The organism is Roseospirillum parvum (genome assembly GCF_900100455.1).
Taxonomy (GTDB): Bacteria; Pseudomonadota; Alphaproteobacteria; order Rhodospirillales; family Rhodospirillaceae; genus Roseospirillum; species Roseospirillum parvum.
Genome location: NZ_FNCV01000001.1, coordinates 680083 through 737753, shown reverse-complemented (window position 1 = coordinate 737753; position 57671 = coordinate 680083). Strand labels below are relative to the sequence as shown.

Below are 57671 nucleotides of genomic sequence, written 5' to 3'. Positions count from 1 at the left end.
TCGGCATTCCCAAGGCCGGCTTCTGGGGCTTCGCCGCCCTGGGCAGCGGCCCCGACACCGAGCACGAGGGCAAGGAGCTCTCGCAGGACGCCGTCCTGTGGATCCGCGCCTACGACCTGTAATCACCACCGGCTGGAGGATACCCGATGCATATCGTGGATGGCGCCCTGGCGCCCGAGGTGGTGATCGGCGGCGCCGTGCTGGCCGTTGGCGGTCTGGCCATGGGCCTGAAATCCCTGCCGACCGAGAAGATCCCGGCGGCCGGAGTGCTCAGTGCCGCTTTCTTCGTCGCCTCGCTGATCCATGTGCCCATCGGGCCCTCCAGCGTCCATCTGATCCTGGGCGGTCTGGCCGGGCTGGTGCTCGGCTGGGCCGCCTTTCCCGCCCTGTTCGTCGGGCTGCTGCTGCAGGCCGTGTTCTTCGGCTTCGGCGGGCTGACCGTGCTGGGCGTCAACACCGTCAACATCGCCCTGCCGGCGGTCCTCGTCTGGTACCTGTGCCGGCACGGACTGCAAAGCCAGCGGCCCGGGGTGGCCGCCGCCTGGGGCGCCCTGGGGGGCGGCCTGGCGATCGCCCTGACCACCGCCTGCGTCGGCCTGGCGCTGGCCCTGTCGGGCGACCAGTTCCTGCCCGCCGCCAGGCTGGTCTTCCTGGCCCATATCCCGGTGATGATCATCGAGGCGCTGATCAGCGGCGCCGCCGTGCTGCTCGCCCACCGGGTCAAGCCCGAGCTGTTCGCCACCCTCGCCACGCGCCCCTGATCGCCGCCCGGAGGTTCCCACCCATGCGCCGTCTTCTGCCCGCCCTGCTCGCCGCCGCCGCGCTGGCCCTCGCCCCGCTGCCCGCCGCCGCCCACAAGGTGGTGGCCGCCATTTTCGCCACCAATCCCGCCATCGAGGGCGAGGTCGGCTTTTCCAACGGCGACATGGCGGCCGACATCCCGATCGAGGTGGTCGACCCCGACGGCAACCCGCTGGGCACCACCCGCACCGACGCCGACGGCGTCTTCCTGTTCACTCCGACCCAGCGGGTGACCCACGTTTTCCGGGCCGACCTGGGGGCCGGACACGTGGCCGAGATCACCGTCGCCGCCGACGACCTGCCGGCCGATCTGGGCCAGCAGGCCGCCGCCCCGGCCGAAGGCTCCCCGGCCGCCGCGACAGCCGCCGTGCCGGCCGACCTGGACCAACGCATCGCCCAGGCCGTGCGGGCCGAGGTGAAGCCCCTGCGCAAGGACCTGATGGCCTTCAAGGAACACAAGAACCTGGAGAGCATCCTGGGCGGAATCGGCTATATCATGGGGCTGTTCGGGCTGGGCTTCTATCTGGCCGCCCGGCGCCGCCTGAACACCCGCTAGAGTCCCCCGACGCATGAGTCACGCCCTCGGTGGTCACGCCCTTGGCCCGGAGCCCCGGCCCGAACCCTTCGCCCACCGGCGCCCGGCGCCGCTGGGCCGGCTCGACCCCCGGGCCCGCCTGCTCGCCGTGACCGCCTTCGCCGGGGTGGTGGTGTGCCTGAAGTCGCCGTGGGTGCTCGCCCTGGCCCTGCTGCTGGCCGGCCTCGCCGCCGCCCTGGCCCGGCTGCCGGTGGGGCCGACCCTGAAGCGCATGCTGGCCATGGACGGCTTCGTCGTCCTGATGCTCCTGATGCTGCCCTTCACCACCCCGGGCACCCCCATGTTCGAACTGTGGGGCCTGCCAGCCAGCCAGGAAGGCCTGCTCGCCGCCCTGCGCATCGGCCTGATCGCCAACGCCGTGGTGCTGGCCCTGCTCGCCCTGGCCGGCGCCATGGAGGCAACCACCCTGGGTCATGCCCTGGGCCGCCTGGGGGCGCCGAGCCGGCTGGTCCACCTGCTGCTGTTCACCATCCGCTACATCGACGTGCTGGGCCAGGAGAACCGCCGCCTGCGCACCGCCATGAAGGCCCGCGCCTTCCGCCCGCGCAACAGCCTGCACACCTGGCGCAGCTACGGCTATCTGGTCGGCATGATGCTGGTCCGCGCCCTGGAGCGGGCCGAACGCATCGTCGGGGCCATGAAGTGCCGCGGCTTCACCGGCCGCCTGTACTGCCTCGACCGCCTCTCCTGGCAGACCACGGACAGCGCCTTCCTGCTGCTCGCGCTGGCCCTGCTGGCGGCGCTGGTGGGATTGGACATGCCCGGCGGGCCGCTGTCAGACTGGGTCGGCCATGCCCACCCTGTTTGAGCTGTCCGACATCCACTTTGCCTACCCCGGGCGCCCCCCCGCCCTGGCCGGCGCCTCGCTGACCGTGACGGCGGGAGAGCGGCTCGCCCTGACCGGGGCCAACGGAGCCGGCAAATCCACCCTGCTCCAGATCATGGTCGGCCTGCTCACCCCCAGCGCCGGCCACGTCGTCGCCTTCGACCAGCCGCGCCGCCGCGAGGCCGACTTCCACGAGGTGCGCCGCCGCGCCGGCCTGGTCTTCCAGGACCCCGACGACCAACTGTTCTGCCCCACCGTCGCCGAAGACGTCGCCTTCGGCCCGCTGAACCTCGGCATGGACCGCGCGGCGGCCGAACACCGAGTGCGCGAAACCCTCGACCAACTGGGCCTCTCCACCTTCCGCGACCGCATCACACACCAACTCTCCGGGGGCGAAAAACGCCTGGTCAGCCTGGCCGCCGTGCTGGCCATGAAACCCGACGTGCTGCTCCTCGACGAACCCTCCAACGGCCTCGACGAACCAACCACCGAACACCTCGTCACCATCCTCGATAACCTGCCCCAAACCCTGATCCTGGTCTCCCACGACCCCCACTTCCGAACCCGACTGGCCACCCGAACCCTGACCCTCACCCACGGCCAACTGACCCCCACACCCAACCGTCCGAGACGTGGCAGCCATGAGCAAAGGGGCGCCGCCCCTTTGAACCCCGCTGGGGAGGCCGGGGGCCTCCCCAGACCCCACCATGAGTCAAAGCCGTGAAGAGGGGGGTATCCGAGCCCGCGGGCTCGGATACCCCCCTCTTCACGGCTTTAAGTCGCGGCGGGGGTCCGGGGGGACCCCTGGTCCCCCCGGCGGGGGTTCCAAGGGGGCGGCGCCCCCTTGGTCGTGGTCGCCACGCCTCGGATGGTTGGGGTGTGGGGGTCAGTAGAGGCCGAGGCTGTTGAGGGTTTGGGGGCCGGCGCGGCCGTCGGTATCGAGGCCGTTGTTGGTTTGGTAGGTGCGCACGGCGTTTTCGAGGTCGGGGGAGAAGACGCCGTCGGCGGGGCCGGTGTAGAGGCCGGCGGCGGAGAGGGCGTTTTGCAGGTCTTCCACCTGCGGGCCGCTGTCGCCGGGGCTCAGGACATAGCCGCCGCGTTCCCCTTGGTAGGCTTGGTAGAGGCGGTTTTTCGAGCGTTTCATGAACATCTTGCTGCTCGCCGAGGCGGGAGCGGCGGCGGCGGCGCCGACCTGTTGTTCCTCCACCTTGAGGGCTTCCATTTTGTCGGAGAGGCGGGCGTCGTCGAGGTCCTGGTTCACGTCTTCCAGTTCGCGGGCGGTGGCGGCCATGTCGGCCTGGGCCTCGTCCCAGCGGCCGGCCTGGGCTTTTTCCAGGGCCTGTTGGTGGCGGGATTCGACCTCGGCCAGGGTGGCTTCCACCTTGGCCTCGCGGTTGAGCGCGGTATCGAGGACGGCGCGCTCGGTGGTGGCGAGCACGCTCAGGGCCTGGCTGGTGTGGACGGGCTGTTCGGCCTTGACGTCGCGATAGGCGAGATCGAGCTGGCCCAGCGAGACGCTGCCCTGGCCCTGGCCGGCGACATCGAGGCGCAGGGTGATGGTGCGCTCCTGCCCGGCGTAGAGGTCGGGCAGCGGGATGACCGTGGTCGCCCCCTGGCGATGCGACGGGTAGCCGAACACGGTGACGTTGCTGACCGCGCCGCCGGGGCGGAATTCCAGCCGCATGTCGCCGGCCACGGTGTCCATCAGGGCGGACAGTTCGCGGGCGAAGACGTCGGCCATCTGGTGCGGGCTTTCGATGTAGTGGTAGGCCCCGCCGGTGTATTCGGCGACGTCCTGCATCAGGTCCTCGTTGTAGTCCAGGCCCAGGCCCAGGGTGGTCACCGGCAGGCGGCGGGTGGTGCCGCGCAGCAGGGCGTTGCGGATCTCGGGCGTCGTGGTCAGGCCGACGTTGGCCAGCCCATCGGAGAGCAGCAGCACGCGGTTGACCGCCTCGCTGTCGTAATGGGCGGCGACCGAGTGCAGGCCGGCCAGCAGGCCGCCGGCCAGGTTGGTCGAGCCGCGCGGTTCCAGGCCGTCGATGACCCGTTTCAGGGCCGCCCGATCGCGCACCGGGGCGGACGGCGCGGCCACCGTGATGCGGTCGTCGTACTCGACGATGGCGAGGCGGTCGCCGGGGGCCAGACGGTCGATCAGGTCGCGCGCGGCGGCCTTCAGGTAGTCCATCTTGCCCTTCGATTCCATGGAGCCCGAGCGGTCGAGCACCAGGGCCAGGTTGAGCGGCGGCCGGGGACGCTCACCATCGGCGACGTCCTGGGGGGCGCGCAGGCGCACGATAACGTAGAGCTGATCGGGCCGGCCGGCGGGAATGGCCGTGCGGTCCAACTCGATCAGGCTGTTCACCGCCCCTTCGGGGCCCTCGAACGACAGCGCGGCGGCGGCCGGGCGGGCGGCCAGCAGGGCGGCGAGCAGCGACAGGGCAAGCAGGGTCGGCAGCAACGGCAGGGGCAGGCGGGCGGGCGCCGCAAGGGATTTCTTGCGGGAACCCGGTGGGGAAAACTGGGCGGGGTCCTGGGTCATGGCGGTCACTCCCTCCGGACAGCTCTGGTACGGACCTCGCCATGGTGCCGACGAAGGGTGGCCGAACCAGGGCCGAAAGGGGGGCCAAAGCATGGCCGCAAGGCCCCGCCCCCGCCCCATTTCCGCCCCATTGCGCGAGCCCGCACAGACAGTTGCCGGAAACCGGCGCGGCGCCTATAGTCCGCCCCCATGACCACCCCATCGACCCATCGCCACCTGCTCGGAATCCAGGGGCTCACGCCGCCGGAGATCGTCGACCTGCTGGACTGCGCCAACACCTATGTGGAGCAGAGCCGGGGGCCGGCCAAGAAGGGCGACCTGATGGTCGGGCGCACCGTGGTCAACCTGTTCTTCGAGAACTCGACCCGCACCCGGACCAGCTTCGAGCTGGCCGCCAAGCGCCTGGGTGCCGACGTCATCAACATGGAGACGGCGACCAGTTCGCTGAACAAGGGCGAGACGCTGATCGACACGGCGGTCACCCTGAACGCCATGCACCTCGATGCCCTGGTGGTGCGCCACCCGGACTCCGGGGCGGTGCAGTTGCTGTCGGAAAAGGTCAACTGCTCGGTCATCAACGGCGGCGACGGCAGCCACGAGCACCCCACCCAGGCCCTGCTCGACGCCCTGACCATCCGCCGCCGCAAGGGCCATCTGGACGGTCTCACGGTGGCCATCTGTGGCGACGTGGCCCATTCGCGGGTGGCCCGCTCGAACATCCACCTGCTGACCACCATGGGGGCCGAGGTCCGGGTCATCGCGCCCAAGACCCTGCTGCCCTCGGGCATCGAGGCGATGGGGGTGAAGGCCTTCACCGACATGCGGGCCGGGCTGGCTGATGTGGACATCGTGATGATGCTGCGCCTGCAGACCGAGCGCATGGGCGGCAGCTACATCCCCTCGATCCGCGAGTTCTTCCGCTTCTTCGGCCTCGACCGCGAGAAGCTGGCGCTGGCCCGGCCGGACGCCCTGATCATGCACCCCGGGCCGATGAACCGGGGGGTGGAAATCGACAGCGTGGTGGCCGACGACGTGGAACGCTCGGTGATCCGCGAGCAGGTGGAAATGGGGGTGGCGGTGCGCATGGCGGTGCTCGACCGGCTGACCCGCGAGCGCGGCTCCCCGGACGCCCGGAATTAGGAAAGCAACGGCGCCATGGCTCATCAAAAGCCCGGCCGGGTGGCCTATGTGAACGCCCGCCTGCTCGACCCGGCGAGCGGGCTCGATGCCCACGGCGGCATCCTCACCGATGGCGAGATGATCGTCGACCTGGGGCCGCAACTGGCCGGCCCGGGGGTGCTGGGCGATGTCGGCGTGGAGGTCATCGACTGTGGCGGCAAGTGTCTGGCGCCGGGGCTGATCGACATTCGGGTGCAGCTGCGCGAGCCGGGCGAGGAGCACAAGGAAACCTTTGCCAGCGCCGCCCAGGCGGCGGTTGCCGGCGGGGTGACCGGCATGGTCTGCCTGCCCAACACCGACCCGGTGATCGACGACGAGGCGACCCTTGAGTTCGTCGCCCGCCGGGCCCGCCAGTTGGGGCTGACCAAGGTCTACCCCTACGCCGCCGCGACCAAGGGACTGGCCGGCCAGGAGGTGGCCGAGCTGGGCCTGCTGTCGGAGGCCGGGGCGGTGGCCTTCACCGATGGCGTCAGCGCCATCGCCAACGCCCAGGTGATGCGCCGGGTGTTGTCCTACGCCGCCACCTTCGACCTGCTGGTGGTCGAGCATCCGGAAGAGCCGGCCCTGGCCGCCGGCGGCCTGATGAACGCCGGCGAGTTGTCGACCCGGCTGGGGCTGGCCGGCATTCCGGCCGAGGCCGAGGTCATCCTGGTCGAGCGCGACCTGAGGCTGGCCGCCATGACCGGGGCCCGGCTGCACTTCGCCCACGTTTCCACCGAGGCGGCGCTCAAGGTCATCCGCCAGGCCAAGGCGGCCGGCCTGCCGGTCACCTGCGACACCGCCCCGCCCTACTTCGCCCTCAACGAGGGCGAGGTGAGCGACTACCGCACCTTCGCCAAGCTGTCGCCCCCCCTGCGCCGCGAAAGCGACCGTCAGGCGGTGATCGCGGCGCTGGCCGACGGGACCATTGACGTCATTGCCTCCGACCATGCGCCGCAGGACCAGGACGGCAAGCGCCGCCCCTTCCGCCACGCCGAGTTCGGCGGCATCGGCCTGGAAACCCTGCTGCCGGTGACCCTGCAACTGGTCCGCGACGGCCATTTGACCCTGCTCCAGGGGCTCGACCTGATGACCCGCCGACCGGCCGAGCTGCTCGGCCTGCCGGGCGGCCGGCTGGAACGAAAAGGGCCGGCCGATCTGGTGCTGTTCGACCCCGAGGCGCCCTGGAAGGTGACCCCGGAAAGCCTCAACTCCAAGTCCAAGAACTCGCCCTTCGACGGCCGGCTGGTCCAGGGGCGGGTTTTGATGACGGTGATCGACGGGCGCCGGGTCTACCAGTCGGCTGCCTGATCGCGCCCCCTCGCCCACCTCTCGCCCGCCCGCCTTTCACCCGCCCGCCCGTCAAGGACACTCCATGGACGCCCACGACAACCTTTTCGCCCTGGCCGCCCTGATGGCCCAGGGGGGCTACGTGCTGGGTGCCATTCCCTTCGGCCTGGTGCTCTGCTTCCTGGCCGGGGCGGGGGACATCCGCAAGATCGGCTCGGGCAACATCGGGGCGACCAACGTTCTGCGGACGGGGCGCAAGGGGCTGGCCCTGGCCACCCTGATCCTCGATTCGTCCAAGGGCGCCATCGCCGTCCTCGTCGCCCACATGACGGTCAATCATCTGGGCGCCGACAGTGCCGGCCCGGTGGCCACCGTCGGCCCGCTGATCGCCGGCGCGGCGGCGGTGATCGGCCACAACTACTCCTTCATCCTGGGCTTCAAGGGCGGCAAGGGGGTGGCGACCACGCTGGGCGTGCTGCTGGCCACCGCCTGGCCGGTCGGCGTGGCGGCCTGCCTGACCTGGCTGGTGGTGGCCGGGGTGTTCCGCATGTCCTCGCTGTCGGCCCTGACGGCGCTCGGGCTGGCCCCGGCCTTCGCCCTGCTGCTGGCCGACCCGCTGCACGCCGGGGTCTACCTCGCCTTGGCCTTGATGGCCTTCTACCGCCACCTGGACAACATCGGCCGGCTGGTGCGCGGCGAGGAGCCCAGGATGGGCGCGAAAAAGGCCGCCTGAGAACTGAAAGATTGATCTTTCGGCGCGTTTGATCCACACTTGTTCTCATGAAGACGTGCCACACCCTGTCGCGACAGGACCGACTCGACTGGCTGCGCCTGTGGCGCAGCGAGAACGTCGGGCCGGTCGCCTTCCGCCACCTGCTGGCCAGCCACGGCTCGGCGGCGGCGGCGCTGGAGGCCTTGCCCGAGCTGGCCGCCCGGGGCGGACGCAAGCGGCCCATCCGGGTGGCCTCGCAACGCCGGGCGGCGCAGGAGCTGGCCGCCATCGAGCAACTGGGCGGCCATCTGCTGGCCCAGGGCGAGGCCGGCTTTCCACCCCTGCTGGCCACCCTGCCCGACGCCCCGCCAATGCTCTGCGTGCTCGGCAACCCGCATATCCTGAAAACCCCCACCCTGGCCGTGGTCGGGGCGCGCAACGCCTCGATCAACGGCCGCAAGCTGGCCCACCGCATCGCCCACGATCTGGCCGAGGCGGGCTTTCTGGTCATCTCCGGCCTGGCCCGGGGGATCGACACCGCGGCCCACGCCGGGGCCCTGGCGGCCGGCCGCTCGCCGGGCACGGTGGCGGTCCTGGCCGGCGGGGCGGACGTCATCTACCCGCCCGAGAACGCCAGCCTTTACGACCACATCCTGGGGCTCGGCGCAGTGGTCTCGGAAATGCCGCCGGGCACCGAGCCGCAGGCCAAGTTGTTCCCGCGCCGCAACCGCATCATCTCCGGCGCCGCCCTGGGGGTGGTGGTGGTCGAGGCCTCGGCCCGCTCCGGCTCGCTGATCACCGCCCGGCTGGCCGGCGAGCAGGGGCGCGAGGTCATGGCCGTGCCCGGCTCGCCGCTCGACCCCCGGGCCGAGGGACCCAATCACCTGATCCGCCAGGGCGCCACCCTGGTCGGCTCGGCGGCCGAGGTGATCGAGGCCCTGGGGCCGCCGGAACGGCGGGCCCTGGCCGCCCCGGACGAACCCGCCTTCAGCCCGCCGCCGGTCGCCATTGCCCCCCAGGCCGAGCTCGACATGGCCCGCCACCGGCTGGGCCGCGAACTGGGACCGGGCGCGGTAACGGTTGACGAACTGATCCGGCGGTGCCAATTGTCTCCCTCCGCCGTCGCCGTCGCCCTGGTCGAGTTGGAACTGGCCGGCCGGCTGGAGCGCCAGCCCGGCAACCGGGTGGCCCTGGTCGCCGACCTCTGAGGACGGCGCCACGACGGGCCGCCCGCGCAAGCTTCCCGGGCCGGCCCTGCCCGCGCGACGTTGCCGAGCCGACCCCGCCCGCCGTTCCCGCCCCCTTCCCACCCCCCTTCGCCAACAGCAACAAGCCCGCCTTTATGGACGTTGTCATCGTCGAGTCCCCGGCCAAGGCCCGCACCATCAACAAGTACCTGGGGACCGACTTCTCGGTCCTCGCCTCGTTCGGCCATGTGCGCGACCTGCCGGCCCGCGACGGCTCGGTGCGCCCGGACGACGGCTTCGCCATGGACTGGGAAGTGGACCAGCGGGCCGAAAAGCAGCTCAAGGAGATCGGCCGGGCGCTGAAGGGGGCACGCCGCCTCTACCTCGCCACCGACCCGGATCGCGAGGGCGAGGCGATCAGTTGGCATGTGCGCGACGTGCTGGCCCAGCGCGGCCTGTTGAAAGACGTCGAGGTGCGCCGAGTCACCTTCAACGCCATCACCGAGCGGGCCGTCGGCGAGGCCATGGCCCAGCCGCGCGACCTCGACCAGCCGCTGATCGACGCCTATCTGGCCCGCCGGGCGCTGGACTATCTGGTCGGCTTCACCCTGTCGCCGGTGCTGTGGCGCAAGCTGCCCGGCTCGCGCTCGGCGGGCCGCGTGCAATCGGTGGCCCTGCGCCTGATCTGCGAGCGCGAGGCCGAGATCGAGCGCTTCAGAAGCCAGGAATACTGGACCGTCGATGTCGATCTGGCCAACCAGCAGGGCCAGCCCTTCACGGCCCGCCTGAGCCACCTTGAAGGCACCAAGCTCGACAAGCTCAGCCTCGGCTCGGCGGCCGATGCCGAGCGCGCCCGGGCGGCCATCGAGGCCGGCGACTTCACGGTCGCCAAGGTGGCCCGCAAGGAGGCCCGGCGCCATCCCTCGCCGCCCTTCACCACCTCGACCCTGCAACAGGAGGCGGCGCGCAAGCTGCACTTCTCGACCACCCGCACCATGCAGGTGGCGCAGCGGCTCTACGAGGGCATCGCGCTGGACGGCGAAACGGTCGGCCTGATCACCTACATGCGGACCGACGGCGTGCAGATCGCCCCGGAAGGGATCGCGCGGGTGCGCGAGTTGATCGGCCGCGACTTCGCCCCGCCCTTCCTGCCCGACCAGCCCCGGGCCTACAAGACCAAGGCCAAGAACGCCCAGGAGGCGCACGAGGCGATCCGCCCGACCGACGTCATGCGCCGCCCGGCCGACGTGGCCCGTTTCCTCGACCGCGACCAGTTGCGCCTCTACGAGTTGATCTGGAAGCGCACCGTGGCCAGCCAGATGGCCAGCGCGGTGCTCGATCAGGTGGGCGTCGATCTGGCCGACGCCAGTGGCGCCACGGTGCTGCGCGCCACCGGCAGCCAGGTGCGCTTCGAGGGCTTCCTGGCGGTCTATCGCGAGGACCGCGACGAGCCCACCGAAAGCGCCCCCGACGCCGAGGCGGAAGGGCGCATCCTGCCGCCGCTCGACGAAGGCCAGGGGGTGGCGACCACCGCCATCCGCCCGGAGCAGCACTTCACCCAGCCGCCGCCGCGCTATTCCGAGGCCGCGCTGGTGCGGCGCATGGAAGAGCTGGGCATCGGGCGGCCCTCCACCTATGCCTCGATCCTCCAGGTGCTGCAGGACCGCGACTACGTGCGCCTCGACCAGCGCCGCTTCATCCCGGAGGATCGCGGGCGGCTGGTCATCGCCTTCCTGGAAAGCTTCTTCAAGCGCTACGTGGAGTACAACTTCACCGCCGACCTGGAGAACCAGCTCGACGAGATCTCCGGCGGGCGGCTCGACTGGAAGACGGTCCTGGGCGCCTTCTGGCACGACTTCACCGAGGCGGTGGAAGGAACCCGCAACCTGCGCGTCTCCGAGGTGCTCGACGCGCTGGACGCCGACCTCGGCCCGCACCTGTTCCCGCCGCGCGCCGACGGCAGCGATCCGCGCGCCTGCCCGGCCTGCGGCGACGGTCGGCTGTCGCTGAAGCTGGGCCGCTACGGCGCCTTCATCGGCTGCTCCAACTACCCCGACTGCCGCTTCACCCAGGAGCTGGGGGCCAGCGCCAGCGGCGAGGCGGGCGGCCAGCCGGCCCCCGGCGAGGACGGCCCGCGCGAGCTGGGCAGCGATCCCGAAAACGGCGAGGCGGTGACCCTGCGCAAGGGGCCCTATGGCTTCTACGTCCAGCGCGGCGAGGGCATCGCCGCCGACAAGGCCAAGAAGCAGAAGGCGGTGAAGCCACCGCGCGCCTCGCTGCCCAAGGCCATGGACCCGGCCAGCGTCGATCTCGAAAAGGCGTTGGGCCTGCTTGCCCTGCCGCGCCGGGTCGGCCTCTACCCCGATAGTGGCGAGGACATCCTGGCCGGCATCGGGCGCTTCGGGCCCTACCTCAAGGTGGGCGACACCTACGTCTCGCTGAAGGGCGACGACGACGTGCTGACCATCGGCGAGAACCGGGCGGTGGAGCTGATCGCCGCCTCGGGCAAGCACGGCAAGCGGGCCCCGGCCCGCGAGCTGGGCGCCCACCCGGGCGACGGCAAGCCGGTGGTGGTCAAGGACGGCCGCTACGGCCCCTATGTGGAGCACGGCCGGATCAGGGCCACCCTGCGCAAGGACATGGAGCGCGACAGCGTCAGCCTGGAGGAGGCCCTGCCCCTGCTCGCCGCCAAGGCGGAAAAGGCGGGGGTGAAGGGAGCCGGCAAGACGGCGAGCAAAACCTCGGCGGCCAAGAAAACCACCACCAGCAAGACCACCGCCACCAAGACCACCACCAAGAAGCCGGCGGCGAAAACGGCCAGCGCCAAAAAGCCTGCCACCAAGAAGACCACCGCCAAAAAAGCCACCACCAGGAAAGCCCCGTCCAAGGCGGCGGGTGACGGCGCGGAAAGCTGACTCCTTTTTCCGCCCCGCTGTCGCCCCATTCAGGTGGCACAAGGAACGGGCCACCGTCCCGGTGGCCGCTGTCCCGACACCGCCTGTTCAGGTGACCCCTGTCCAGGCGGACAGCGCCAACCCCATTCCGATCCGCCCCCGCCGGCGGGACCGGCCGAGACCGGTCCGGCCGCGCCTTGATCGCCCTTTTGACCGCCCTTTTGACCCCGCCGGCGACGAAACGGGCGGCGGACCGGAGCCAACCGACGGAGGGCCCGATGATCGAAATCGACAACGTGGTCTTCGACTACCCCGGCCTGCGGGCGCTGGACGGGGTGTCCTGCACCCTGCCGGCCGGCCGGGTGACCGCCCTGGTCGGCCCCAACGGGGCCGGCAAGACCACCCTGATGCGCTGCATCGCCGGCCTTGAGCGGCCGCTCGCCGGACGCATCCGGGTCGACGGCATCGATGTCGCCCTGGCCCCCCGCAAGGTCCATGCCCGGCTGGGCTTCCTGTACGACTTCTATGGCCACTACGAGGACCTGACGGTGGCCCAGGCCCTGCGCTACCGGGTCGCCGCGCAAGGCGTGCCCAAGGCCGAGCGGGCCGACAAGGTGGCCCTGGCCATCCACCGCCTGGGCCTTGGGCAGCGGGCCGGCCAACCGGCCGCCACCCTGTCGCGCGGCTGGCGGCAGAAGGCGGCGATCGCCCTGGCCATCGTCCACGACCCCCAGGTGGTGATGCTGGACGAGCCGGCCTCGGGCCTCGATCCGGAAGCCCGGGGCGATCTGTCCGCCCTCATCCTCGATCTCAACCGGGCCGGCAAGACGCTGCTGGTGTCGTCGCACATCCTGGCCGAGCTGGCCGACTATTCGAGCCACGTCCTGGTTCTGCGCGACGGCCACGCGGCGCCCCTGCGCCCGGTGCTCGATGACGAGGCCGCCCCTGGCGGCGAAACCCTGGTCGAGGTGCGTCTGGCCAGCCCGCTGGCCGACTGGGCGGCGGTGCTCTCTGCCCTGCCGGCGCCGCCGCGGCTGATCGCCGCCGAGCCGACGCGGGCCACCCTGGCCGCCCCGCCCGATGCGGCCGGGCGCGCCGCCCTGCTTGCCGGGCTGATCGGCCAGGGGCTGGCGGTCAGCGCCTTCGCCCCGGCCCGGGCCGATCTGGCCGCCGCCTATCAGGCCGCCCTTCGCCCGACGCCCTCACCCGCCACCCCACCCGCCACCGACTCCGGGGAGGCCCGGCCATGAACCCCGAACTGATCCGCAACTGGCGCCTGGAACTCAGCCCAGCCCGCCTCGCCCTGATGCTGGTCGGGGTGGTTGCCATCGCCCTGCTGGTGGTCGCCGACGAGACCCCGCACGATGCCGCCGACGGTCTGCACGGCTGGTTCCGGGTGCTGTTCTACCTGACCGCCGGGGTGTGGGGGACCCGCCGCGCCGCCGCCGCCATCACCGAGGAAGTGGCCCAGGGCACCTGGGACGCCCAGCGCATGTCGGCCATGGGCCCGTGGACCCTGACCTGGGGCAAGCTGTTCGGCGCCACCGCCCAGGCCTGGGTGGTCGGGCTGGTCTGCCTGGGCCTGTCGCTGGCCGGGCCGGCGTTGTTCGACCCCTCCCTGCTGAGCCGGCACGAGCAGGTGCACACCGCCGCCTTCGACCTGTTGCTGGTGTTCGGTGGGCAGGCGGTGGCGCTGGCCTCGGCGCTGGCCCTGCTCGCCCTCGACCGGGCCCGCCACGCCCAGGGTGCCACCCTGGCCCAGACCATCGCCCTGGCGGTGGGGGCCAATGCCTTCACCGCCGCCATCGCCCTGGCCGAGCGCGACACGCCCCTGAACTGGTGGGGCCTGCCCCTGTCGGGAAGCCAGTTGGCGCTGCTCGGTCTGGCCCTGTTCGCGCTGTCCGGGGTGCTCGTCGCCTGGCGCCTGATGCGCCAGGAGCTGAGCCATTTCGACCTGCCGGGCAGCCTGCCCTGGGGCTGGCTGGGGATGAGCGGCCTGGGCATGGCCTATGCCGCCGGTCTGGCCGGGGGGATCGACGACCCCACCTTCCGCCACAGCGTCGGCCTCGCCGCCGCCTATGGGGTGGCGGCGGCGGCGACCTATGTCGCCATCCTGTTCGAGCCCAAGGACCCGCTGCGCCTGAAAGCCCTCAACCTGCGCTGGCGCGAGGGCAAGCGGGCCGAGACCCTGGCCCTGCTTCCCGGCTGGGCGGTGACCCTGCCCCTGGCCGCCCTGTGCGCCATCGCCCTGGCCTTGGTGGGCGAGGGTCTGGCGCACGAACTGGGGCGACAGATGTTCGACGATGACTCCCTGGAGCAGGTGCTGCGGGCGCTGATCCAGATGCCCCTGCTCGGCCTGCTGTTCATCCTCCGCGACCTGCTGGTGGCTCATCTGGTGTTCACCCGCTGGGCCGGTCGGCGACCGCGCCGAGCCCCGCTGATGACCCTGACCGTGCTGCTCATCGCCTATCTTCTGCTGCCCGCGATCCTGCTCGGCCTCGGCTGGCAGGCGCCGCGCCCCTTCCTGGTGCCCGCCCTCGACCTGGGGTGGGGCATCGCCGTCGGGGCGCCCTTGCTCGAGATCGCGTTGCTTGCCATCCTCGTCTGGCGCCCCTGGCGCCGCCCGCCGCCCCGGAAAGGACAGGCATGACCCCGCCCCGCAAACCACCGCTGCCCACCGCCGAGCAGGTCCTTCAGTTCATCCGGGAAAGCCCGGGCCGGGTCGGCAAGCGGGAGATCGCCCGCGCCTTCCACCTGAGCGGCGACGACCGCCGCCACCTCAAGGACATCCTCAAGGAGCTGGCCGAGGCCGGGCACATCGAGCGCGGCGCCAAGCGGCGCTTCGCCCGTCCCGGCAGCCTGCCCCCGGTGATGGTGCTGGAGGCCCACGCCCAGGACAGCGACGGCAGCCTGCTGGCCCGCCCGCTGGCCTGGGAGGGCGACACCCCGCCGCCGCGCATCGTGGTCCTGCCCGACCGCCGCCTGAAGCCCGAGGCCGGAGTCGGCGACCGCCTGCTGGCCCGCCTCGAATGGGCCGGCGGCGAGGAGGACGATGACGACGACAGCCCGCCCACCTACAACGCCCGGCCCATCCGGCGGCTGGCCAGCGGCCCGCGCGAGGTGCTGGGCATCTACGAAATGGGCAGCGAGGGCGGCCGTCTGCGCCCCACCGACCGACGCGAGAAAAGCGACTACATCGTCACCCCCGGCAACGCCGGCGGGGCCAGCCCCGGGGCCCTGGTGCTGGCCGAGGCGCTGCCCCGCCGGGGCCGCGCCCTGGGCCTGCCCGTGGCCCGCATCACCGAGGTACTGGGCGACATCGACCACCCCGGGGCGGTCAGCCTGATCGCCATCCACACCCATGGCATTCCGCACCAGTTCCCGGCCGCCGTGCTGGCCGAGGCCGAGGCCGCCCAGGCGCCGACGCCGGAGGGACGGAGCGACCTCACCGACCTGCCCCTGGTCACCATCGACGGGGCCGACGCGCGGGACTTCGACGACGCCGTGTTCGCCGCCCCCGACGACGATCCGGCCAACCCCGGCGGCTGGCGGGTGGTGGTCGCCATCGCCGACGTGGCGGCCTACGTGCGCCCGGGCTCGGAGCTCGACCTCTCGGCCCGCGAGCGGGGCAACAGCGTCTACTTCCCGGACCGCGTCGTGCCGATGCTGCCGGAGGCCCTGTCCAACGGCTGGTGCAGCCTGAAACCGCACGAGCCGCGCGGTTGTCTGGCCGTCACCATGACCTTCGACGCGACCGGGGAGAAGCGCGCCCACCGCTTCGCCCGGGGCCTGATGCGCTCGGCCGCCCGACTGACCTACGAGCAGGTCCAGGCGGCCGTGGATGGCGCCCCCGACGAGACCACCGGCCCGCTGGTCGAACCGGTCCTGAAGCCCCTCTACGGGGCCTGGAAGGCGCTGGCCGAGGCGCGCCAACGGCGCGGCGCCCTGGAACTCGACCTGCCGGAGCGCCGGGTGGTGGTCGACGACGCCGGCCACGTGGTCGACATCGTGCCGCGCGCCCGCCTCGACAGCCACCGGCTGATCGAGGACTTCATGATCGCCGCCAACGTCGCCGCCGCCGAGCAACTGGAGGCGGTGGAACAGCCGTGCATGTACCGGGTGCACGACCGCCCGGCCGATGATCGGCTGGAGAACCTGCGCACCTTCCTGGCCAGCCTGAACCTGACATTGGCCCACGGGCAAGATCTCAAGCCGCAGAAGTTCAACCAGATTCTGAGCAAGGTGAAGGGCGCCCCGCACGAGGCCCTGGTCAACACGGTGGTCCTGAGGGCCCAGTCCCAGGCCGTCTACAGCCCGGAAAACCTGGGCCATTTCGGCCTCGGGCTGGCCCGCTACGCCCACTTCACCTCGCCCATCCGGCGCTATGCCGACCTTCTGGTGCACCGCGCCCTGGTCTCGGGCCTGGGCCTTCAGATCGACCGTGACGGCCTGCCGCCCGACGCCCCGGAGGCGTTCGAGGAGGTGGCGGCCCACATCTCGATGACCGAGCGCCGCGCCGCCAACGCCGAACGCTCGGCGGTTGACCGCTTCACCACCCGCTTCCTGGCCGACCGGGTGGGCGCCGACTTCACCGCCAAGGTGAGCGGGGTCACCCGGGCCGGCCTGTTCGTCAGCCTGGCCGATACCGGGGCCGACGGGCTGATCCCCATCTCCACCCTGACCCCGGCCGATTTCTACCGCCACGACGAGGACCACCACCGGCTGGTCGGCCAGCGCACCCGGCGCACCTTCTCCCTGGGCCAGACCCTGACCGTGCGCCTGATCGAGGCCGAGCCGCTGACCGGCAGCCTGATCTTCGCCCTGCGCCCCGACCCCAAACACCAACATCCGGAGAAGACGCCGGCCAAGGGCTCGCCCCGGCACGCCAAGGCGCTGGCGGCGGCGCGGCGGGCGCGCCGCTGAAACAGCCCGCATCGGCCCCTTGATGGCGCTTGAACAGAGGCTTGTGGCGTGTTGAAATAAGCCTACTTTTCAGGCACCGGCCGAGTCGGCCAGACTCCCCCGGCCGCCGCCACCCTCATGCTCCGGCAGGACACCAAGACCATGCACCGCCCCTGGCGGCCGGGGGTTCCGACGCCCCACTTCTTCTACTCGGTCCTGGGCGGCTTCCTGCTCGTCGCCCTGGCGGTTGGCTGCACCCCGGGCGGCCCCCCGGCGGACCATGCCGAGCTGCCGCGCGCCCTGGCGGAGGTCCAGGATCCGGCCTTCAAGGTCGGCCCGGCGCGCCATCTGGTCGACTACGGCTTCGAAGCCATCGAGGACCGCTACATCCACCCCGTCGCGGCCGACCGGCTGGCCCTGGCCGGCCTCGCCGGACTGGGCCGGCTCGATCCGGCGATCTCGGTCACCCCGGCCGAGGGGCGGGTGATCCTCAGCCGCGACGCCGAGCAGGTGGCCGACTTCGCCGCCCCCCGGGCCGACGACACCGAGGCCTGGGCCAATCTGGCGGTGGCCATCACCCGGGCCGGGCGGGCCGTCTCGCCGACCCTGATGGCGGCCAGCCAGGAGGACATCTACGAAGCCCTGTTCGACGCCGCGCTGGCCGACCTCGACGGCTACTCGCGCTACGCCAGCGCCGCCGAGGCGCGCGACCACCGGGCGTCGCGCAACGGCTTCGGCGGCATCGGCATCCACTTCGGGATCATCGAGGCAGGGGTCGACGTGCGCCAGGTGATCCCCGGCTCGCCGGCCGACCGGGCCGGGCTGGCGGTTGGCGACACCATCATCAGCATCGACGGCCGGCCGGCCAGCGGGCTGTCCATCGAGCAGGTCAAGGAAACCCTGCGCGGCCCCATCGACAGTTCCTGCCGGCTCGGCGTGCTGGGGCCCGAGGCCAGGACACCGCGCGACGTCACCTTGCGCCGCGCCCTGGTGGTGCCCAACACGGTCAGCGCCGAGCGGCGCGGCGAGGTTCTGGTCATCACCCTGAGCAGCTTCAACCAGCGCACCGCCCGGGCGGTCTCCGATGTGCTCGACGGCCTGCCCGGCGAGCCGCCGGTCCAGGGGCTGGTGCTCGACATGCGCGGCAATCCGGGCGGCCTGCTCGATCAGGCGGTGGCGGTCAGCGACCTGTTCCTGCGCCGGGGGCGCATCGTCTTCACCCGTGGCCGCCACCCGGAAAGCCGCCAGAGCTACGATGCCGGGGGCGGTGATCTGGCCCACGACCTGCCCATGGCGGTGGTCATCGACGGCCGCTCCGCCTCGGCCGCCGAGATCGTCGCCGCCGCCCTGCAGGATGCCGGGCGGGCGGTGGTCATCGGCACCACCTCCTACGGCAAGGGCACCGTGCAGACGGTCATCCGGCTGCCCAACGACGGCGAGATGACCCTCACCTGGTCGCGCTTCCACTCGCCCTCGGGCTACGCCCTGGAGGGGCTCGGCGTGCTGCCCACCCTGTGCACCAGCCGACCCGACGGGCGCGCCGTCTCCGAGGCGGAGAGCGCCGGCCTGCTCGCCCCGCTGCGTCAGGGTGATCCGGTGGTGGCGACCCGCCTCGCCCGCTGGCGGGCCACCCGACCGGGCGACGAGGCGGCCCGTCAGGCCCTGCGCGCCGCCTGCCCGGCCCGCGCCCACAGCACCAGCGACGACGACCTGGAACTGGCGGTGCGTCTGCTCGGCGACGGCGGCCTGTACGAAAACGCCGTGCAGGTGGCCAGCCACGCCCCGCCGGCCCGCGACTACTGAGCCCAGACGCCGCGATGCCCGGGGCGCCCGACCTCGAAGCCGCCCGTCAGGCGTTGCGCGACGGGCGGCCGGTCGAGGCCGAGGGGCTGTGCCGAACCCGCCTCGCCGATCGGCCGGACGCCCCTGAAGCCCATCACCTGCTGGGGCTGGCGCGCCACCATCAGGGCGACCCGCTGGGCGCCCTGGTCCATCTGGAAACGGCGGTTGCCCTTGATCCCGGGGCCGGCAAGCCACTGGGCAATCTGGCCCGGGTGGCCCTGGCCGCCGGCCGCCTCGATGTGGCCCGCGCCGCCGCCGAGCGCCTGTGCGCCCTGGACCCCGGCCCGGACAGCGCCCTGTTGTTGGGCACCGTGGCCGCCCTGGCCGGCGACCCGGCCACCGCCCGCGCCCACCTGGAAACGGTGTCCTGGGATCACCCCCCAGGCGGTCGAGGCACGGACCAACCTGGGCGCCGCTCTGGCCCGCGCCGGCGCCTTCACCGAGGCGGTGGCGGTGTTCGAGGAAACCCGGGCCCGTTGCCCGCCCAGCGCCGACCTTTTGAGCAATCTGGCCCACGCCCTGGATCAGGCGGGCCGCCCGGCCGACGGCCTGCCCCCTGCCCGGCAGGCGGTGGTGCTGGCCCCGCCCGGCACGCCGAGCCAATGGCGGGCCCGCTTCGTCGAGGCCCGCCTGCTCGCCACCCTGGGCCGGAACGAGGACGCCCTGGCCGCCTTCGAGGGGCTGGCCGACAGCCCCCTGCCGCCGGCCGAGCGGCGCGCCCTCAAGGCCGAGTTGGCGCGCCTGAACGACCGCCTGGACCGCCCCCAGGCCGCCTTCGCCGCCGCCATGGATATGAACCGGCTGGCCGCCGCCCAGGCGCCACGCCAGATCGACCCGCGCGCCTTCATCGAGCGGGTGGCGCGCATGGCCGCCTGGGCCACCCCGGCCCGGCTGGCCGAGCCCCCGCCGACCCCCAAGAACGACCCAACTGGGGACGACCTAACTGGGGACGACCTAACTGGGGACGACCTGCCCGATCCGATCCTGCTGGTCGGCTATCCGGGCGCCGGCACGACGCTTCTGGACACCCTGCTGGGGGCCCATCCCGGGGTGCGGACGGGCGGCGGGGTGTCGCCTTTGGGCGACCTGTGCCAGGTCGTCTGTCGCCTGATCGGCGGCGCCGAACTCTACCCGGCCGGGCTCGACAGCCTGCCCCCCACCGCCTGGGCCGGGTTGCGCCGCGCCCTGTGGGCCGACGCCGAACAGCGGCTGGGGCCACTCATCAGCCCCCAGACCGGCGCGCCCAGGCGCCTGCTCGACCGGCGGCCCTTCAACATCATCGACCTGCCCTTCGCCGCCCGCCTGTTCCCCGGCGCCCCGGTACTGGTCGCCCTGCGCGACCCGCGCGACCTTCTGCTGTGCAACCTGATGCGGGACGCTCCGCCCAGCGACGCCACGGCCACCGCCTGGCGCCTGGACACCTGCGCCGAAGCCTGCTGCAAGGTGATGCGCCCCTTCCTGGCCCAGCGCGACCACCTGAACCTCGACCTGCTGGTCTATCGCCACGAGGACCTGATCGCCCAACCGGCGACCACCCTGGGCCGGGTGCTGGCCCACCTCGGCCTGCCCGCAAGCCCAGGCATGGCGGACGCGCCGGCCCAGGCCCCGAGCGACCCCACCATTGGCCGCTGGCGGGCCTACCGGGCGGTGCTGGCCCCGGCCCTGCCCGAGCTGACCCGGCTGGCCGGGGAGTTGGGGTATCCGGCTGACTGAGACGAGGGCGGAGGCGCGAATATTGCACCGGCGCGGTCGGACACTGTATCATCGCAGGATAGGGCAGCCTGTCTGACCATTTCACCCCGCCCTTACCCCCCGACCGGACCCCGCCCATGGCCGCCGCCCCCGTGCTCCCCGACGTCTCCCTGGCCGACAAGTACACCCTGCCGGAAGGTCGGGTGTTCCTGAACGGCACCCAGGCCCTGGTCCGCCTTTTGCTCGACCAGCGGCGCGAGGATGCCGCCCGGGGACTGACCACCGGGGCCTACGTCAGCGGCTACCGGGGCTCGCCGCTGGGGGCGCTGGACCAGGAGCTGGCCCGCAACCGCCGCCTTCTCGACCCCCACCGGGTGCGCTTCCAGCCGGCGGTCAACGAGGATCTGGCCGCCACCGCCATCTGGGGCAGCCAGCAGACCGGCCTGTTTCCCGGGGCACGGGTCCAGGGCGTGGTCGGCCTGTGGTACGGCAAGGGGCCGGGGGTGGACCGTTCGGGCGACGCGCTGCGCCACGCCAACATGGCCGGCACGGCGCCGCTCGGCGGCGTGCTGCTGCTGGCCGGCGACGACCACGGGGCCAAGTCCTCGACCGTCGCCCACCACTCCGAGCCGGCCCTGATGGACGCCCGCATCCCGGTGCTGCATCCGGCCGATCTGTCCGAGATCCTCTCGCTGGGCCGCATCGGCTGGGAGATGAGCCGCTTTTCCGGCTGCTGGGTGGCCCTCAAGTGCGCCGGCGAGTTGCTGGACACCACCGCCTCCCTGCTGCTGCCCACGCCGCGCCCCCTGGTCCGCCCGGAGATCGCCCTGCCCCCCGGCGGCCTGCACATCCGCCTGAGCGACACCCCGCTGGCCCAGGAGGAACGGCTGATCGTCCACAAGGTGCCGGCCGCCCTGGCCTTTGCCCGGGCCAACCGGCTGGACCGGGTGATCCTGGGGCCCGACAGGGCGCGCCTGGGGCTGGTCACCAGCGGCAAGAGCACCGCCGACGTCCGTCAGGCCCTGGCCGATCTGGGCCTGGGCGACGACCTGCTCGGCACGCTGGGCCTCGCCGTCTATCAGGTGGCCCTGCCCTGGCCGCTGGAGCCCGACGGCCTGACCGCCTTCGCCGAAGGGCTGTCCAGCCTGCTGGTGGTCGAGGAAAAGCGCCCGGTGATGGAGCCCCAGATCAAGGAGCTGCTCTATCCCCGCCCCGACCGCCCGACCATCCACGGCAAGACCGACCCCGAGGGCCGCCCCCTGCTGGCCAGCCACGGGGTGCTCGGCCCGCTCGACGTGGCCCGCGCCGTGGTCGGCTGGCTGGAGGACGCGCTGGGGGCCGACTTCCCCGCCGCCGACCGGCTGCGCCAGCGTCTGGCCGAGCTCACCGCCCGCGCCACCCCGCCGGCGCCACCGGCCGAGCGCCAGCGCACCCCCTACTTCTGCGCCGGCTGCCCGCACAACACCTCGACCAAGGTGCCCGAGGGCAGCCGCGCCCTGGCCGGCATCGGCTGCCACTATCTGGTCCAGGGCATGGGGCGCAACACCGCCACCTTCACCCACATGGGGGCGGAAGGGGCCTCGTGGCTCGGTCAGGCGCCGTTCACCGACACCCCCCACGTGTTCTGCAACATGGGCGACGGCACCTACTTCCACTCCGGGCTGATGGCCATCCGGGCCGCCGTCGCCTCGGGCGTGAACATCACCTACAAGCTGCTGTTCAACGACGCCGTGGCGATGACCGGCGGTCAGCCCATGGACGGCCCGCTGACCCCGGTCTCGCTGGCCCGCCAGCTGGCCGCCGAGGGGGTGGCCAAGGTGGTGGTGGTCAGCGACGACCCGGGGCGCTATCCGGCCGGCCTGCCCTGGCCCAAGGGCACCACCATCCACCATCGCCGCGACCTGGACACGGTGCAGAAGACCCTGCGCCGGCACCCCGGCGTCAGCGCCCTGATCCACGACCAGACCTGCGCCGCCGAGAAACGCCGGCGCAGGAAGCGCGGCACGATGCCCGAGCCGGACGAGGCGGTGGTCATCAATCCCTGGGTCTGCGAGGGCTGCGGCGACTGCGGGGCGGTCTCCAACTGTGTCGCCATCCAGCCTTTGCCCACCCCCGAGGGCTTGAAGCGGCGGGTCGATCCCTCGGCCTGCAACAAGGACTTCCTGTGCCTGGACGGCTTCTGTCCGGCTTTCGTCACGGTCAAGGGGGCGCGGCCCAAACGCACCGCCCACCCGGCCCCGGAGGCCGCCGGCCTGCCCGCCCCGCCGCCGCCCCCGGCCGGGCTGGCCGAGCCCTACGGCATCATCGTCACCGGCATCGGCGGCACCGGGGTGGTCACCGTGGGTGCCCTGCTCGGCATGGCGGCCCACCTGGACGGGCGGGCGGTCTCCATCCTCGACCAGACCGGCCTGGCCCAGAAGAACGGCGCCGTGGTCTCGCACATCCGCCTGGCCGACACCCCAGAAGCCCTGGCCGCCGCCCGCCTCGGCCCCGGACAGGCCGATCTTGTCCTGGGCGCCGACCTGCTGACCGCCGGCGGCGCCGACACCCTGACCCGCATGGCCCCGGGGCGGACCCGGGCCATCCTCAACACCGACAGCCCGGTGACCGCCGACTTCACCCGCGACCCCGCCGCCACCCTGCCGGCCGAGCCGGTGATGGCCGGCATGACCGACGCCCTGGGCGCCCAGGCGGTGGTCCGACTGGCCGCCGGGCGGCTGGCCAGCGGGCTGATGGGCGACACCCTGGCGGTCAATCCCTTCCTGCTCGGCTTCGCCTGGCAGAAGGGCTGGATTCCGCTCTCCGAGGCCGCCCTGATGCGGGCCATCGAGTTGAACGGCGTCGCCGTCACCGCCAATCAGGCCGCCTTCCGCTGGGGCCGTCAGGGCGCGGTGGACGAGGCCGCCTTGTGGCATAACCTTGGCCTGTCGGAAACGCCGGCCCCCGAGCCCGACCTGGACGATGATCTGGCGCAGCGCCGGGAGTCGCTGCGCGACAGTCACGGCGCCGCCGCCGCGCAGCGTTTCGACGCCCTGATCGCGCGGGTGCGGGCCGCCGAATCCGCCGCCACCCCGGGCCGCGACGCCCTCACCCGGGCGGTTGCCAGAGGCTGGCACAAGCGTCTTGCCTTCAAGGACGAGTACGAGGTGGCCCGGCTGTTCTCCGACGGTCGTTTCGACGCCTGGCTGGCCGAGCGCTACCAGGGCATCACCCGCCGCCGCCATCACATGGCGCCGCCCCTGCTCGCCCGCACCGATCCGGCCACCGGGCGACCGGCCAAGCTGGCCTTCGGGCCGTGGATGAAGCCCACGCTTGGCCTGCTGGCCCGCCTGCGCAGCCTGCGCGACGGGCCGTTCGACCCGTTCCGCTTCTCAAGCGAGCGCAAGCTGCACCACCGCCTGATCGCCGACTACCAGCGGCAGATCGAAAGCCTGCTCCCCGGCCTGAGCGCCGAAACCCACGCCAGGGCCGTGGAAACCGCCCGCCGAACCCTGGACATCAAGGGCTTCGGGCCGGTGCTGAACGCCAACGCCGAGGCAAGCCAAGGGGGCGCTGCCCCCTTGGAACCCCCGCCGGGGGGACCAGGGGGCCCCCCCGGACCCCCGCCATGAGACAAAACCAGCCAGGGGGCTTGCCCCCCTGGCTGGTTTTGCGTCACGGAGGGGGTCTGGGGGACCCCCTGGGTCCCCAGCGGGGTTCCAAGGGGCAGCGCCCCTTGGGCCTGCCTCAGTCGATGGCGATCAGGGCATCGATCTCGACGCCCACCCCCAGCGGCAGCGAGGCGGCGCCGGTGGCGGCGCGGCTGTGGCGGCCGGCGTCGCCGAACACCTCGACCATCAGGTCGCTGGCCCCGTTGATGACCTTGGGATGGTCGGTGAAGTCCGCCGTGGCGGCGACGAAGCCGCCCAGGCGGACAATGCGGCGCACCCGGTCCAGGTTGCCGTCCAGCGCGGCGCGGGCCTGGGCGATGATGTTCAACCCGCACAGACGGGCCGCCGCCTGCCCCTCTTCCAGGCTCAGGGTGTCGCCCAGCCGGCCCAGGTAGCGCGGCCCCTCGGCGGTCAGCGGAATCTGCCCGGAGATGGCGAGCAGCCTGCCCTCGATGACAAAGGGCACGTAGTTGGCGACCGGCGCGGCGGCGAGCGGCAACTCAAGCCCCAACTCGGCGAGGCGGGCATCAATGGCGGACGGCATGGTGGACACTCCATTTCGGGCGCGGGGTGTGGTATGACCGGCGCCAGCCCGTGGCGCTGCGTCACCCGCCTTGTTGGAACATAGGAAGAAACCGTGAGCAAGCTGTCCCTGCCCAAGGAGAACATCCGCATCCTGCTGCTGGAGAGCATCCACCCCAAGGCGGTGGAGCATCTGACGGCCCAGGGCTACACCACCATCGAGCAGGTCTCCGGGGCGCTGGACGAGGCCGAGTTGATCGAGCGCATCAAGGATGTGCACATGGTCGGCATCCGCTCGCGCACCAAGCTGACCGAGAAGGTCTTCGCGGCTGCGGAAAAGCTGTTCGTGGTCGGCTGCTTCTGCATCGGCACCAATCAGGTGGACCTGAAGGCCGCCAAGGCGCGCGGCATTCCGGTGTTCAACGCCCCCTACTCCAACACCCGCTCGGTGGCCGAGATGGTCATCGGCCAGACGGTGATGCTGATGCGCGGCACCTTCGCCCGCGCCATGGCGGCGCACCAGGGGCGCTGGCTGAAAACCGCCGACGGCAGCCACGAGGTGCGCGGCAAGACCCTGGGCATCGTCGGCTACGGGCACATCGGCACCCAGGTCTCGGTGCTCGCCGAGGGCATGGGCATGCGGGTGCGCTATTACGACATCGAGAACAAGCTGCCGTTGGGCAACGCCACCCCCTGCGCCAGCCTGGACGAGCTGCTGGGCTGTGCCGACGTGGTTACCCTGCACGTCCCGGGGACCGAGCTGACCAGGGGCATGATCGGGGCCGAGCGGTTGGCCGCCATGAAGCCGGGCGGCATCCTGATCAACGCGGCACGCGGCGACGTGGTCGACATCGACGCCCTGGCCGCCGCCCTGGACAGCGGCCACCTGAAGGGCGCCGCGGTCGACGTCTTCCCCAAGGAACCGGGCAGCGCCGACGAGGAGTTCCAAAGCCCCCTGCGCGGCCGCGATCAGGTCATCCTGACCCCCCATGTGGGCGGCTCGACCATCGAGGCCCAGGCCAACATCGGCACCGAGGTGGCGGAAAAGCTGACCCAGTACTCCGACGTCGGCAGCACGGTCGGCGCCGTCAACATGGTCGAGGTCTCGCTGCCCCGCACCGAAGGCGCCCAGACCCGCTTCATGCACCTGCACCGCAACGTGCCCGGCGTGCTGTCGCAGATCAACGAGGTGTTCTCCTCGCGCGGCCTGAACATCGATGCCCAGTACCTGCGCACCGACTCCGACAGCGGCTATGTGGTGGTCGATGTCCATGCCGAGGTGGAGGCCGGCCAGGGCATCCGCCGCGCCCTGGCCGCCATCGACGGCACCATCCGGGTGCGCTTCCTGTACTGATTGGACATGGATATCCCGCTGCTCCACGCCGGACGGCTGACCGGGCATCTGTTCGCGCCTTCCGACAGCCCCGACCTCAGGGCCCTGTTCAACGACCCCCGGGTGATGAAGAGCATGGGCACCCACGGCACGCCCATGCCCCACTACCGCTTCGCCAGCGTCGAAGCCCGCTTCCTCGACATGACCGAGGACGGCCCCGGCTTCGGCCTGTGGGTGTTTCGCGGCCCCAAGGGCGGCTTCGTCGGCTACTGCGGGCTGCGCCGGGAAGAAGTGCGCGGACGCCTCGAAAACGAGCTGCTGTATACCGTGGGCGGCGACTACCACGGCCTTGGCCAGGCCACCCTGATGGCCCGCGTGGTGCTGGCCTGGGGCCGCGCCCATGGCATCACCGACGTGGTCGCCTACACCACCTGCGACAACATCGCCTCGCGCCGCGTGATGGAGAAAATGGGCCTGACCGAAGAAACCACCTTCCACCACGCCCGCCTCGACCACGTCCTCTACCGCCGCACCGACTGACGGCAAGCCCCGGCAGGCGGGCGGGAAATCGCCGCTGTCAAGGGGGCGCTGCCCCCTTGGACCCCCGCCGGGGGGACCTGGGGCCCCCCCGGACCCCCGCCGCGACTTAAAGCCGGAAAAGAGGGGGGTGGCTGAGCGCGTGCGCTCAGCCACCCCCCTCTTTTCCGGCTTTGACTCATGGTGGGGTCTGGGGAGGCCTCACGGCCTCCCCAGCGGGGTTCAAAGGGGCAGCGCCCCTTTGCAGTCGGCGATTGCCCGCCCCTCTGCCGGGTCCTGCCCTCAGCCGGTGCGGTGGGAGGCGAGGCCGATGCCTTCCAGGGCTTCGGTGATTTCGGGCAGGATGCCTGGATCATCGATGGTGGCCGGCATCTTGTAGTCCTGGTTGTCGGCGATCTTCTGCATGGTGCCGCGCAGGATCTTGCCGGAGCGTGTTTTCGGCAGGCGGTCGACGACGACGGCCTGTTTGAAGGCGGCGACCGGGCCGATTTCCTGGCGGATCAGGCCGACCAGTTCCTTGACGATCTCGCCCTGGTCGCGGCTGACGCCGCTTTTCAGGACCACGAAGCCCAGCGGCACCTGCCCTTTCATGTCGTCGTGCACGCCGATGACGGCGCACTCGGCGACGTTGGGGTGGCTGGCCAGCACCTCTTCCATGGCCCCGGTGGACAGCCGGTGGCCGGCCACGTTGATAACGTCGTCGGTGCGGGTCATCACGTAGACGTAGCCGTTTTCGTCGATGTAGCCGGCGTCGCCGGTCTTGTAATAGCCGGGATAGTCGACCAGGTAGGCATCCTTGAAGCGCTGGTCGGCGTTCCACAGGGTGGGCAGGGTGCCCGGCGGCAGCGGCAGCTTGCAGACCAGGGCGCCGATGTCACCGGCCTTCACCGGCTGCTGGTTCTCGTCCAGCACCTGGACGTTCCAACCCGGCATGGCAACGGTGGGCGAGCCGTGCTTGACCGGCATCGGCTCCAGGCCCATGGGGTTGGCGCAGATGGCCCAGCCGGTTTCGGTCTGCCACCAGTGGTCGATGACCGGCACCTTCAGCTTGTCCTCGGCCCACTTCAGGGTGTCCGGGTCGGAGCGTTCGCCGGCCAGGAACAGGGTCTTGAAGTGGCCGAGGTCGTACTTTTCGAGGAAGGTGCCGTCGGGGTCCTCGCGCTTGATGGCGCGGAAGGCGGTGGGGGCGGTGAACAGGGTGCTCACCTTGTGCTCGGCGATGACCCGCCAGAAGGTGCCGGCGTCGGGCGTGCCGACCGGCTTGCCCTCGAAGACGACGGTGGTATTGCCGTTCAGCAGCGGCGCATAGACGATGTAGCTGTGGCCGACCACCCAGCCGACGTCGGAAGCGGCCCAGTAGACCTCGCCCGGCTCGACGTTGTAGACCGCCTTCATGGTCCACTTCAGGGCCACGGCATGGCCGCCGTTGTCGCGCACCACCCCTTTGGGTTGGCCGGTGGTGCCGGAGGTGTAGAGGATATAGAGCGGATCGGTGGCCTTCACCGGCACGCAGTCGGCCGGCGTGGCGCTGGCCATTTCCTCGGCCCAGTCGTGATCGCGCCCGGGGGTCATCTCGCCGGTCTGCTCGGGGCGCTGGAAGACGACCACCTTTTCCGGCTTGTGGGTAGCCAGTTCGATGGCCTTGTCGGCCAGCGGCTTGTAGGCCACGACGCGGCCCGGCTCCAGCCCGCAGGAGGCCATCACCACCGCCTTGGGCTTGGCGTCATCGATGCGGGTGGCCAGCTCCTGGGCGGCGAAACCGCCGAACACCACCGAGTGCACGGCGCCGATGCGAGCGCAGGCCAGCATGGCGATGGGGGCCTCGGGGATCATCGGCATGTAGACGATGACACGGTCGCCCTTCTCCACCCCCAGGCCCTTCAGCACGCCGGCGAAGCGGCTCACCTGATCCTTGAGCTCGGCGTAGGTGATGGTGCGCTTGGCGCCGGTCATCGGGCTGTCGTAGATGATCGCCGGCTGCTCGGCGCGACCGTTCTGCACATGGCGGTCGACGGCGTTGTGGCAGGTGTTCAGTTCGCCGCCGACGAACCAGCGATAGAAGGGAGCGGCGCTGTCGTCGAGCACCTTGTCGGCCGGCTTGATCCAGTCGATCTCGCGGGCCGCCTCGGCCCAGAAGCCCTCGGGATCATCCACGGAGCGCTGATAGGCGGTTTGATAGGGGCTGGTCATGGCGGGCACTTCACCTCCCTGTGTGCCTTCGTGAGGGTCGGCCTTGCGCGGCCAACCCATTCGAGTAGGGTCGGCGGTTGGGCTCGGGGTCTCACCCGGCACCCCTTCCGCGACGGGGGGGAGTTTGTCCCACGGGGTTGCCGCCTGTAAAGCGTCGAACGGCAGTCCGGGCAAATGCAAGGAGTTGTGCATAACCGGGCCGCGCGGAACAGCCCCGAAAGGGTGGGAGCCCAGAATTGAAGGCCCAAATTTGAAGGCCCCAGGGACCAGGGTCCCCGGGGCCTTGAGATCGGCGAATCGATCTTGAGCTTAGCGATGTCCCAATTTGAACGGAGGCGCTGAAGATGCGCGTGTTCAGATGCTCTTTCGTGGAACCGGGTCCAGAGGTTCCGCACACGGTTGACTGACATGGAAGCCCGTTCCCGCGGGCTTCCGGCTTGGCGCTTGGCCGGGCTCAATCAGGCCGAAGACCGGTCCCTTGAGTACCAGGGGGGTTCCCGTCCCCCGGGCGGCTCGTACTGGGCGCGACATGTCCACCACAAAGCGGCAGCCACACCCTGGACCGTCATCCTTCACCGGTTTCCTGAACCGGTGCCTGGGCCTCGGCCGACCGTCGCCGCGATCCGCTGAGGGGCTCGTGGCGACGGGCGCAGGTTCACAATGCCCGGATCAGCCCCGGGAGTCCAGTCGGAACAGTTCGTCCTTCACCTTCAGTTTCTGTCGCTTGAGGGCGGTCAACATGGCCTCGTCGGGATGGGGACGGCCGACCTCTTGGGTCAGCGCGTTATCAAGCTCGGCGTGACGGGACTTCAGGGCCTCGACCCGGGCTTCTGCAACCATGTTTTGATACTCCCTGTCTGGCGGGCGCCCGCCCCTTGCCGGGGTCGGCCACCCAAGACCTACGACGTGTCGTCCAGGCCCTGGCGGGAGGGGATCGGCCGGAAACTCCGCGGGCGCGTGTTCGGGACTGCGCGGCCGCGCGGGGCCATCTGGCGCCTTTTCCCTGTGTGCCTCCGGTTCCACCCGGCAGGTCGTCGATCAACAGGGCTTGGGCCCCCGGCCGTCCGCCCGCCGATCCCCGATCAAGGCACCCGGTTTCCCGGCGGCACCCGTTTCGGGCGGGCGGGCTTGACGACAGTTTCAGGATATGACTATCTGTCCGGTCTTTCCAGAAAAAGTCACCGGCATGACCGTTTCCGGTGGCTTTTTTTACGCTCGCGGGGTGCCTTTCTTGCCGCCGCCTGACCACCGGATGAACTGTGGTTCATCCTTGCCCGGGAGCCCCTTCACGGTGTCCGACCAACCCAGACGCATGATTGTGGGGATCACCGGAGCCTCGGGAATCGTGTACGGGATTCGCTGCCTTGAGACACTGGGCGAGCTGGGCGTCGAGACCCACCTCGTGATGAGCCGCACCGCCGAGGTCACCCTGGCCCACGAGACCGACCTCAAGGTGGCCCAGGTGAAGGCCCTGGCCAGCGCCGTGCATCGCATCGACGATCTGGCGGCGGCGCCGTCCAGCGGCTCGTTTCCGGTGCTGGGGATGATCGTCGCCCCGTGCTCCATGCGCACCCTGGCCGAGATCGCCGCCGGGCTGGCCGGCAACCTGATCACCCGGGCCGCCGACGTCACCCTGAAGGAACGCCGCCGGCTGGTCCTGATGGCGCGCGAGACGCCGCTGCACCTGGGGCACATCCGGGCCATGGCCACGGTCACCGAGCTGGGCGCCATCGTCGCCCCGCCGGTGCCCGCCTTCTACAGCCGCCCGGCCAGTCTGGAGGAGATGGTCGACCACAGCGTCGGCCGGGTGCTCGACCTGTTCGGGCTGGACAGCGGCCGGGTCCGCCGCTGGGGCGACACCGACCGCTGAGCCCCCTGCCCCAAGGCCTCAGTCCAGGGCGTCGAGCATGGACTGGGTGATCAGGGTGATGCCGCCCTCGGTGCGGTGGAAGCGCCGGGCGTCGGCCTCGGCATCCTCGCCGACCACCAGCCCTGCCGGAATCTGACAGCCGGAGCCGAGCACCGCCCGGCTGATGCGGCTGCGCCGGCCGATGTTGCAGTCCGGCAGGACCACCGTGTCGCTGACCGTGCAGTAGGAGTTGACCCGCACGTTGTTGCTGAGCAGCGAGCGGCGCACGGTCGAGCCGGAAACCACGCAGCCGGCGCTGACCACCGAGTCGACCGCCATGCCGCGGCGGTCGTCGTTGTCGAACACGAACTTGGCGCTGGGCCGCTGCACCTGATAGGTCCAGATCGGCCAGCGGGAGTCATAAAGGTCGAGGTCCGGGGTCACCGAGGTCAGGTCGATGTTGGCCGCCCAGTAGGCGTCCAACGTGCCGACATCGCGCCAGTAGGGCTCGCTCTGCCCCGGCGAGGAGATCGAGCTGGCCGAGAAGCGGTGGGCCTGAAGGTGCGCCCCGGCGGTGACCAGATAGGGCAGGATGTTCTTGCCGAAATCGCGCGCCGAGGCGGCGTCGTCGGCATCGCGGGTCAACTCCTGGACCAGGAAATCGTAAGAGAACAGGTAGATGCCCATGCTGGCGAAGGCACGCTCCGGATCGTCCGGGATGCCCGGCGGGTCGGCCGGCTTTTCCAGGAAGCTGGTGATGCGATCGTGCCCATCGACGCCGACCACGCCGAACGCCGTGGCCTCGGCGCGCGGCACCTCGACGCAGCCCACCGTCACGTCAGCGCCGCTTTCGATGTGGTGCGCCAGCATGCGCGAGTAGTCCTGGCGGTAGACGTGGTCGCCGGCCAGGATCAGCACATACTTGGGTTGATGGCGGGCCATCATGGTCAGGTTCTGGTACACCGCGTCGGCGGTCCCCCTGTACCAGCTTTCGTCGCGGGTCTGCTGCTGGGCCGGCCACAGCTCGATGAACTCGTTGATCTCGGCGCGCAGGAAGCCCCAGCCGCGCTGCACGTGCTGGATCAGGTTGTGCGCCTTGTACTGGGTCAGCACGGCGACCCGGCGGATGCCCGAGTTGATGCAGTTGGACAGCGGGAAGTCGATGATGCGGAACTTGCCACCGAAAGGCACGGCCGGTTTGGCCTCCTCATCGGTCAGGTTCATCAGCCGCGAGCCGCGACCGCCGGCAAGCACCAGCGCCAGGGTACTGCGCAACTCCAGGTTAATATCGGCGGGGGGAACAACGTCCCGGTCGGCCATGGGGTCCTCGCTGCCTCGAAGGGTTGGAAAAGCCTGATTCGCTACGGAATGTGCCACCTGCCCCGGGCCCTTTCAATGACCCCGTCATGAAATTGTCGGTAACATCGGCGCCATGCCCGGCCGCATCCCGGCTGGCTGCCCATTGGCGCGGCAGTCGGACCGTAACCGATTAGCTGTTGCGCAGGGGGACAATTTCCCGGATTGTCGCGCCGTGCCGAGGTCCGTCGCGCGGTGCACCGATTTTTCGGCACCGATTTTCCGGCACCGATTTTCCGGCACCGATTTTCCGACGGCCTCCGGCATCCCTGTCCAAGCCGCCGACCCGGCCGATCCGAATTCCTTGGTAGTCCCGATGCGCGTCCTGTCCGTTACCTCCGAGCTGCACCCGCTGATCAAGACCGGCGGCCTGGCCGACGTGGCCGGCGCCCTGCCCCGGGCCCTGGTGCATCGGGGGGACGACGTGCGCTGTCTGCTGCCGGCCTATCCCGGCATCGCGGCGGCGCTCGAGCCAGCCGGCCCGCCGCGCCCCATCGCCCCGCCGCTGCCGGGGCTTGGCGACTGCCGGCTGATCGGCGGCTACCTGGGGCCGGTGCGGGTCGAACTGTTCGACTGCCCGGCCCTGTTCGACCGTCCCGGCGGCCCCTACGTCGACGCCCAGGGCAACGACCATCCGGACAACTTCCACCGCTTCGCCGCCCTCTCCCGGGTCGGCGCCGAGCTGGCCCTGGGACGGCTGGTTCCCGGCTGGCGGGCCGACGTGGTGCATACCCACGACTGGCCGACCGGGCTGGTCGGGGCCTATCTGCATTTCGCGGCCGGGCCGTCCGAACGGCCGGCCGTGGTCTTCACCATCCACAACATCGACTACCTCGGGCTGTGCGGGCCCGAGGTGCTGGGCATGATCGACCTGCCGGACAGCGCCTTCTCCATCAACGGCGTCGAGTTCAACGGCTATGTCTCCTATCTCAAGGCGGGCTGCTACCACGCCGACCACGTGACCACGGTCAGCCCCACCTACGCCCGCGAGATCCAGACCCCCGGCGGCGGCCGCGGCCTCGATGGCCTGCTCGCCGGGATGGCCGCCGAGGGACGGCTGTCGGGCATCCTCAACGGCATCGACGCCGAGGAATGGAACCCGGCCCAGGACGGCCATCTGATGGCCCGCTACGACCTCGACCACATGGCCGGCAAGGCCACCTGCAAGGCCGACCTGCAGGACGAATTGGGCCTGGAACCGGCCCCCAACGCCCCGCTGTTCGGGCTGGTTTCGCGCCTGATCCCCCAGAAGGGGGTCGATCTGGTGATCGGCGCCGCCTCGGAAATCATCGCCCGGGGCGGCCAGTTGGCCATTCTCGGCAGCGGCGATCCCGGTCTGGTCGAGGCCCTGCACCATCTGACCGCCGCCCACCCGGGCCGGGTCGGCACCTTCATCGGCTATGGCGAGGCGCTGGCCCACCGCATCCAGGCCGGGGCCGACCTGTTCCTGGCCCCGTCGCGCTTCGAGCCCTGCGGGTTGACCCAGCTCTACGCCCTGCGCTACGGCACCCTGCCGGTGGTGCGGCGCACCGGCGGGCTGGCCGACACGGTGGAGGACGCCACCCCGGATGGCAGCGACGGCACAGGATTTGTCTTTGACGAACCCAGCGTCTCTGGAATCATGTCAGCCATCGACCGGGCCCTGGCCCTGTACGGCCGGCCGCAGTCGTGGGCCCAGGTGCGCCGCCGGGCGATGACCCGCGACTTCGGCTGGGACCGGGCCGCCGAGGGCTATCAACGCCTGTTCACCCGGCTGTGCGAGCAGACGGCCCGCCATGGCGGCGGCGGGGGCGACTTCACCCCCCGCGCCGCCGCCGCCGAGGCGCCCTGACAGACCCGGACCGAGGTCGGGCGCGTCCCACCATCGCCATTCACCGCCACCCGTCATCCAGAGGGCACGAGCATGAGGGAACTTTCCGACCGGGTCTCCACCGACAGCGCCCTGATCGACGTGGGCAGCGTGGAAGCCATCAAGGAGCGTCTGGTCAGCTACCTGATCCACACCGTGGGCGTCGATCCCGAATTCGCCGTGGCGCGCGACTGGCTGTACGCCACCGCCTCGCTGGTCCGCGGCATCCTGTCCGAGCAGTACCTGAACACCGCCCGGGTCGAGTACGACCAGGATGTGCGCCGGGTCTACTACCTGTCGCTGGAGTTCCTGACCGGCCGCAGCCTGATGAAGAACCTGTGGTCGCTGGGTCTGGTCGAACGGGTGCGCGAGGCCCTGAAGTCGCTGGACCAGGAACTGGACGAGGTGGCCGAGGTCGAGTTCGACGCCGCCCTGGGCAACGGCGGCCTGGGGCGACTGGCCGCCTGCTTCCTGGATTCCCTGGCCACCCACGCCTACCCCGGCTTCGGCTACGGCATCCGCTACGAATTCGGCATGTTCAACCAGAAGATCGAGAACGGCCAACAGGTCGAGCACCCGGAAACCTGGCTGCGCTACGGCAACCCGTGGGAGTTCGAGCGCCCGGCCATCCTCTTCCCGGTGCGCTTCGGGGGCCACATCACCTGCTTCAAGGAAGAAAGCGGCAAGACGGTCTGCCACTGGGTGGACACCGAGGACGTCATGGCCATGGCCTACGACGTGCCGGTTTCGGGCTTCGGCTCCGGGGTGGTGACCAAGCTCAGGCTGTGGTCGGCCCGGGCCACCCGTGACTTCGACCTCGATGTGTTCAACGCCGGCAGCTACATCGACGCGGTCAAGGACAAGACCATCTCGGAAAACCTGTCCAAGGTGCTCTACCCGGCCGACACCACCCTGATGGGCCAGGAGCTGCGCCTCAAGCAGGAGTACTTCTTCGTCTCCGCCTCGCTGCAGGACATCCTGGCCCGGCACTTGCGGCGCCATCACGACAACCTGGACGACCTCCACGAGAAGGTCGCCATCCAGCTCAACGACACCCACCCGGCGCTGGCCGTGCCCGAGCTGATGCGCCTTCTGATCGACGTGCACGGCTACGAGTTCGATCAGGCCTGGGACATCACCCGCCAGACCTTCAGCTACACCAACCACACCCTGCTGCCGGAGGCCCTGGAAACCTGGTCGATCAGCATGCTGGAAAGCATCCTGCCGCGCCATCTGGACCTGATCTACCAGATCAACCACCGCTTCCTGACCGAGGTGAAGCGCCACTTCCCGGGCCGCCCGGACATCCTGGGCCGGCTGTCGCTGGTCGATGACAAGGCGCGCCAGATCCGCATGGCCCATCTGGCCGTGGTCGGCAGCCACAAGGTCAACGGGGTGGCCGAGTTGCACACCCATCTGATGCGCCAGCACGTCTTCGCCGACTTCGCCGGCATGATGGGCGAGAAGTTCGTCAACGTGACCAACGGCATCACCCAGCGGCGCTGGCTGTTGCAGTCGAACACCCAACTCGCCGGCCTGATCAGCGAGGCCATCGGCACCGACTGGGTGACCGACCTTTCGCAGCTCCACCGCCTGGAACCGCAGGCCACGGACAGCGCCTTTTGCGAGCGCATGCAGGCCATCAAGCGGGCCAACAAGGAACGTCTGGCCGCCCTGGTCGAGGCGCGCACCGGCGTGGTGCTCGACCCGGCGGCGATGTTCGACGCCCAGGTCAAGCGCATCCACGAATACAAGCGCCAGCTTCTGAACCTGTTGCACGTGATCGTGCTGTACAACCGGATCAAGGACGGCAACCCGCCGGCCCACCCGCGGGCCGTGCTGATCGCCGGCAAGTCGGCCCCCGGCTACTACATGGCCAAGCTGATCATCCGCCTGATTCACGACGTGGCCGACGTGGTCAACAACGACCCGGCCATCGAGGACCGGCTGAAGCTGGTCTTCATCCCCAACTACAACGTCTCCACGGCCGAGGTGGTGATCCCCGGCAGCGACCTCTCCGAGCAGATCTCCACCGCCGGCATGGAGGCCAGCGGCACCGGAAACATGAAGTTCGCGCTCAACGGCGCGCTGACCATCGGCACGCTGGACGGGGCCAACATCGAGATCAAGGACGCGGTGGGCGACGAGAACATCTTCATCTGCGGCCTGACCGCCGAGGAAGTGGCCGAGAAGCGCACCCTGGGCTACCACCCGTGGGACTTCTACAACGGCAACGCCGACCTCAAGCGGGCGGTCGACCAGATCGGCGGCGGCTTCTTCTGCCCGGACGATCCGGGGCGCTACCAGCCGGTGGTCGACAACCTTCTGCGCAACGGCGACCACTACTTCGTGATGGCCGATTTCGCCAGCTATGCCGAGACCCAGGCCCGGGTCGAGGCGGCCTATGGCGATCCCGAGGCGTGGACCCGCATGGCGGTGCTGAACGTGGCCAACATGGGCATGTTCAGTTCCGACCGCTCGATCCACACCTACGCCAAGGACATCTGGCGCATCAAGCCGCTGAAGCAGGCCTGATCCCCCTCCCGGCGGCCCTGGATCACCGGGGCCGCCGAGGGCTGTGCAGGTCAGCGCCGGGGCAGTCGGACCAGCGACGACCAGTAGGATTCGATGCCCTTGACCACCTCGATGAAGCGGTCGAAGTCGACCGGCTTCACGATGTAGCAGTTGGCGTGCAGGTCATAGCTGTGGCTGATGTCGGTCTCGGCCTGCGAGGTGGTCAGCACGATCACCGGAATACGCCGCAGGGCCGGATCGTTCTTGATCTCGGCCAGCACCTCGCGGCCATCCTTCCTGGGCAGGTTGAGGTCGAGCAGGATCAGGTCCGGGGCGCGCCGGTGGCTGCCACCGCCCGTGCCCTCGCCGCGCAGGAAGGCCAGGGCCTCGATGCCATCCTGGACGATGTGCAGGCGGGTGGCGATGTTGCCTTCCTTGAAGGCTTCCGAGGCCAGCCGGGCGTCGCCCGGGTTGTCCTCCACCAGCAGGATGTCCAGCCCGTCGGTCACGTCGTTGCTCTTTCCCGGTTCGGCGGGCCCCCAGGCGCCCTGCCCGCCCACTCTTTCCGGCCCACTATGCCCGGCGATGGCGGCGCCGTCCAGGCATCCGCGGCACGGCTCAGGCGGCGTCTCGGCCGGCGCTGGCGAAGGTGTTCTTGCCGGCCCGCTTGGCGCGGTACATGGCGTGGTCGGCGGCGCGCAGCAGGGCTTCGCCGTTGCTGCCGTGCTCCGGGGCCAGGGCAATGCCCACGCTGCCCGAGATGCTCACCTCATCCTCGCCGATGGTGAAGGCACGGGACAGGCTGCGCACCACCTTGCCGGCCACCGTTTCGGCGTCGGCCAGATCGGCGATGCGGGTGAGCAGGATGGTGAACTCATCGCCGCCCAGGCGGGCCACCGTGTCGGAGGTTCGCACGGCGCGGCGCAGACGGTCGGCGACCTGGCGCAGAAGCTCGTCGCCGGCGTCGTGGCCCAGGGTGTCGTTGACGTCCTTGAAGTGATCCAGATCGACGAACAACAGCCCGACCCGCCCCACGTCGCCGCGCCGCTCGCCGTGGGTCAGGGCTTCCAGGATCTCGGCCAGCAGGGCCTCGAAACGCGGCCGGTTGGGCAGTCCGGTCAAGGCATCGGTGGTCGCCCGGCGGACCAATTCGGCCTCGTGACGCTTGTGGTCGGTGATGTCGGTCAGCACCGCCACATAGCCGGCCACGGCGCCCATCGGGTCGCGCATGGGGTTGACCCGGACGAGGGCGGGAAAGGTGGCCTGATCCTTGCGCCGGGCCACCACCTCGCCATCCCAGCCGCCGCGCTCGGCGACCCAGCCCAGGATGCGGGTCAGACTGGGCCCCTCCACATGCCAGCCGTCCAGATCACCGGCCGACAGGCCGACCACCTCGTTGCCCTCGAAGCCGGTGAGGCGGGTGAAGGCCGGATTGACCCGGGCCACCTGGAAATCGTGATCGAACACCATCAGCCCGCTGTCGGTATAGCGGAAGGCGGCCTCGGCCTGCATCAGACGGCGGGCCAGGGTGTGGCGCTCGATGGCGTAGCGCAGGGCGCGGCGGATCAGATCGCCCTCGGCGCTGCCCTTGACCAGATAGTCCTGGGCGCCGCGCTTGACCGCTTCCAGGGCCAGATCGTCGTCGCCGGTGCCCGACAGCACGACAATGGGCAACTCCGGATGGGCCCGCCGCATGCGGTCGACGGTGTCCAGGCCCAACGAGTCCGGCAGCGACAGATCAAGCAGCACCACGTCCACCGGCGCGGCGTCAAGCCGGCCCAGCGCCTCGCCCAGGGTGGGGGCGTGGACGACCTCGAAAGGCTCGCCCCCGGAGGAGGCAAGCAGGATCTCGATCAGGCGGGCATCACCGGGATTGTCCTCGACCAGGAGGACGGACCGTCGACGGGAAGGATCACGCATCCGAGATAGCACGGCCCCTAAAGCGGGAGCTCCTTGGTGGGCATTTTAGGTTAATTTTATGAGACCCACTCTAGACGATCCAGGGTCGCCTGTCGCGGATAATTGATCCGGCCCGGGACCCCGAACAGACGACCCCCGCCCCGGTATTCCGGGGCGGGGGCCGCTGTGGCCGGTCCAGGGCGGGGCTGTCAGGGGGCCGCGAAAACCCCACCCGGACCGGTCACCTCTGGTTGTCGGGTGGATCAGCCGATGGGGTTGTCCACGTTCTGGTTGGCCTGGACCATGGCCGCGAAGTCGGCGTCGGTCATGCCCTCGACGGTGAACGATGCGTCCGCGCACCCCTTGTCCAGGGTGTCGATGGTCACGACGCCGGTCGCCTCGTTGAAACCGGCCGTGAACTGGACCCCGCCCTCGGGATCGAAGCCGGGATCGAGGGCCTCGAACAGGGCGTCGAGGTCGAGCCGGTCGCCCTCGGCGGCATTGAAATCGGCCACCGTGTCGCCGAAGCCGACGACGAAGGTGTCGGGACCGGCGCCGCCTTCCAGGGTATCGCGCGAGTAGAGGTCGCCCATGACCACGTCATAGCCCTCGGTGGTGCCGGACAGAACCACATCGTCCAGGCCGATCGGCGTGCTGCCATACTCTTCGAACAGCTCACCCCCGCCGATGCGCAGCGAGAAGTCGATGGCCAGGGTCTGGCCGCTGGCGTCGGTGGCCAGGATGGCGTCCTCGATGTCCAGGTCGACGAAGCTCGGCAGATACCCTTCGACCATTTGACCATAGCCCTCTTCGTCGGCGAAGAAGTCGGCCGGCAACACCGGAGCCTGGAGGGTGAAGGTGTAGGTGCCGTCGCCGTTCAGCTCGATGGTGAAGGCGTCGATCGACAGACTGGTCGGCGCGCCCTCGCCGTCCGGCGACAGGGTCAGGTCGACCACGCCCTTGAGGGTGGTGGCGTCGACCCAGCGCAGGATCACCGGCGCGCCCTCGGCGAACGGCACCAGCAGATTGGTGGGTTGGCCGTCGACCGCCCGCGCAAAGCTCAGGCCGTCGCCGACCGGGGCGTCGGTGCCATAGTCGACCTCGGGGATCAGCCCGACGATCTGCGTCCTGGGCACGCTCTCCTCGCACGTCTGCCGGAGCTGGCGGGCACCTTCTTCCTGCTGGCTGAAGGTCTGGGCAATCTGCTCGAGGAAGCTGTAGATGGTCTCCTCGCCCTGCTCGATCACCCGGCCCAGGGTCTCCGGGTCCCCGGCGTCGGTCCAGGTGATGGTCACCTGAACGTCGCTGAAGTCGCGGTCGCCGCCATCGGTCAGGTCTTCCCAGGTGCTGGGCGTGGCCATCGGCTGGCCGGTCCCGGCGAAATCCTCAAGGAGCAGATCGTTGATGAAGTCCTCGCGGGACTTGCCGCCGCCCACCTGGTCGTCATTGTTGTAGTCGGTGCCGCCGCCGACGCGGAACTCGTAGCCCTCGTTCAGCCCGGGGTTGTCGAACAGGACGAAGGGATAGGTCGTGCCCTCGCCCGCCATGTTGCGGCGATCGAAGCCGTCCAGCGGCTCGCCGTTCAGGGTGGCGACGAAGCGGCCGTCCATCTCCACGAACTCGATGCGGGCGCCATCGACCAGATCGTCGTTGCGGCTGTTCTTGCGCTCGCCGTCGGGGATGATGAAGAAGCCGATCTGATCCTGGCTGTAGCCGGCCAACTGGAAGACGGCGCCGAAATTGTCGTTGGAGGCGTCGGCCCAGATGATCTGACCGCTGGTCGGGTTGCCATCGGCGTCCTTGACGTAATAGCCGAAGGTGTTGTGGTAGCCGGCCTCGCCGTCGAAGTTGGTGACGGTCAAAAGCTGGGTGGTGGACTCCGGCGCGTCGGTCAGGTCCTCCACCTCGGCGTCGCCGGTCGGGGTCACTTCCTCGTCGACGTTCTGGGGCGGCGTGAAGGCCAGATCCAGGTTGTCCAAAAGGTCGAGCTGCTCCAGCCCGTCGCCCAGGGCGCCCGGGTCGAAGGCCGCGAAGGCGGCCCCGCCGCCGCCGCCGCCGGCACCGCCGCCGGCCGCCGTGGCGACCGCGTCGGCATCAAAGCCGGGAATGGCGGCGATGACGTCGTCGATGGTGATCACCGCCCCGTCGGCCAGGCTGAGCGCCGGCGGCAGGCCGGTGTCGGCAAGCACGAAGAAGTCCTGCAGGACCACCTCGCCCTGCTCGGTGGACACCACCAGGCTCGGCCCCTCCTGGGCGAAGGAGACCTGATCGGCGGCGATGGCGTAGGTGGTGCCGAAGGTGGCCGGGACCACGGCGCGCTGGCCGGCGCCCGGCAGGGCCACGGTTTCGGTCACCGTCAGACCGGCGCCGCCCTCCAGCACCGCGCCCAAATCCTCGGGCGTCGCCTGGGCAAGCTCAGGGGCGAGTTCGGGGGTCGCCTGGCTGTCGGTCGGCCCGGCGGGGGTCTGGGGAGCGCTGGAGGGGGTGTCGGTCATCGGTCGCGTCCTGGACGGGGGGCGGAGGACGGCCTCGTGCCGACCTCCGGGCGGGCCCGGCGGCCCGCTGTGTTCTCACTGTCTCAATAGTGACATCCAGCCCTCCGGAGCCTCATCGCCCGTTTGAGGGAACCCCACCGAAAAAAAGGATATAGCCGACCCATCCAAAGGTCATAGGCGGGTCATCAAGTTGCGGATTCATCCGCTGACCTGCCCGAAAGTCATGGGTTCCGGTGGTTCGGTAGCGAAACGGTCGTGGCGCGGAAAGTGTTTCACCCAGGAAGGGTGAGACCGAGCCCCTCCAGGTACCCGGCCAGACGCTGGCGCACCTTGGCAAGCCGCCCGGGGTCGGCCGCCTCGGCGCGCGCCACCAGCACCGCCTGGGTGTTGGAGGCACGCAGCAGCCACCAGCCGTCCAGATCGGCCTCGCGCACCCGGACGCCGTCGATCTCGACCATCTCCGCCCCGGCGGCGCGCAGCCGTTGGCGCACCGCCTCGACCACCTCGAACTTGGTCTCGTCGGGGCAGTCGATGCGCAACTCCGGGGTGTTGACCGGGCTGGGCAGGCGGGCGAAGCGCTCGGCCGGGGTTTCGTCCAGCCGGGCCAGCACGCCGAGCAGACGGATCGCCGCATAGAGGGCATCATCGATGCCCAGATAGCGGTCGGCGAAGAACAGGTGGCCGCTCATCTCGCCGGCCAGCGGGGCGTCGATCTCGGCCATCCGGGTCTTGATCAGCGAATGCCCGGTGGGGGCCATCACCGGCTGCCCGCCGAGGCGGGCGATCTCGTCGAACAGCACCTGACTGGCCTTGACGTCGGCGATGATCGGGGCGCCGGGGTGGACCTTCAGCACGTCCTCGGCCAGCACCTGCAAAAGCTGGTCGCCCCACAGGATGCGCCCCGTGCCGTCGACCACGCCCAGGCGGTCGCCGTCGCCGTCGAAGGCAATGCCGAGGCACGCCCCCTCGGCCTTCACGGCGGCGATCAACTGGGCCAGGGTCTCGGGGTCGGTGGGGTCCGGGTGGTGGGCCGGGAAGGTGCCGTCAATGGTTTCGTTGAGCAGCACATGGCGCCCCGGCAGGCGCTCGGCCAGCGCCGCCATGACGTCGCCGGCGGCCCCGTTGCCGGCGTCCCAGACCACCGTGAAGGCCTTGTCGCCGCCGTCCCAGTCGGCCAGCAGGCGTTCCACGTAGGGGCCGAAGACGGCCCGCTCCTCGACCTGGCCGCCGGGCCGGTCGGCCACCCCGGCGGCGGCCCGCCGGCCCAGTTCGACAATGTCCGGCCCGAACACCGGGCGGCTGGCCAGCAGCATCTTGAAGCCGTTGTGGTCGGGCGGGTTGTGGCTGCCGGTGACCTGGATGCCGGCCGCGCCCAGACCGCTCTTGACGGCGTAGTAGAGCATCGGCGTCGGCCCGCAGCCGATGCGCCGCACCTGGGCCCCGGCGGCACGCAGACCGTCGACCAGCGCCGCTTCCAGCTCCGGCGAGCTCAGGCGCCCGTCGCGGCCGACGCAGACGGTGGGCGTCGCGCCAAGCTGATCGGCGGTCCAGGCGGCGAAGGCGCGGCCCAGGGCCCGGGCATCGGCCGCCGACAGGGTGCGCCCGACCTCGCCGCGGATGTCGTAGGCGCGCAGGATGGTCGGTTCGAAATGGTGGGCACTCATGGGCAGCAGCCTTGTTTCAGCGGAACTCAGGCACGCCCGTAGGCGTCGTCGAAACGCACGATGTCATCCTCGCCCAGGTAGGGGCCGGACTGCACCTCGATCAGCTCCAGCGGCACCTTGCCCGGGTTCTCCAGGCGGTGATGGCAGCCCACGGGCAGGAACACGGACTCGTTCTCGCGGACCAGGAAGACCTCCTCGTCGCGGGTCACCTGGGCGGTGCCGTTGACCACCACCCAGTGCTCGGCGCGATGGTAGTGGGCCTGCAGGGACAGCCGCGCCCCCGGGTTGACGGTCAGTTGCTTGACCTGGAAGCGCTCGCCGGCGTGCAGCGACTGGTAGTGGCCCCACGGCCGATAGACCCGGCGCGCCTGCCGCACTTCCTGGCGCCCCTCGGCGCTCAGGCGCTCGACCACCCGGCGCACCGCCTGGGCGTCGCCGCGCGGGGCGACCAGCACGGCGTCGTCGGTGCTGACCACCACCAGGTCGCTGACCCCGACCACGGCGGTCAGCGGGCCGTCCGAGCGGACCAGACAATCCCGGCTGTCCAACGCCACCACGTCGCCGAGCAGGGCGTTGCCCTCGGGATCGCGCCCGGCCAGGGACCACAACTCGGAAAAGGCGCCGACATCCGACCAGCCCAGAGCGGCTGGCACGGTCAGGGCGCGGTCGGTGGGCTCCATCACCGCATAGTCGAGCGAGATGGACGGCGCGGCGGCGAAGGCCTGCGGGTCGAGGCGCAGGAAACGCCCATCCAGGGTCTGCCCGGCCACGGCGGCGCGGGCGGCGGCCAGCACCTGGGGGGCGTGGCGCGCCATCTCGGCCAGCAGGTCGGCGGCGCGAAACAGGAACATGCCGCTGTTCCAGGCGTGGTCGCCGGCGGCCAGGAAGCGTTCGGCCCTCGCCCGGTCGGGCTTTTCCACGAAGGCGGCCACCCGGCGCACCGCCGGATGCCCGGGCAGCTCCGGGCCCAGATGGATGTAGCCGTAGCCGGTTTCCGGACGGTCGGGCAGCATGGCGAAGGTGAGCAGGGCGTGCTCGGCGACGGCGGCGGCGCGGGCCGCCTCGACCGCCGCCAGGAAGGCCTTGGTGTCGCCCACCACATGGTCCGAGGGCAGGACCAGCAGCACCGCCTCCGGGTCGTCGGCCTCGGCGACCAGGGCCGCCGCCGCCACCGCCGGCGCGGTGTTGCGGGCCACCGGCTCGAGGATCACCCGGCCCGGCTCGCGTCCCTGGTCGAGCAGTTGGCCGACCACGGTGAAGCGATGATCCTCGCCGGTGACGATCAGCGGCGGCGCGAAGCGGGCCGCGTCACCGACCCGGCCCACGGTCTCCTGAAGCAGCGTGGTCTTGCCGGCCAGGGCCAGGAACTGCTTGGGGTGCTGGCGGCGCGACAGCGGCCACAGCCGGGTGCCGGCGCCGCCGCACAGGATCACCGGCACCACCGGGCGGGTGCTGTTGGTTGCCGTCATGTCCGCTCCCCCGTTGCCTGATCGCCCCTGAAACGCGCGTGGCCGCCCCCGCCCCGGTGGGGGCGGCGGCGGCCTGATGCGTCGGACCGGTTCCCTGTTTAGCCTGCCCGGCGGCGCCGGGAAAGGGGCGGACCCGATCGAAGGTCAGAGGCTCTTGGTGCAGAAGTACCAGTCGACGCACTCGCCCTCGCCGCCGGCCATGCGCGCCGCGGCGGCGTCCATGTCCTTGGGCGGCGGCACGATCACCGGCTCGCCGGGCCGCCAGTTCTCCGGGGTCGCCACGCCGTGGGCGTCGCTGGTCTGAAGGCCGTCGAGCAGGCGCAGGAACTCATCGACCGAGCGGCCGTTGCTCATCGGGTAGTAGACCATGGCCCGCAGCACGCCGTTGGGATCGATCAGGAAGGTGGCGCGCACCGCCGAGGTGTCCGAGGCGCCGGGCTGGATCATGCCGTAGGCCTTGGCCACCGCCATCGACAGGTCGGCGATGATGGGGAAGCCGATCTTGACCCCGAACTTCTCCTCGATGTTGCGGCTCCAGGCGATGTGCGAGAAGGTCGAATCGATGGACAGGCCGAGCAGCGCGCAGCCGCGCTTGGCGAACTCTTCCTCGCGCTTGGCAAAGGCCATGAACTCGGTGGTGCAGACCGGGGTGAAGTCGGCCGGGTGCGAGAACAGGACCAGCCACTGCCCCTTGTAGTCGGCCAGGCGCCTCGGGCCGTGGGTGGTTTCGGCGTTGAAGTCGGGGGCCGGCTCGTTGAGGCGGGGCAGGCCGGGGGTGGCGACGGCGTCGGTCATCGAAACTCTCTCCTTGGATGGGGCCCTTTGAGGGGGCGTGTCTTTTGGTTGTTGCTGTAGCCGGTGGAGCTCAACCGCTCGTCGGCTGACGGGGCTCACCCTACGACCCACCCGACGCCCGGTCCAACGAGTAAATTAGAATTTTTTCATCTAAAAACCCGATCCCTGGCGGGGCCTCCCCGGCGCCGCTCCCACCCCGACATCTTGTGGCTTGCCCCGCGCGCCGGCTGCGCCATACTGCGCCCCGCCAAGACGCCACCGGGACAAGGTGGCCCGCCCGGGGAAGAGGCCGTTCCACCATGCGCATCGCCCAGATCACCGATACCCACGTCACCACGCCGGGAACGCTGGCCTTTGGCTGCGTCGACACCCTGGCCCTGCTGGCGGCGACGGTGGACCACGCCAACCGGATCAGCCCGGGGCTCGACGCCGTGGTGCTGACCGGCGACCTGACCGACATGGGGCGCAGCGAGGAATACACCGCCCTGAAACCGCTGCTCGACCGCCTCGCCGCGCCCTACTTCCTGCTCCCGGGCAACCACGACGACCGCGACGCCCTGCGCCAGGCCTTCGACGGCCACCCCGGCCTGGCTCCCCCGGGACCGTTCATGAACCTGGTGGTGGACCACTTCCCGGTGCGCCTGATCGGCCTGGACACGCTGCTGCCCGGGCGCCACGAGGGTCACCTGTGCCCGGCCCGGCTGTCGTGGCTGGAGGCTCGGCTGTCCGAGGCCCCGCAGCGGCCGACCATGGTTTTCATGCACCATCCGCCATTCGCCACCGGCATCGCCCACATGGACGAGATGATGCTGCTGCGCCCGGGCGACCTTCTGGCGGTGCTGCGGCGCCACCCCCAGGTACGCCATGTGGCGGCCGGGCATGTCCACCGGGCGGTGAGCACCGCCGTCGATGGCCTGGCCATGTCCATCGCCCCGAGCAGCGCCCACGCGGTCAGCCTCGACCTGGACCCCGATGCCCCGGCCACCTTCACCCTGGAGCCGCCGGCCCTGCGGGTGTTCGACGTCTCGCCGGCGGGTCAGGTGGTGAGCCACCTCAGCCCGGTCGGCGTGTTCGACGGCCCCCACCTGTTCTGACGCTCCGCGCCACGCCCCTCCATGCAGTCTTTCTGATTTGCTTGCCCTGCCCTCGGCCCTGACAGTCCTATTGAGTTGTTCCAGGTAAGATCGTGCAAAATCTCGAACACTGAAAGGGGCCGATTTGCCCTGATCACCTCCAGACTTTTCAAATCCCGCTTTTCAAACCCTCGAAGTGGGCCCACGTCGGCAGAAAATGCTCTAGGCGCCGCCTGTTCGCTGTGCCACACTTGGACAACTTTTGAAAAAGTACATCTCCGACTGGCTTGGCAAAACGTCAAGGGGAGGTGGCTGTTGCTTCGGGAAGGAGACCACCACGATGGTCCCGATCCTTCGCGCTCCCGTCGGCGCCCTGCTTCGGTCGCTGGTTCCGGGCGCCGCCCTGGTTCTGGGCGCTGTCCTGGTCTGGGCCGGTCCGCTCGCCGCCGAGCCCCTGGAGGTGCTCTACCAGCCCCGGGCCCCGTACTACGTGGAAACGGTTGGCAGGGACGGTCGCCTTGATGTGGGTGGGCTGGTCGGTGGCCCGGCCGGCCGGGCCCTGGAAGCGGCCGGGATCGAGGTCGGGTGGCAGCAGGCCCCGTTCAACCGGCAGATCACCCTGATCCGCACCAGTGATCAGCCGCTGTGCGCCCTGGGCTGGTTCGAGACCCCGGAACGCCGCCGCTTCGCCCGCTTCTCGGCCCCCCTGTACCGCGACCTGTCGCAGATCGCCCTGGCCACCGAGCCACTGCCGTCCGACACCCTGCGCGGCCTGCTCGGCCGGCCTGGTCTGCGCCTGGGCATCAAGCTGGGCTACTCCTACGGCCCCTATGCCGATGGCCTGATCGCCGCCACCGCGCCCGCCGTGGTCAGCACCTCGCAGGATACCCTGGGCATGTTGCGCATGCTGGTCGGCGGCCGCTTCGACCTGATGCTGATCTCGGCCGAGGAGGCCTCCGAGGTGTTGCGCACCTTCGAGGAGCGCCACCGGGTGATCAGCCACACCCTGAAGGACCTGCCCCCCGGCCAGTCCCGCCACCTGATGTGCACCATGGCCGTCCCCGAAGCCACCCTGACGCGGATCAATCGCGCCCTGACCCGCCTTGCCAACCACGCCGACAAGCCCCCCGTCGGATCGCGCGAGGCCACCCACTGAGGTCCCCACGCCCCAGCCCCACGCCCTCCCACGCCCCAGCCTCACGCCCCCCCTCGCCCCCCGGGGCCGACCAACCGGGCCGCCGCCCGGTCGCCTTCCGGCCGCCCCCTTCCCGCACCGGACCATGCTGAAAAGTCTGACCGCCAAGCTGATGATCGGCTTCCTCGCCCTGGTGCTGAGCACCATGGCCCTGCTTTTCGGCTTCCTCGAATACCGCTTTTATGCCTCCCAGCAGGCCGCCCTGGCCCAGGACATGCGGGCCTTCATGACCATCCAGGGGGCCACCCTGTCCGAGCCGCTGTGGGAATTCGACACCCCGCAACTGGAGGCGATGCTGGCCATCATGGCCCGCAATTCCATCGTCCGGCGGCTGGAGGTGACCGACCTGGGCGGCCGCACCCTGGCCGCCGTGGGGTCGCCGCCGGCCGCGCCGCCGGCCGCCCACCTGCACCACGAGGTGGCGATCAGCCACCAGGTCACCCCGGTGCGCAGCGAGCCGGTGGGCCGCCTGATCGCCACCTTCTCGGACGCCCAGATCCAGTCGACGGTGCGCGCCCGGGTGATCAGCGACGTGGTGGCGCTGGGCCTTCTGACCCTGATGCTGGCCTTCGGCTCGGTGGTCTCGGCGCGGCGCCTGCTCGGCCGGCCGCTGGCCCGCCTCGGCGCCGCCATCGAGCAGACCCGGAGCGGACGCCGGGTCACCGTGGACTGGGGCAGCGACGACGAACTGGGCCGGGTGATCGCCGCCTTCAACCAGATGCAGACCGACCAGATCGCCGCCGAGGCGGAGATCGCCCGCTACCGCAACCACCTGGAAAGCCTGGTCCGCGAACGCACCGCCGAGTTGGAGGAGAAGCGGGCCATCCTGCAGACCGTGCTCGATGCCATGGAGCAGGGTCTGGTCGCCTTCGACAGCGACCTGAAGCTGGTCGCCTGCAACCAGAACTTCCTCGACATCCGCGACTATCCGGCCGAGCTGGCCGTCCCCGACACGCCCTTCGAGGCCTTCATGCGCCACGACCTGGAGCGCGGCGAGTTCATCGACGGCGATGACGACCCCGAGGCCATGCTCCAGGCGCTGATCGCCCAGGCCCGCCGCTTCCAGCCCCACAGCTTCGAACGCAAGCGCGGCAACGGCCGTTTCATCGAGGTCCGCGGCGGGCCCATCCCGGGCGGCGGTTTCGTCAGCACCTACACCGACATCACCGAGCGCAAGCGCACCGAACAGGCCCTGAAGATCGCCCTGGAGGACAACCGGCGGCAGACCGAACGCTTCCGCAACCTGACCGTCAACCTGCCGGCGATGGTTTTCCAGTTCGTGCCCCTGGCCAGCCTTGAGGCGCACCACCGAAGCCCTGGCGAGACGCTGATCCACATCTTCTACGCCAGCCCCTACATGCTGGACACCTTTGGCGTCGCCGAGGACGCCGGCCCGGAAACCCTGACCGAGGTGTTCCACGACCGGGTTCACCCGGAGGACCGCGAGGTGGTCGAACGGACCCTGACCGAGGTGCTGACGACGCGCGGCTTCTGGTACCAGACCTTCCGCATCCTGACCCCCGAGGGCGAGACGGTGTGGCTGGAGGTGGCGGCCCGGGCCTACGAACGTCCCGACGGCAGCGTGCAGTGGGACGGCCTGGGCCTGGACATCACCAAGCGCCGCCAAGCCGAGAACGATCTGGCCCGGGCCCGCGATGCCGCCGAACGGGCCCGCCAGCAGATCACCGACATCTCCAACACCGTGCCGGTGGCCCTGTTCCAGTTCCGCCGCACCTCGGACGGACGTACCTACTATTCCTTCGTCAGCCGCAAGGCGGCCGACCTGCTCGGCATGACCTCCGACCAGTTGATGGCCGACCCCGAAAGGCGCTGGCAGCAGGTGGCGCCGGAAGACCGCGCACCGATCAAGGAGATGGACCAACAGGCCATCCGGGACGGCAAATCAACCAGTTTCGAGTTCCGCCACCGGTCACGGGGAGAGGAGCGCTGGATCGCCGTGGAAACCTTCGCCCAGGCGATCAGGGACGGCTCGGTGGTGTGGAACGGCTACTGGCAGGACATCACCGACAAGAAGATGGCCGAGCTGCAACTGGAACGGGCCAAGGAGCTGGCCGAGGAAGCCAGCCGCCTGAAGAGCGACTTCCTGGCCAACATGAGCCACGAGATCAGGACCCCCATGAACGCCATCCTGGGCATGGCCCATCTGGCCCTGGACAGCGACCTCAGCGGGCGCCAGCGCGACTACGTGGAAAAGATCCAGAAAGCGGCCCATGCCCTGCTCGGCATCCTCAACGACGTTCTCGACTTCTCCAAGATCGAGGCCGGCAAGCTGAGCATGGAAACCGTCGATTTCGATCTGGCGGAGGTGCTCGACACCCTGGCCACCCTGTTCGAGCACCGGGCCCAGGACAAGGGCCTGTCGCTGACCATCGAGGCCGCCCCCGGGCTGCCCAGGGTGCTCGCCGGCGACCCCCTGCGGCTCGGCCAGGTGCTGACCAATCTGGTCGGCAACGCCCTGAAGTTCACCGACAGCGGCGGCGTCACGGTGCGCCTGGAGCGCCTGCCCGACCCCGACCCCGGGGTGGTGCTCGTCAAGGCGATGGTCAGCGACACCGGCATCGGCCTCAGCGAGGAACAACAGGGCCGCCTGTTCCAGGCCTTTTCCCAGGCCGACAGTTCGACCACCCGGCGCTATGGCGGCACCGGGCTGGGGCTGTCCATCTGCAAGCGCCTGGTCGAGCTGATGGGCGGCACCATCTGGGTGGAAAGCCAACCCGGCGCCGGCAGCACCTTCGCCTTCACCCTGCGTCTGGCCCCGGCCCGCAGCAGCCGCCACCCGGGCGCCCCCCCGGTCGGTTCAGCCGACACCACCCGCCTCGGCGGCCAGCGGGTGCTGCTGGTCGAGGACAACCCGACCAACCGCGAGATCGCCGTCGCCCTGCTCGGCAAGGTGGGAATCAGCGCCGACACGGCGGCCAACGGCCGCATCGCGCTCGACATGCTGAAGGACAGCCCCGATCCCCTGCCCTGGCAGGCCGTGCTGATGGACCTGCAGATGCCGGAAATGGACGGCTGGGAGACGACCCGCCGGTTGCGCGCCAACGAACGCTTCGCCGACCTGCCGATCATCGCCATGACCGCCCACGCCATGGCCGAGGAACGCCAGCGCACCACCCGGGCCGGCATGGCCGGCCACATCACCAAGCCGATCGACCCCAACGTCCTCTATGCCGTGCTGGCCGGGGTGCTGCCAGCGGGCGAGGCCGCCCCGTCGGCGCCCGCCGCCGTCCCAACGCCCGATCCGCCCGACGGCCTGCCCGCCATCCCCGGCTTCGACACCGCCCAGGGTCTGGCCCGGATGGGGGGCGACCTCGACCTTTACAGGAAGCTGCTGCGCCGTTTCGCCCGCGAACAGGCCGACACCCTGGACGCCCTGACGGCCGACCTCGAAGCCGGCGACACGACGGCGGCGATGCGCCGGGTGCACACCCTGAAGGGGCTGGCCGGCAGCCTCGGCCACGGCGCCCTCGGCAAGGCGGCGGCGGCGCTCGAGGCCCGCCTCAGGGTGGCCCCGACAAAGGTCCACGACGACCCCGCCATGGCCGATCTGGCCGAGCACCTGAGCCAGGCGACCACCGCCATCGCCCTGGCCCTGCCCGGTGCCGAGGCCCGCCCCGCCCCGACCCCGACGGCGGCCGCCGACCCGGCCCGCGTCGCCGACCAGATGGCGCGGCTGGACAGCCTGCTGGCCGCCGCCGACGGGGCGGCGGTGGACCTCTTCGCCGAGTTGCGCCACGATCTGGCCGAGGCCCTGCCGGCCGACGCCCTGCACCGCCTGGGCGAGCACATCGACGGCTTCGACTTCGATGCCGCCCGCGCCGAGATCGCTCGTTTTCGCGCCCCGTCCGCCGGAGAACCCCCCTGATGGACGACACCCCGACCATCCTGATCGTTGATGACACCCCGGCCAACATCGCCATCATCAACACCGTCCTCAAACGCCACTACCGCACCCGCATCGGCACCGATGGCGCCAAGGCCCTGGAGCTGGCCCACGGCACACCGTCCCCGGACCTGATCCTGCTCGACATCATGATGCCCGGCATGGACGGCTACGAGGTGTGCGGCAAGCTGAAGGCCGACCCGGCGACGGCCGAGATTCCCATCATCTTCCTCACCGCCATGAGCGAGGTGAGCGACGAGACGCACGGCTTCGAGGTCGGCGCCGTCGACTACATCACCAAGCCCTTCACGCCGGCCGTGGTCGAGGCCCGGGTGCGCACCCACCTCGCGCTGACCCGGGCCCAGCATGCCCTCAAGGACCAGAACCGCCTGCTCGAGGAGCGGGTCGCCGAGCGCACCCGCGAGCTGGGCATGGTCCAGGACGCCACCATCCTGGCCATGGCCTCGCTGGCCGAAACCCGCGACAACGAGACCGGCAACCACATCCGCCGCACCCAGCACTACGTCAAGGCGCTGGCCGAGGAGTTGGCCAAGGACCCGCGCTTCGCCCCGGCGCTGCCACCGGAGGAGATCACCCGGCTCTACAAGTCGGCGCCGCTGCACGACATCGGCAAGGTGGGCATCCCCGACAGCATCCTGTTGAAGCCGGGCCCGCTGACGGCGGAAGAGTTCGAGATCATGAAGACCCACACCACCCTGGGCCGCGACGCCATCGCCACCGCCGAGGCGCAACTGGGCAACACCACCTCGTCGTTCCTGCGCCTGGCCCGCGAGATCGCCCACACCCATCAGGAAAAATGGGATGGAACCGGCTACCCGCAGGGCCTGAAGGGCACCGACATCCCGCTCTCCGGACGCCTGATGGCGCTGGCCGATGTCTACGACGCGCTGATCAGCCGGCGCGTCTACAAGCCGCCCTTCCCGCACGGGAAGGCGGTCGAGATCATCACCGAGGGACGGGGCCGGCACTTCGACCCCGATCTGGTCGACGCCTTCCTGCGCATCGAGGGGCACTTCGCGCGCATCGCCGCCCGCTTTTCCGACGAACCGGACGAAGTGGCGGACGTGATGGCGGACAAGGCCTGAGAAGGGTCATGGAAAACCCTGCCCAGTGGCCCGAGCACCCAGCCGCGCCAGCCCCCGGCCAGCGGCTGATCGCCCTGGCCGAGATCCCCGACGGCCAGGGCCGCGAAGTGGTTCTGCCCGCCCCCGAGGGCGGCAAACCCCTGCGCCTGATGGTCCTGCGGGTGGGCGATACTGCCCGCGCCTATGTCAACGCCTGCCGCCACTTCGGGGTGCCGCTGAACGTGCGCCCCGACCACCCCTTCGTCGATCCGGGCGACGGCAGCATCGTCTGTCAGGTGCACTACGCCCGCTACGCGGTCGAGGACGGCCGCTGTCTGGGGGGCGACTGCGAGGATCGGGGATTGGCGCCGGTGCCGGTATGCGTCCGCGACGGCCAGGTGTGCGTGGCCGCGATGCCAGGCCGCCCCCCGCCCTGAGGGCGGCGTGGCGGCGCGTCGTACCGGTGGGGATGGGGTGGACCCTTGGTAGCTGGGGGCGGGCTCGAACCGCCGACCTCGGCATTATGAGTGCCGCGCTCTAACCAGCTGAGCTACCCAGCCATTCCGTGGGGGCCCCGGATCAGGTTGGTTACCTTCGGGGCCGTCTACCAAGGGCGTCCGCGGCGCTGTTCGGGGGGCTGCCCCGGCCGCGGGAGAGGCCATATAGCGGGCCCGACCCAAGGGTGTCAAGAGCGCTGTCAGGCGTTCAGGGCGATCCGCTCGCGCAGGTCTTCCAGCCAGCGCAGACGGCTTTCGGCGCGACCGATTTCCTGGTCCAGCCACTCGCCCACGTAGCCTTCCTCGTCGGTGATGCGGGCCCGCAGGTCGATCAGCCGGTTGAGGCCGGTTTCCGAGGTCTCGACCAGAAGGTCGGCCTGGGCGATGCGGTCTTCCGGCTCCAGCAGGTGCAGGAAGCGGAACTTCAACGCACTGATCAGCTTGGACAGGTCGCTGGCCGGGCGCAGCGGGGCGGTCATCAGGTGGCGGAACTCGGCCCGCCCGGCCTCGCTGATGGTCAGCAGGGCATTGTCTTCCATGCCCGCGCCATCGACCGAGTCGACCAGCCCCTCGAAGCGCAGAAGCTCAATCGAGGTGCCGAGCAGGTCGAGCGACGGGCCGGTGATGCGCGAGATGAAGTTGCGCACGCTGGAGGCCAGATCGGCATAGTGCATCGGTCCCTGGGCAATGGTGCCCAGGGCGCACAGGCGGACCGCTTCGCGGGGGGTAAGGGTGTTATCGGCGTACATGGCCCCTGGTTGACAAGCTCCCCACCGCCCGGGCGGGGATCGTGGCGGCCGGATGGCGGGAACGCCCCGGGAGGGGGCGCCGTTTCAGGGGGATGGTACCCCGGGCCGGGGATATAGGCCAGAGCGGCCTTGGCGTCCAGACCACTCGGCCGAGCCAGAGCAGATCGTGCGAAATGTGAATCGCGGAGCGCTTCAGATTTCGCACGATCGGCTCTAGATTTTAGGTGTAGAGCCGATTTGAGCCAAAAATCGGGAACCACCAAGTGGTTCCGATTTTTCGCTCCCGGCTCTAGGCGCGACAAGGAGGTTTCAAGCCGCCGGCGCGGAAACGGAACGGCCCCCCGTTCCGACAGGAACAGGGGGCCGTGGACGCGGGGGACCACCCGCGATGACGCCGGCGGCGGCGCGGAGACCGCCGACCGGGCGACGGGATCAGGCCGCCATCTGGATGCCCAGGCGACCCCACACTTCCATGAACGAGTCGACCAGATGATCCATGTCGGCGTCGGTGTGCAGCGGCGTCGGGGTAACGCGCAGACGCTCGGTGCCACGGGCCACGGTCGGGTAGTTGATCGGCTGCACATAGATGCCGTGATCGTTGAGCAGCATGTCGGAGGCCTGCTTGCACAGCTTGGCGTCGCCGACCAGCACCGGCACGATGTGGCTGACCGAGGGGATGATCGGGATGTTGGCCTCGGTGAAGCGGCGCTTCAGGGTGGCGGCGCGCTCCTGGTGGCGGAGGCGCAGGTCGTTGTGGTCCTTCAGGTAGCGCACGCTGGCCAGGGCCCCGGAGGCGACCGAGGGGGGCAGCGAGGTGGTGAAGATGAAGCCGTTGCCGAAGCTGCGCACGAAGTCGATCAGATCGGCCTTGCCGGCGATGTAGCCGCCGATGACGCCGATCGCCTTGCCCATGGTGGCCTGGATGATGTCGATCTCGTCGGCCACCCCGTCGCGCTCGGCCACCCCCGAGCCGCGCTCGCCGTACATGCCCACGGCATGGACTTCATCCAGGAAGGTCAGGGCGTTGTGGGCCTTGGCGCAATCGACGATCTCGCGCAGCGGGGCGATGTCGCCGTCCATCGAGTAGACGCTTTCGAAGGCCACCAGCTTGGGGTGCTCCTTCGGGTACTTGGCCATGCGCCGGTCGAGATCCTCCACATCGTTGTGCTTGAAGATCTCCTTGGGGGCGCGGGAGTGCCGGACCCCCTCGATCATCGAGTTGTGGTTCTTCTCGTCGGAGAAGATCACCAGATCGGGGATGCGCCCGCCCAGGGTCATCAGGGTGGTCATGTTGGCCACGTAGCCCGAGGTGAACAGCAGGGCCGAATCCTTGTTGTGCCAGTCGGCCAGCTCCTGCTCCAGCAGCACATGGTAGTGGTTGGTGCCGGAGATGTTGCGGGTGCCGCCGGCGCCGGCCCCGGTGGCCTTGGTGGCCTCGCACATGGCCCCGATCACATGGTCGCTCATGCCCATGCCGAGGTAGTCGTTGTTGCACCAGATGGTGACGTCGCTGACCTTGCCGTCGCGGTAATTGCGGGCCTTGGGGAAGGCGCCGACCTGTCGTTCGAGATCGGCGAACACCCGGTAGGCGCCCTCGCCGCGCAACGCCGACAGCCGATCAGCGAAAAAACGGTCGTAGTCCATTTCTGTCCCTCCCGGACCTGCTTGGTAACCTTGGGTGACCCGGCGCCCTTGCCCAGCAATCAGGAAGAGGCGGCCTGGCCTTCCATCCGTGGGACGGTGCGTCGCCGCTCCCGGCGCCCTTGCCGACCCTTCGCCGGTGCTTCCAGGCGGCGTCGGGGGCGGTGGCGCCCCATCGCGGGGGCGTGGCGTCACCGTCCGGTGACATTCTCGGCGTCACCATCCGGTGACATCCTCGGTCGCAAACCCGGTATCACGAAGCCGGTATCACGAAGCCGGTCTCGCGAACCCGGGGTCGGACCCTGGCCGGCTGCACGGCGCCTTGGCACGGGCCCAAGAGGTCAGCAAGACCCACCATCCAGACCCGTCGCGCTCCGCGTCCCATCCCCGGTCAGGACCCGGGCACCACCCTGTTGGACCATCAGCCCTGTTGGACCATCAGCCCACCAAAAGGGGTGGCGACCGCGGCGACACTGTAGGTCCAGGCGTCCCCCCAGGCCAAATAAAAAAGCAGTAAGGAGACCGCAATGTTGCGAGGGTCTTACCGTCGGGCGGACCGCTCGGGGCCGCGGTCCCGGGCCCGACGGGACGGGGCGGAGCGAGCCCGCCGACCCTTGTGCCAGGGGCAATTCCGGTAAGCGAGTCTGGGGGTTGCCACAACCCGCCTTCTTGGGCACCATCCGGCAGGCTCGGTTTCCCGCATGCGGCATCCGCTTCCCGCATGCGGCATCCGCCGTGGCATCCCCGCCGCGCGCCCCGCTCCGGTTCACCAGTTTCCACCAAATCCCCCCACCCCCTCCAGTTTCCGCCCCGCCCGAGTCTCCCCAGGAGAGTTGCCCCGATGCTGAAGGACATTCTGGTTCATGTGGATACCGGCAAGCACGCCCCGGCCCGTCTGGCCGTGGGTCTGGAGCTGGCCGCCCGGTTCGACGCCCACCTGATCGGGCTGCACGTCAAGCACCACCCGCACGTGCCCCAGTTCATTCTCTCCCAGCTCGGTCCCGAGGTGGTCCAGGCCCAGCGCGCCTACGCCGACGAGGCGGCCGAGGAAGCCCGACGGATGTTCGAGAAGCAGGCCAAGGCGGCCGGCGTCAAGTACGAGTGGCGGGCCGTCGGCGGCCATCTGGTCGATGTGATGTGCCTCAACGCCAAGTACGTGGATCTGGTCATCGCCGGTCAGGTGGACCCCGAACTGGAAGCCGTCGAGGGCGAGAACGAGCTGATCGACCATCTGGTGCTCGACGCCGGGCGCCCGGTCCTGGTGACCCCCTACATCGACAACGTGAAGAACCTGGGCAGCAACATCATGGTGGCCTGGAACGGCGGCCGCGAGGCGACCCGCGCGGTGGCCGACGCCATGCCCTTCCTGACCCGGGCCAACAAGGTCCACGTGCTGTCGGTCAACCCCGCCAACGGCGAGCACGGCGACGTGCCGGGGGCCGACATCAGCCTGCATCTGGCCCGCCACGGGGTGAAGGCCGACGCCCAGCATGTGACGGTGGACAACGTCGACCCGGGCAACCTGCTGCTGTCGCGCGCCGCCGACGAGAACGTCGACCTGATCGTCATGGGGGCCTACGGCCGCTCGCGGCTGCGCGAGCTGGTGCTGGGCGGCGTCACCCGGCACATCCTGCGCCACATGACGGTGCCGGTGCTGATGTCGCACTGAGGCGGGCAGCCCGCTTCAGTCGCCCCGGGGATCGAGCGCCTCGTGAAGGCCGTCGCCCAGGAAGTTGACGGCCATCACGGTGAGGAAGATCAGGCACCCCGGGGCGATCACCATCAGGGGCGCGGTCCACACCGTCTCCAGCCCGCCGCTCAGCATGTTGCCCCAGGTGGCCAGCGGCGGGCGGATGCCCAGGCCAAGAAAACTCAACGCGCTTTCCAACAGGATCACGTTGCCCACCGTCAGCGTGGTGGCAACGACCAGCGGCGCCGCCGCGTTGGGCAGGATGTGGCGCAGCACGATGCGCGGCCCGGGCACGCCCAGGGCCTCGGCGGCGCGCACGAACTCGCGGCGCTTCAGGCTCAGGGTGGCGGCGCGGACCAGCCGGGCGGTGGTCGGCCAGCCGGCCAGGGCGACCAGCACCACGATCCGCCCCACCTCGACCAGCGGCCCCATCCCCCACGACTCGGGCAGCACCCGGCCCGGGTCGATGGCCGCCAGGACGATCAGCAGCGGCAACAGGGGCAGCGCCAGCAGGCCGTCGGTGAAGCGCATCAGGGCGGCGTCCAGCCAGCCCTCGCGCCAACCAGCCACCAGGCCGATCAGGGCGCCGATCAGGCCGGCCCCCAGGGCCCCGGCGAGGCCGACCAGCAGCGACACCTGACCACCGGCGAGCAGGCGCAACAACAGGTCGCGCCCCAGATCGTCGGTGCCCAGGGGATGGGCCGGCGACGGCGGCGCCCCCCGGGCCAGCAGGTCGACCGCCTCGGCATCGGTGCCGAGCAGGGCGGCGATCAGCGGCCGGGCCAGCACCAGGGCGACCAGCAGCAGCAGCAGGGCGGCCCCCACCCCGGCCAGCCGGTGGCGCGCCAGCCGGGCCAGGGCGCGGCCGAGCGGACCCTGGACCCTCACCGTCCGTCCTCCAGGCCGATGCGCGGGTCGAGCAGCCCCAGGGCGATGTCGGCCAGCACGTTGCCGAGCAGAACCAGCGCCGTGCCCAGCATCAGGGTGGCCAGGGCCAGGGGATAATCGTTGCCCATCACCGCGTCGTAGGTCAGCTTGCCCATGCCCGGGTAGGCGAAGACGGCCTCGGTCACCACCGCCCCGGAGACCAGCAGACCCAGGTCCAGCCCGAGCAGAGTGACCACCGGCAGGCTGGCCAGCCGCAGGGCATGGCGGCGCACCACGGCCAGCCGCCCCAGCCCCTTGGCCCGGGCGGTGCGGATGTGGTCGGCCCGCAACACCTCGATCAGCGCCGCCCGCAGGTGGCGGGTGTACTGGCCCACCTGAAGGGCGGCCAG

The 57671-nt window shown here is 70.5% G+C and carries 41 protein-coding genes, 1 tRNA gene and 2 pseudogenes (1 of these 44 running past the window's edge); 28 read left to right on the top strand and 16 right to left on the bottom strand.

All coding sequences use genetic code 11. From position 1 onward, the window contains the following. Window positions 1-146 precede the first annotated feature (146 nt). Genes cbiM through BLR95_RS03045 form a run of 4 tightly spaced genes read left to right on the top strand, consistent with a single transcriptional unit; the run spans window position 147 to window position 2946 of the window. On the top strand, window positions 147-761 hold the full coding sequence (cbiM, locus tag BLR95_RS03060; RefSeq protein ID WP_092615161.1) for a cobalt transporter CbiM: 615 nt from the start codon (window positions 147-149) through the stop codon (window positions 759-761). 23 nt (window positions 762-784) lie between these two features. Continuing rightward, entirely contained in the window at window positions 785-1357 is a 573-nt protein-coding gene (locus BLR95_RS03055; protein ID WP_092615158.1) for a cobalt ABC transporter permease, read from the top strand. A gap of 13 nt (window positions 1358-1370) precedes the next feature. Next, window positions 1371-2204 carry a cobalt ECF transporter T component CbiQ gene (gene cbiQ, locus BLR95_RS03050; protein ID WP_092615155.1) on the top strand — a complete coding sequence of 278 codons (834 nt, stop codon included), beginning with the start codon at window positions 1371-1373 and terminating at the stop codon, window positions 2202-2204. Further along, window positions 2188-2946 carry an energy-coupling factor ABC transporter ATP-binding protein gene (locus BLR95_RS03045; RefSeq protein WP_092615152.1) on the top strand — a complete coding sequence of 253 codons (759 nt, stop codon included), beginning with the start codon at window positions 2188-2190 and terminating at the stop codon, window positions 2944-2946. The genes cbiQ and BLR95_RS03045 overlap by 17 nt, the downstream gene beginning before the upstream one ends. Window positions 2947-3108: 162 nt before the next feature. Here the strand turns inward: BLR95_RS03045 and BLR95_RS03040 are convergent, their stop codons facing one another. After that, window positions 3109-4761: a peptidoglycan-binding protein gene (locus BLR95_RS03040; RefSeq protein ID WP_176787559.1), complete on the bottom strand. Its 1653-nt coding sequence runs from the start codon at window positions 4759-4761 to the stop codon at window positions 3109-3111. Between the two features lie 189 nt (window positions 4762-4950). Here BLR95_RS03040 and BLR95_RS03035 point away from each other — a divergent pair, with 189 nt between their 5' ends. From BLR95_RS03035 to BLR95_RS02980, 13 genes and pseudogenes are all read left to right on the top strand, one after another. Continuing rightward, complete coding sequence (locus BLR95_RS03035; RefSeq protein WP_092615146.1) at window positions 4951-5901, top strand: aspartate carbamoyltransferase catalytic subunit; 951 nt, start codon at window positions 4951-4953, stop codon at window positions 5899-5901. Between the two features lie 15 nt (window positions 5902-5916). Beyond that, window positions 5917-7230 (top strand): dihydroorotase, encoded by a 1314-nt coding sequence (locus BLR95_RS03030; protein WP_092615144.1) that lies wholly within the window; start codon window positions 5917-5919, stop codon window positions 7228-7230. A 64-nt stretch (window positions 7231-7294) separates the two neighbouring features. Then, on the top strand, window positions 7295-7942 hold the full coding sequence (gene plsY, locus BLR95_RS03025; protein WP_092615141.1) for a glycerol-3-phosphate 1-O-acyltransferase PlsY: 648 nt from the start codon (window positions 7295-7297) through the stop codon (window positions 7940-7942). A 47-nt stretch (window positions 7943-7989) separates the two neighbouring features. Beyond that, window positions 7990-9129, top strand: coding sequence for a DNA-processing protein DprA (dprA, locus tag BLR95_RS03020; RefSeq protein WP_092615137.1), 1140 nt, complete (start codon window positions 7990-7992; stop codon window positions 9127-9129). Between the two features lie 134 nt (window positions 9130-9263). Continuing rightward, window positions 9264-12023 (top strand): type I DNA topoisomerase, encoded by a 2760-nt coding sequence (gene topA, locus BLR95_RS03015; protein ID WP_092615134.1) that lies wholly within the window; start codon window positions 9264-9266, stop codon window positions 12021-12023. Window positions 12024-12280: 257 nt separating this feature from the next. Beyond that, window positions 12281-13252, top strand: coding sequence for an ABC transporter ATP-binding protein (locus tag BLR95_RS03010; RefSeq protein ID WP_092615131.1), 972 nt, complete (start codon window positions 12281-12283; stop codon window positions 13250-13252). Further along, window positions 13249-14652, top strand: coding sequence for a hypothetical protein (locus BLR95_RS03005; protein WP_092615128.1), 1404 nt, complete (start codon window positions 13249-13251; stop codon window positions 14650-14652). Before BLR95_RS03010 ends, BLR95_RS03005 begins: the two co-directional genes overlap by 4 nt. Beyond that, window positions 14649-16925 carry a ribonuclease R gene (gene rnr, locus BLR95_RS03000; protein ID WP_092615125.1) on the top strand — a complete coding sequence of 759 codons (2277 nt, stop codon included), beginning with the start codon at window positions 14649-14651 and terminating at the stop codon, window positions 16923-16925. Before BLR95_RS03005 ends, rnr begins: the two co-directional genes overlap by 4 nt. A 141-nt stretch (window positions 16926-17066) precedes the next feature. After that, on the top strand, window positions 17067-18707 hold the full coding sequence (locus tag BLR95_RS02995) for a S41 family peptidase (protein ID WP_092615122.1): 1641 nt from the start codon (window positions 17067-17069) through the stop codon (window positions 18705-18707). A 14-nt stretch (window positions 18708-18721) separates the two neighbouring features. Beyond that, window positions 18722-19075 (top strand): annotated as a pseudogene (locus BLR95_RS16305) (tetratricopeptide repeat protein); the annotation flags it as partial. Next, a pseudogene (locus BLR95_RS16300) lies at window positions 18984-19184 on the top strand (hypothetical protein); the annotation flags it as partial. The pseudogenes BLR95_RS16305 and BLR95_RS16300, both read left to right, overlap by 92 nt. A gap of 15 nt (window positions 19185-19199) precedes the next feature. Next, window positions 19200-20459 (top strand): sulfotransferase family protein, encoded by a 1260-nt coding sequence (locus BLR95_RS02985; RefSeq protein ID WP_092615119.1) that lies wholly within the window; start codon window positions 19200-19202, stop codon window positions 20457-20459. Between the two features lie 116 nt (window positions 20460-20575). Beyond that, a complete protein-coding gene (locus BLR95_RS02980) occupies window positions 20576-24049 on the top strand; it encodes an indolepyruvate ferredoxin oxidoreductase family protein (protein ID WP_092615116.1) in 3474 nt (1157 codons plus the stop codon). Window positions 24050-24164: 115 nt separating this feature from the next. Here BLR95_RS02980 and BLR95_RS02975 read toward each other — a convergent pair whose 3' ends face one another. Next, on the bottom strand, window positions 24165-24632 hold the full coding sequence (locus BLR95_RS02975; RefSeq protein ID WP_092615113.1) for a RidA family protein: 468 nt from the start codon (window positions 24630-24632) through the stop codon (window positions 24165-24167). A gap of 93 nt (window positions 24633-24725) precedes the next feature. On the opposite strand from BLR95_RS02975, the gene serA reads away from it, so the two are divergent. Continuing rightward, window positions 24726-25964: a phosphoglycerate dehydrogenase gene (serA, locus tag BLR95_RS02970; protein WP_092615110.1), complete on the top strand. Its 1239-nt coding sequence runs from the start codon at window positions 24726-24728 to the stop codon at window positions 25962-25964. A gap of 6 nt (window positions 25965-25970) precedes the next feature. Further along, window positions 25971-26483, top strand: coding sequence for a GNAT family N-acetyltransferase (locus tag BLR95_RS02965; protein ID WP_092615107.1), 513 nt, complete (start codon window positions 25971-25973; stop codon window positions 26481-26483). A gap of 279 nt (window positions 26484-26762) precedes the next feature. On the opposite strand, the gene BLR95_RS02960 is transcribed toward BLR95_RS02965, so the two are convergent. Both BLR95_RS02960 and BLR95_RS02955 read right to left on the bottom strand, forming a co-directional pair. Continuing rightward, window positions 26763-28670 (bottom strand): propionyl-CoA synthetase, encoded by a 1908-nt coding sequence (locus tag BLR95_RS02960; RefSeq protein ID WP_092615105.1) that lies wholly within the window; start codon window positions 28668-28670, stop codon window positions 26763-26765. A 669-nt stretch (window positions 28671-29339) separates the two neighbouring features. After that, window positions 29340-29510, bottom strand: a complete 171-nt coding sequence (locus BLR95_RS02955) for a YdcH family protein (RefSeq protein WP_092615102.1) — start codon at window positions 29508-29510, stop codon at window positions 29340-29342. A 472-nt stretch (window positions 29511-29982) separates the two neighbouring features. Between BLR95_RS02955 and BLR95_RS02950 the strand changes: the two genes are divergently transcribed. Beyond that, on the top strand, window positions 29983-30540 hold the full coding sequence (locus tag BLR95_RS02950; RefSeq protein WP_342719572.1) for a UbiX family flavin prenyltransferase: 558 nt from the start codon (window positions 29983-29985) through the stop codon (window positions 30538-30540). 18 nt (window positions 30541-30558) lie between these two features. Here the strand turns inward: BLR95_RS02950 and glgC are convergent, their stop codons facing one another. Beyond that, on the bottom strand, window positions 30559-31839 hold the full coding sequence (gene glgC, locus BLR95_RS02945) for a glucose-1-phosphate adenylyltransferase (protein ID WP_092615097.1): 1281 nt from the start codon (window positions 31837-31839) through the stop codon (window positions 30559-30561). Between the two features lie 352 nt (window positions 31840-32191). Here glgC and glgA point away from each other — a divergent pair, with 352 nt between their 5' ends. Together glgA and BLR95_RS02935 are read left to right on the top strand one after the other, a co-directional pair. Continuing rightward, window positions 32192-33706: a glycogen synthase GlgA gene (gene glgA / locus BLR95_RS02940; protein ID WP_092615095.1), complete on the top strand. Its 1515-nt coding sequence runs from the start codon at window positions 32192-32194 to the stop codon at window positions 33704-33706. Window positions 33707-33778: 72 nt separating this feature from the next. After that, complete coding sequence (locus tag BLR95_RS02935; RefSeq protein WP_092615093.1) at window positions 33779-36259, top strand: glycogen/starch/alpha-glucan phosphorylase; 2481 nt, start codon at window positions 33779-33781, stop codon at window positions 36257-36259. A 50-nt stretch (window positions 36260-36309) separates the two neighbouring features. Here the strand turns inward: BLR95_RS02935 and BLR95_RS02930 are convergent, their stop codons facing one another. From BLR95_RS02930 to BLR95_RS02905, 6 genes are all read right to left on the bottom strand, one after another. Continuing rightward, the gene (locus BLR95_RS02930; protein ID WP_092615286.1) at window positions 36310-36735 is read right to left on the bottom strand and encodes a response regulator; all 426 of its coding nucleotides are present in this window, start codon (window positions 36733-36735) and stop codon (window positions 36310-36312) included. 121 nt (window positions 36736-36856) lie between these two features. Continuing rightward, the gene (locus BLR95_RS02925; protein WP_092615090.1) at window positions 36857-38158 is read right to left on the bottom strand and encodes a diguanylate cyclase domain-containing protein; all 1302 of its coding nucleotides are present in this window, start codon (window positions 38156-38158) and stop codon (window positions 36857-36859) included. 242 nt (window positions 38159-38400) lie between these two features. Then, on the bottom strand, window positions 38401-40632 hold the full coding sequence (locus BLR95_RS02920) for a type I secretion C-terminal target domain-containing protein (protein WP_092615087.1): 2232 nt from the start codon (window positions 40630-40632) through the stop codon (window positions 38401-38403). A 272-nt stretch (window positions 40633-40904) separates the two neighbouring features. After that, on the bottom strand, window positions 40905-42296 hold the full coding sequence (gene pgmG / locus BLR95_RS02915; RefSeq protein ID WP_092615084.1) for a phosphoglucomutase/phosphomannomutase PgmG: 1392 nt from the start codon (window positions 42294-42296) through the stop codon (window positions 40905-40907). Between the two features lie 26 nt (window positions 42297-42322). Then, a complete protein-coding gene (locus BLR95_RS02910) occupies window positions 42323-43765 on the bottom strand; it encodes a mannose-1-phosphate guanylyltransferase/mannose-6-phosphate isomerase (RefSeq protein WP_092615081.1) in 1443 nt (480 codons plus the stop codon). A 144-nt stretch (window positions 43766-43909) separates the two neighbouring features. Continuing rightward, window positions 43910-44560 (bottom strand): peroxiredoxin, encoded by a 651-nt coding sequence (locus tag BLR95_RS02905; RefSeq protein ID WP_092615079.1) that lies wholly within the window; start codon window positions 44558-44560, stop codon window positions 43910-43912. Window positions 44561-44859: 299 nt separating this feature from the next. Between BLR95_RS02905 and BLR95_RS02900 the strand changes: the two genes are divergently transcribed. The 5 genes from BLR95_RS02900 to BLR95_RS02880 all read left to right on the top strand — a co-directional run bounded on the left by BLR95_RS02900 (window position 44860) and on the right by BLR95_RS02880 (window position 52254). Beyond that, window positions 44860-45654, top strand: a complete 795-nt coding sequence (locus BLR95_RS02900) for a phosphodiesterase (RefSeq protein ID WP_092615076.1) — start codon at window positions 44860-44862, stop codon at window positions 45652-45654. Window positions 45655-45973: 319 nt separating this feature from the next. Further along, window positions 45974-46789 carry a substrate-binding periplasmic protein gene (locus tag BLR95_RS02895; RefSeq protein WP_092615073.1) on the top strand — a complete coding sequence of 272 codons (816 nt, stop codon included), beginning with the start codon at window positions 45974-45976 and terminating at the stop codon, window positions 46787-46789. A 124-nt stretch (window positions 46790-46913) separates the two neighbouring features. Continuing rightward, the gene (locus BLR95_RS02890) at window positions 46914-50714 is read left to right on the top strand and encodes a PAS-domain containing protein (protein WP_092615071.1); all 3801 of its coding nucleotides are present in this window, start codon (window positions 46914-46916) and stop codon (window positions 50712-50714) included. After that, complete coding sequence (locus BLR95_RS02885) at window positions 50714-51838, top strand: HD-GYP domain-containing protein (protein ID WP_092615068.1); 1125 nt, start codon at window positions 50714-50716, stop codon at window positions 51836-51838. The genes BLR95_RS02890 and BLR95_RS02885 overlap by 1 nt, the downstream gene beginning before the upstream one ends. An 8-nt stretch (window positions 51839-51846) precedes the next feature. Continuing rightward, complete coding sequence (locus BLR95_RS02880; RefSeq protein ID WP_092615065.1) at window positions 51847-52254, top strand: Rieske (2Fe-2S) protein; 408 nt, start codon at window positions 51847-51849, stop codon at window positions 52252-52254. A 46-nt stretch (window positions 52255-52300) separates the two neighbouring features. Here the strand turns inward: BLR95_RS02880 and BLR95_RS02875 are convergent. The 3 genes from BLR95_RS02875 to hemA all read right to left on the bottom strand — a co-directional run bounded on the left by BLR95_RS02875 (window position 52301) and on the right by hemA (window position 54707). Further along, window positions 52301-52377: transfer RNA gene (locus BLR95_RS02875), tRNA-Met, on the bottom strand. A gap of 137 nt (window positions 52378-52514) precedes the next feature. After that, a complete protein-coding gene (locus BLR95_RS02870; RefSeq protein ID WP_092615062.1) occupies window positions 52515-53063 on the bottom strand; it encodes a hypothetical protein in 549 nt (182 codons plus the stop codon). Between the two features lie 432 nt (window positions 53064-53495). Further along, window positions 53496-54707, bottom strand: a complete 1212-nt coding sequence (hemA, locus tag BLR95_RS02865; RefSeq protein ID WP_092615060.1) for a 5-aminolevulinate synthase — start codon at window positions 54705-54707, stop codon at window positions 53496-53498. An 838-nt stretch (window positions 54708-55545) separates the two neighbouring features. On the opposite strand from hemA, the gene BLR95_RS02860 reads away from it, so the two are divergent. Continuing rightward, a complete protein-coding gene (locus BLR95_RS02860) occupies window positions 55546-56373 on the top strand; it encodes a universal stress protein (RefSeq protein WP_092615057.1) in 828 nt (275 codons plus the stop codon). A gap of 15 nt (window positions 56374-56388) precedes the next feature. Here the strand turns inward: BLR95_RS02860 and BLR95_RS02855 are convergent, their stop codons facing one another. Both BLR95_RS02855 and BLR95_RS02850 read right to left on the bottom strand, forming a co-directional pair. After that, window positions 56389-57282 (bottom strand): ABC transporter permease, encoded by an 894-nt coding sequence (locus BLR95_RS02855; protein ID WP_218119458.1) that lies wholly within the window; start codon window positions 57280-57282, stop codon window positions 56389-56391. Further along, window positions 57279-57671, bottom strand: the 3' end of a protein-coding gene (locus BLR95_RS02850; protein ID WP_092615054.1) for an ABC transporter permease. The gene runs 585 nt beyond the window's last position; the window shows 393 of its 978 coding nt (coding positions 586-978); its start codon lies off the right edge, out of view; it ends in the stop codon at window positions 57279-57281. The genes BLR95_RS02855 and BLR95_RS02850 overlap by 4 nt, the downstream gene beginning before the upstream one ends.

Bases quoted from the DNA above. Each gene is read 5' to 3' on its own strand.
- BLR95_RS02925 (WP_092615090.1), bottom strand. From the start codon at position 38,158: ATGCGTGATCCTTCCCGTCGACGGTCCGTCCTCCTGGTCGAGGACAAT.
- BLR95_RS02870 (WP_092615062.1), bottom strand. From the start codon at position 53,063: ATGTACGCCGATAACACCCTTACCCCCCGCGAAGCGGTCCGCCTGTGC.
- plsY (WP_092615141.1), top strand. From the start codon at position 7,295: ATGGACGCCCACGACAACCTTTTCGCCCTGGCCGCCCTGATGGCCCAG.
- BLR95_RS03035 (WP_092615146.1), top strand. From the start codon at position 4,951: ATGACCACCCCATCGACCCATCGCCACCTGCTCGGAATCCAGGGGCTC.
- BLR95_RS02900 (WP_092615076.1), top strand. From the start codon at position 44,860: ATGCGCATCGCCCAGATCACCGATACCCACGTCACCACGCCGGGAACG.
- BLR95_RS02960 (WP_092615105.1), bottom strand. From the start codon at position 28,670: ATGACCAGCCCCTATCAAACCGCCTATCAGCGCTCCGTGGATGATCCC.
- BLR95_RS02890 (WP_092615071.1), top strand. From the start codon at position 46,914: ATGCTGAAAAGTCTGACCGCCAAGCTGATGATCGGCTTCCTCGCCCTG.
- hemA (WP_092615060.1), bottom strand. From the start codon at position 54,707: ATGGACTACGACCGTTTTTTCGCTGATCGGCTGTCGGCGTTGCGCGGC.
- BLR95_RS02995 (WP_092615122.1), top strand. From the start codon at position 17,067: ATGCACCGCCCCTGGCGGCCGGGGGTTCCGACGCCCCACTTCTTCTAC.
- topA (WP_092615134.1), top strand. From the start codon at position 9,264: ATGGACGTTGTCATCGTCGAGTCCCCGGCCAAGGCCCGCACCATCAAC.
- BLR95_RS02980 (WP_092615116.1), top strand. From the start codon at position 20,576: ATGGCCGCCGCCCCCGTGCTCCCCGACGTCTCCCTGGCCGACAAGTAC.
- BLR95_RS03045 (WP_092615152.1), top strand. From the start codon at position 2,188: ATGCCCACCCTGTTTGAGCTGTCCGACATCCACTTTGCCTACCCCGGG.
- BLR95_RS03040 (WP_176787559.1), bottom strand. From the start codon at position 4,761: ATGACCCAGGACCCCGCCCAGTTTTCCCCACCGGGTTCCCGCAAGAAA.
- glgC (WP_092615097.1), bottom strand. From the start codon at position 31,839: ATGGCCGACCGGGACGTTGTTCCCCCCGCCGATATTAACCTGGAGTTG.
- cbiQ (WP_092615155.1), top strand. From the start codon at position 1,371: ATGAGTCACGCCCTCGGTGGTCACGCCCTTGGCCCGGAGCCCCGGCCC.
- BLR95_RS02975 (WP_092615113.1), bottom strand. From the start codon at position 24,632: ATGCCGTCCGCCATTGATGCCCGCCTCGCCGAGTTGGGGCTTGAGTTG.
- BLR95_RS02905 (WP_092615079.1), bottom strand. From the start codon at position 44,560: ATGACCGACGCCGTCGCCACCCCCGGCCTGCCCCGCCTCAACGAGCCG.
- BLR95_RS02860 (WP_092615057.1), top strand. From the start codon at position 55,546: ATGCTGAAGGACATTCTGGTTCATGTGGATACCGGCAAGCACGCCCCG.
- BLR95_RS03010 (WP_092615131.1), top strand. From the start codon at position 12,281: ATGATCGAAATCGACAACGTGGTCTTCGACTACCCCGGCCTGCGGGCG.
- BLR95_RS02880 (WP_092615065.1), top strand. From the start codon at position 51,847: ATGGAAAACCCTGCCCAGTGGCCCGAGCACCCAGCCGCGCCAGCCCCC.
- BLR95_RS02965 (WP_092615107.1), top strand. From the start codon at position 25,971: ATGGATATCCCGCTGCTCCACGCCGGACGGCTGACCGGGCATCTGTTC.
- dprA (WP_092615137.1), top strand. From the start codon at position 7,990: ATGAAGACGTGCCACACCCTGTCGCGACAGGACCGACTCGACTGGCTG.
- BLR95_RS02910 (WP_092615081.1), bottom strand. From the start codon at position 43,765: ATGACGGCAACCAACAGCACCCGCCCGGTGGTGCCGGTGATCCTGTGC.
- BLR95_RS03030 (WP_092615144.1), top strand. From the start codon at position 5,917: ATGGCTCATCAAAAGCCCGGCCGGGTGGCCTATGTGAACGCCCGCCTG.
- pgmG (WP_092615084.1), bottom strand. From the start codon at position 42,296: ATGAGTGCCCACCATTTCGAACCGACCATCCTGCGCGCCTACGACATC.
- BLR95_RS02935 (WP_092615093.1), top strand. From the start codon at position 33,779: ATGAGGGAACTTTCCGACCGGGTCTCCACCGACAGCGCCCTGATCGAC.
- glgA (WP_092615095.1), top strand. From the start codon at position 32,192: ATGCGCGTCCTGTCCGTTACCTCCGAGCTGCACCCGCTGATCAAGACC.
- BLR95_RS03005 (WP_092615128.1), top strand. From the start codon at position 13,249: ATGAACCCCGAACTGATCCGCAACTGGCGCCTGGAACTCAGCCCAGCC.
- rnr (WP_092615125.1), top strand. From the start codon at position 14,649: ATGACCCCGCCCCGCAAACCACCGCTGCCCACCGCCGAGCAGGTCCTT.
- BLR95_RS02950 (WP_342719572.1), top strand. From the start codon at position 29,983: ATGATTGTGGGGATCACCGGAGCCTCGGGAATCGTGTACGGGATTCGC.
- BLR95_RS02895 (WP_092615073.1), top strand. From the start codon at position 45,974: ATGGTCCCGATCCTTCGCGCTCCCGTCGGCGCCCTGCTTCGGTCGCTG.
- BLR95_RS02955 (WP_092615102.1), bottom strand. From the start codon at position 29,510: ATGGTTGCAGAAGCCCGGGTCGAGGCCCTGAAGTCCCGTCACGCCGAG.
- BLR95_RS03055 (WP_092615158.1), top strand. From the start codon at position 785: ATGCGCCGTCTTCTGCCCGCCCTGCTCGCCGCCGCCGCGCTGGCCCTC.
- BLR95_RS02885 (WP_092615068.1), top strand. From the start codon at position 50,714: ATGGACGACACCCCGACCATCCTGATCGTTGATGACACCCCGGCCAAC.
- BLR95_RS02920 (WP_092615087.1), bottom strand. From the start codon at position 40,632: ATGACCGACACCCCCTCCAGCGCTCCCCAGACCCCCGCCGGGCCGACC.
- cbiM (WP_092615161.1), top strand. From the start codon at position 147: ATGCATATCGTGGATGGCGCCCTGGCGCCCGAGGTGGTGATCGGCGGC.